The organism is Bartonella sp. OD88NMGDW, from assembly GCF_042193775.1.
GTDB lineage: Bacteria > Pseudomonadota > Alphaproteobacteria > Rhizobiales > Rhizobiaceae > Bartonella > Bartonella grahamii.
In genome coordinates this window covers 1-56,607 of sequence record NZ_JBHIMA010000009.1, presented here as the reverse complement: position 1 = coordinate 56,607, position 56,607 = coordinate 1, and the positions used below count along the sequence as shown (strand labels likewise).

At 37.1% G+C, this 56,607-nt stretch carries 41 protein-coding genes, 3 tRNA genes and 1 pseudogene; 21 read left to right on the top strand and 24 right to left on the bottom strand.

The genetic code is table 11. The features are described 5' to 3' along the window. Window positions 1–142: 142 nt before the first annotated feature. Window positions 143–217 (bottom strand) — tRNA-Glu (locus tag ACFIJR_RS07605). Between the two features lie 1,238 nt (window positions 218–1,455). On the opposite strand from ACFIJR_RS07605, the gene ACFIJR_RS07600 reads away from it, so the two are divergent. Together ACFIJR_RS07600 and glpX are read left to right on the top strand one after the other, a co-directional pair. Then, window positions 1,456–2,772, top strand: coding sequence for a homoserine dehydrogenase (locus ACFIJR_RS07600; protein ID WP_375625979.1), 1,317 nt, complete (start codon window positions 1,456–1,458; stop codon window positions 2,770–2,772). 143 nt (window positions 2,773–2,915) lie between these two features. Continuing rightward, complete coding sequence (gene glpX, locus ACFIJR_RS07595) at window positions 2,916–3,902, top strand: class II fructose-bisphosphatase (protein ID WP_375625978.1); 987 nt, start codon at window positions 2,916–2,918, stop codon at window positions 3,900–3,902. A gap of 104 nt (window positions 3,903–4,006) precedes the next feature. Here glpX and ACFIJR_RS07590 read toward each other — a convergent pair whose 3' ends face one another. Then, on the bottom strand, window positions 4,007–5,113 hold the full coding sequence (locus ACFIJR_RS07590) for a branched-chain amino acid aminotransferase (protein WP_375625977.1): 1,107 nt from the start codon (window positions 5,111–5,113) through the stop codon (window positions 4,007–4,009). Between the two features lie 306 nt (window positions 5,114–5,419). Here ACFIJR_RS07590 and ACFIJR_RS07585 point away from each other — a divergent pair, with 306 nt between their 5' ends. Next, the gene (locus tag ACFIJR_RS07585) at window positions 5,420–5,695 is read left to right on the top strand and encodes a hypothetical protein (protein WP_375625976.1); all 276 of its coding nucleotides are present in this window, start codon (window positions 5,420–5,422) and stop codon (window positions 5,693–5,695) included. A 176-nt stretch (window positions 5,696–5,871) separates the two neighbouring features. On the opposite strand, the gene ACFIJR_RS07580 is transcribed toward ACFIJR_RS07585, so the two are convergent. The 3 genes from ACFIJR_RS07580 to ACFIJR_RS07570 all read right to left on the bottom strand — a co-directional run bounded on the left by ACFIJR_RS07580 (window position 5,872) and on the right by ACFIJR_RS07570 (window position 11,551). Beyond that, window positions 5,872–8,409: an SPOR domain-containing protein gene (locus ACFIJR_RS07580; RefSeq protein WP_375653909.1), complete on the bottom strand. Its 2,538-nt coding sequence runs from the start codon at window positions 8,407–8,409 to the stop codon at window positions 5,872–5,874. 151 nt (window positions 8,410–8,560) lie between these two features. Beyond that, window positions 8,561–10,318, bottom strand: a complete 1,758-nt coding sequence (gene argS, locus ACFIJR_RS07575) for an arginine--tRNA ligase (protein WP_375626928.1) — start codon at window positions 10,316–10,318, stop codon at window positions 8,561–8,563. Window positions 10,319–10,348: 30 nt separating this feature from the next. After that, window positions 10,349–11,551: a deoxyguanosinetriphosphate triphosphohydrolase gene (locus tag ACFIJR_RS07570; protein WP_375625971.1), complete on the bottom strand. Its 1,203-nt coding sequence runs from the start codon at window positions 11,549–11,551 to the stop codon at window positions 10,349–10,351. Window positions 11,552–11,659: 108 nt separating this feature from the next. Here ACFIJR_RS07570 and ACFIJR_RS07565 point away from each other — a divergent pair, with 108 nt between their 5' ends. The 5 genes from ACFIJR_RS07565 to glmS all read left to right on the top strand — a co-directional run bounded on the left by ACFIJR_RS07565 (window position 11,660) and on the right by glmS (window position 17,204). After that, on the top strand, window positions 11,660–11,983 hold the full coding sequence (locus tag ACFIJR_RS07565) for an iron-sulfur cluster assembly accessory protein (protein ID WP_015856510.1): 324 nt from the start codon (window positions 11,660–11,662) through the stop codon (window positions 11,981–11,983). Between the two features lie 39 nt (window positions 11,984–12,022). Continuing rightward, window positions 12,023–13,012 carry a carboxypeptidase regulatory-like domain-containing protein gene (locus tag ACFIJR_RS07560; protein WP_375626070.1) on the top strand — a complete coding sequence of 330 codons (990 nt, stop codon included), beginning with the start codon at window positions 12,023–12,025 and terminating at the stop codon, window positions 13,010–13,012. A gap of 46 nt (window positions 13,013–13,058) precedes the next feature. Next, entirely contained in the window at window positions 13,059–13,844 is a 786-nt protein-coding gene (locus ACFIJR_RS07555) for a cytochrome c biogenesis CcdA family protein (protein WP_375648136.1), read from the top strand. Between the two features lie 14 nt (window positions 13,845–13,858). Beyond that, entirely contained in the window at window positions 13,859–15,208 is a 1,350-nt protein-coding gene (gene glmU, locus ACFIJR_RS07550) for a bifunctional UDP-N-acetylglucosamine diphosphorylase/glucosamine-1-phosphate N-acetyltransferase GlmU (protein ID WP_375653907.1), read from the top strand. A 172-nt stretch (window positions 15,209–15,380) separates the two neighbouring features. Continuing rightward, window positions 15,381–17,204 (top strand): glutamine--fructose-6-phosphate transaminase (isomerizing), encoded by a 1,824-nt coding sequence (gene glmS, locus ACFIJR_RS07545; protein ID WP_375625966.1) that lies wholly within the window; start codon window positions 15,381–15,383, stop codon window positions 17,202–17,204. 392 nt (window positions 17,205–17,596) lie between these two features. On the opposite strand, the gene recG is transcribed toward glmS, so the two are convergent. Further along, complete coding sequence (gene recG / locus ACFIJR_RS07540) at window positions 17,597–19,705, bottom strand: ATP-dependent DNA helicase RecG (protein ID WP_375653906.1); 2,109 nt, start codon at window positions 19,703–19,705, stop codon at window positions 17,597–17,599. Between the two features lie 392 nt (window positions 19,706–20,097). Here recG and dnaE point away from each other — a divergent pair, with 392 nt between their 5' ends. Next, window positions 20,098–23,586, top strand: a complete 3,489-nt coding sequence (gene dnaE / locus ACFIJR_RS07535) for a DNA polymerase III subunit alpha (RefSeq protein ID WP_375653905.1) — start codon at window positions 20,098–20,100, stop codon at window positions 23,584–23,586. A gap of 190 nt (window positions 23,587–23,776) precedes the next feature. On the opposite strand, the gene ACFIJR_RS07530 is transcribed toward dnaE, so the two are convergent. Then, entirely contained in the window at window positions 23,777–25,024 is a 1,248-nt protein-coding gene (locus tag ACFIJR_RS07530) for an FAD-binding protein (protein WP_375653903.1), read from the bottom strand. 49 nt (window positions 25,025–25,073) lie between these two features. Further along, window positions 25,074–25,322 (bottom strand): zinc-finger domain-containing protein, encoded by a 249-nt coding sequence (locus ACFIJR_RS07525; RefSeq protein ID WP_375623967.1) that lies wholly within the window; start codon window positions 25,320–25,322, stop codon window positions 25,074–25,076. Window positions 25,323–25,648: 326 nt separating this feature from the next. Here ACFIJR_RS07525 and ACFIJR_RS07520 point away from each other — a divergent pair, with 326 nt between their 5' ends. After that, window positions 25,649–27,829 (top strand): RNA degradosome polyphosphate kinase, encoded by a 2,181-nt coding sequence (locus ACFIJR_RS07520; RefSeq protein WP_375653902.1) that lies wholly within the window; start codon window positions 25,649–25,651, stop codon window positions 27,827–27,829. 6 nt (window positions 27,830–27,835) lie between these two features. Further along, entirely contained in the window at window positions 27,836–29,353 is a 1,518-nt protein-coding gene (ppx, locus tag ACFIJR_RS07515) for an exopolyphosphatase (RefSeq protein ID WP_375648129.1), read from the top strand. 272 nt (window positions 29,354–29,625) lie between these two features. On the opposite strand, the pseudogene ACFIJR_RS07510 reads toward ppx, so the two are convergent. Both ACFIJR_RS07510 and rnd read right to left on the bottom strand, forming a co-directional pair. Then, a pseudogene (locus tag ACFIJR_RS07510) lies at window positions 29,626–29,812 on the bottom strand (helix-turn-helix transcriptional regulator). 637 nt (window positions 29,813–30,449) lie between these two features. Further along, window positions 30,450–31,604, bottom strand: coding sequence for a ribonuclease D (rnd, locus tag ACFIJR_RS07505; RefSeq protein ID WP_375626908.1), 1,155 nt, complete (start codon window positions 31,602–31,604; stop codon window positions 30,450–30,452). Between the two features lie 132 nt (window positions 31,605–31,736). Between rnd and aspS the strand changes: the two genes are divergently transcribed. Beyond that, window positions 31,737–33,530, top strand: coding sequence for an aspartate--tRNA ligase (gene aspS, locus ACFIJR_RS07500; RefSeq protein ID WP_375653901.1), 1,794 nt, complete (start codon window positions 31,737–31,739; stop codon window positions 33,528–33,530). A 777-nt stretch (window positions 33,531–34,307) separates the two neighbouring features. Continuing rightward, entirely contained in the window at window positions 34,308–36,557 is a 2,250-nt protein-coding gene (gene parC, locus ACFIJR_RS07495; RefSeq protein WP_375626904.1) for a DNA topoisomerase IV subunit A, read from the top strand. 341 nt (window positions 36,558–36,898) lie between these two features. On the opposite strand, the gene ACFIJR_RS07490 is transcribed toward parC, so the two are convergent. From ACFIJR_RS07490 to rpe, 10 genes are all read right to left on the bottom strand, one after another. After that, complete coding sequence (locus ACFIJR_RS07490; RefSeq protein WP_375626902.1) at window positions 36,899–38,155, bottom strand: multidrug effflux MFS transporter; 1,257 nt, start codon at window positions 38,153–38,155, stop codon at window positions 36,899–36,901. A gap of 67 nt (window positions 38,156–38,222) precedes the next feature. After that, window positions 38,223–38,555 carry a Grx4 family monothiol glutaredoxin gene (grxD, locus tag ACFIJR_RS07485; protein WP_375625948.1) on the bottom strand — a complete coding sequence of 111 codons (333 nt, stop codon included), beginning with the start codon at window positions 38,553–38,555 and terminating at the stop codon, window positions 38,223–38,225. A 98-nt stretch (window positions 38,556–38,653) separates the two neighbouring features. Next, window positions 38,654–38,887 carry a BolA/IbaG family iron-sulfur metabolism protein gene (locus ACFIJR_RS07480; RefSeq protein ID WP_375625946.1) on the bottom strand — a complete coding sequence of 78 codons (234 nt, stop codon included), beginning with the start codon at window positions 38,885–38,887 and terminating at the stop codon, window positions 38,654–38,656. A 60-nt stretch (window positions 38,888–38,947) separates the two neighbouring features. Next, window positions 38,948–41,158 carry a phosphoribosylformylglycinamidine synthase subunit PurL gene (purL, locus tag ACFIJR_RS07475; protein ID WP_375653899.1) on the bottom strand — a complete coding sequence of 737 codons (2,211 nt, stop codon included), beginning with the start codon at window positions 41,156–41,158 and terminating at the stop codon, window positions 38,948–38,950. 294 nt (window positions 41,159–41,452) lie between these two features. Next, window positions 41,453–42,124 (bottom strand): phosphoribosylformylglycinamidine synthase subunit PurQ, encoded by a 672-nt coding sequence (purQ, locus tag ACFIJR_RS07470; protein ID WP_375625942.1) that lies wholly within the window; start codon window positions 42,122–42,124, stop codon window positions 41,453–41,455. A gap of 11 nt (window positions 42,125–42,135) precedes the next feature. Next, entirely contained in the window at window positions 42,136–42,375 is a 240-nt protein-coding gene (gene purS / locus ACFIJR_RS07465; RefSeq protein ID WP_375625940.1) for a phosphoribosylformylglycinamidine synthase subunit PurS, read from the bottom strand. A 78-nt stretch (window positions 42,376–42,453) separates the two neighbouring features. Next, on the bottom strand, window positions 42,454–43,218 hold the full coding sequence (gene purC, locus ACFIJR_RS07460) for a phosphoribosylaminoimidazolesuccinocarboxamide synthase (RefSeq protein ID WP_273724109.1): 765 nt from the start codon (window positions 43,216–43,218) through the stop codon (window positions 42,454–42,456). A gap of 173 nt (window positions 43,219–43,391) precedes the next feature. Then, on the bottom strand, window positions 43,392–43,940 hold the full coding sequence (locus tag ACFIJR_RS07455) for an RBBP9/YdeN family alpha/beta hydrolase (RefSeq protein ID WP_375625938.1): 549 nt from the start codon (window positions 43,938–43,940) through the stop codon (window positions 43,392–43,394). A gap of 68 nt (window positions 43,941–44,008) precedes the next feature. Then, entirely contained in the window at window positions 44,009–45,316 is a 1,308-nt protein-coding gene (gene purB / locus ACFIJR_RS07450; protein WP_375626898.1) for an adenylosuccinate lyase, read from the bottom strand. Further along, on the bottom strand, window positions 45,316–46,002 hold the full coding sequence (rpe, locus tag ACFIJR_RS07445; protein WP_375625936.1) for a ribulose-phosphate 3-epimerase: 687 nt from the start codon (window positions 46,000–46,002) through the stop codon (window positions 45,316–45,318). The genes purB and rpe overlap by 1 nt, the downstream gene beginning before the upstream one ends. 145 nt (window positions 46,003–46,147) lie before the next feature. Between rpe and ACFIJR_RS07440 the strand changes: the two genes are divergently transcribed. Together ACFIJR_RS07440 and dksA are read left to right on the top strand one after the other, a co-directional pair. Next, a complete protein-coding gene (locus ACFIJR_RS07440; protein ID WP_375611549.1) occupies window positions 46,148–46,687 on the top strand; it encodes a flavin reductase in 540 nt (179 codons plus the stop codon). A gap of 313 nt (window positions 46,688–47,000) precedes the next feature. Further along, window positions 47,001–47,417, top strand: a complete 417-nt coding sequence (gene dksA / locus ACFIJR_RS07435) for an RNA polymerase-binding protein DksA (protein WP_015856486.1) — start codon at window positions 47,001–47,003, stop codon at window positions 47,415–47,417. 52 nt (window positions 47,418–47,469) lie between these two features. Here dksA and ACFIJR_RS07430 read toward each other — a convergent pair whose 3' ends face one another. Beyond that, complete coding sequence (locus ACFIJR_RS07430; RefSeq protein WP_375625934.1) at window positions 47,470–47,946, bottom strand: hypothetical protein; 477 nt, start codon at window positions 47,944–47,946, stop codon at window positions 47,470–47,472. Between the two features lie 211 nt (window positions 47,947–48,157). Here ACFIJR_RS07430 and ACFIJR_RS07425 point away from each other — a divergent pair, with 211 nt between their 5' ends. Continuing rightward, window positions 48,158–50,692, top strand: a complete 2,535-nt coding sequence (locus ACFIJR_RS07425; RefSeq protein WP_375626893.1) for a response regulator — start codon at window positions 48,158–48,160, stop codon at window positions 50,690–50,692. 283 nt (window positions 50,693–50,975) lie between these two features. Here ACFIJR_RS07425 and purN read toward each other — a convergent pair whose 3' ends face one another. Together purN and purM are read right to left on the bottom strand one after the other, a co-directional pair. Continuing rightward, window positions 50,976–51,587, bottom strand: coding sequence for a phosphoribosylglycinamide formyltransferase (gene purN / locus ACFIJR_RS07420; protein WP_375625930.1), 612 nt, complete (start codon window positions 51,585–51,587; stop codon window positions 50,976–50,978). Further along, on the bottom strand, window positions 51,584–52,675 hold the full coding sequence (purM, locus tag ACFIJR_RS07415; protein ID WP_375625928.1) for a phosphoribosylformylglycinamidine cyclo-ligase: 1,092 nt from the start codon (window positions 52,673–52,675) through the stop codon (window positions 51,584–51,586). Before purM ends, purN begins: the two co-directional genes overlap by 4 nt. Before the next feature lie 158 nt (window positions 52,676–52,833). Between purM and ACFIJR_RS07410 the strand changes: the two genes are divergently transcribed. The 5 genes from ACFIJR_RS07410 to ACFIJR_RS07390 all read left to right on the top strand — a co-directional run bounded on the left by ACFIJR_RS07410 (window position 52,834) and on the right by ACFIJR_RS07390 (window position 56,026). After that, window positions 52,834–54,045: an AI-2E family transporter gene (locus ACFIJR_RS07410; RefSeq protein ID WP_375625926.1), complete on the top strand. Its 1,212-nt coding sequence runs from the start codon at window positions 52,834–52,836 to the stop codon at window positions 54,043–54,045. Further along, window positions 54,042–54,731 carry a DnaA regulatory inactivator HdaA gene (gene hdaA, locus ACFIJR_RS07405; protein WP_375626887.1) on the top strand — a complete coding sequence of 230 codons (690 nt, stop codon included), beginning with the start codon at window positions 54,042–54,044 and terminating at the stop codon, window positions 54,729–54,731. Before ACFIJR_RS07410 ends, hdaA begins: the two co-directional genes overlap by 4 nt. A 707-nt stretch (window positions 54,732–55,438) precedes the next feature. Next, window positions 55,439–55,515 (top strand) — tRNA-Pro (locus ACFIJR_RS07400). 89 nt (window positions 55,516–55,604) lie between these two features. Next, window positions 55,605–55,910 (top strand): ETC complex I subunit, encoded by a 306-nt coding sequence (locus ACFIJR_RS07395; protein WP_375626885.1) that lies wholly within the window; start codon window positions 55,605–55,607, stop codon window positions 55,908–55,910. 39 nt (window positions 55,911–55,949) lie between these two features. Next, window positions 55,950–56,026, top strand: a tRNA-Arg gene (locus ACFIJR_RS07390). A gap of 230 nt (window positions 56,027–56,256) precedes the next feature. Here the strand turns inward: ACFIJR_RS07390 and ACFIJR_RS07385 are convergent. Then, window positions 56,257–56,499, bottom strand: coding sequence for a hypothetical protein (locus tag ACFIJR_RS07385; RefSeq protein ID WP_375653910.1), 243 nt, complete (start codon window positions 56,497–56,499; stop codon window positions 56,257–56,259). Between the last annotated feature and the right edge of the window lie 108 nt (window positions 56,500–56,607).

Below are 56,607 nucleotides of genomic sequence, written 5' to 3'. Positions count from 1 at the left end.
TCAAAGAAACATTAGAAACATTGTGCGAAGCGTGCTTTATAGAGAAATGTTAGAAAATCCTATTCCCTAACTTTTATCCACGTATCCCGTACTTTAAAAAAGATATATAAAATCAATAGATTGTGTACAGTAAAAAGAAACATGGTACGCCCAAGGGGAATCGAACCCCTGTTTCCGCCGTGAAAGGGCGATGTCCTAACCGCTAGACGATGGGCGCAAACCATTGATGAGGCTTATAGAGAGGATCTTTTTACTTCGCAAGCCCTCTGTGTCATTTTTTTTGAAAAAAGTGTGTTTTATTGAATAATTTTTGAGCAATTCCTGTTTGGATTGTTTCTTTTCAGTTTGAGTAGTAGGCAAAAATGATCAAAACATTATTTTAAATGTGTTTATTTTTTGCATATTTTATCGTTTGTTATCTTTTCTTGCACATGAGAATATTATTTAACTTGCTTGAAAGAGCCTTTATACAGAAGATTTCTTATTTGAGCTTATCATAAAGCAAAAAACTGTATAAATTTATGAAGTATAAAGCAAATATTTATTACCAAATTAACAAATAATAATAATCATACAAAAGTTTTTTGAGGATTAAGCTATATATTACTTTTATTTTAAAAATATAAATATATTATGTATGATGAAAATGAGAATATTAAATCAATTTTACAGAATATATTAAAAATATTTTTCTTATCTTTACTTTTACATGTTTGTGAGAAATTTAAAATTAAAACCTCTTCATTTGTTCCCTCACATATTTGGAAGGTTATTTATTTGAAAATGAATTAGCTTGGGTGAAGGGCAGATTGAGGTTTTTGTCATTTCAATTCGCTAGTTTTTCAAAGGGGTGGCGATAAGTTTAGGTAAAATATTCGAGTTTTGCAAATTTATTCTCCATATTTATAATATTGCAGAATTATGGTGTGCACATATTAAGTTTTGTTTTTTACTTTAATGTAAGGTTCTATTTTGATATATGGGTGCATTAAAGATTTATAGTTCAAGCTATGGAATGGTAGGAAGGAATGTGTTATTATCTACTGCTCTACTTTGTTTTATCCATTCTCTTAATTTATCATATGAAAGAATGTTTTTTGTCCAGTACTTGTTGATTTAGAAGAGATGTTTTTATTCTTTCTTACCAAGTATTCAATATTCTTTAATTTGTTATTGATTATTTTTTAGAACTTTTCTTTATGGCAACTTGCATTTATTAGTTTTACAGATTTTCATTCTGAATTAGATATTTTATAAAGATTCTGAAATCTTTGAAGACAATAAATATTATATTTTTAGGAATGTTGATTGAACAAGCGGGGATAATTCTATTGGAGAACATGGAGTGAATAGAGCGGGGTATTTCTTTTGTTCTTATGGATGTAAGTACTCTTTGTGTTGATTGGCACATCATTTAAACGATTTTTCAGTGAAGATAGGGATCAGTGGTTAATAATGGCAGAAGCTTTAAAAGTTGGTGTTGCGGGACTTGGTACGGTTGGTACTTCAGTTGTTCGAGCTCTATGTGAAAAAGCGAATAGTTTAGCTTGTCAATGTGGGCGATTCATCAAAGTCGTTGCTGTTAGTGCGCGCGATAAAAGCCGTAATCGTGGAATTGATCTCAGTGATATAAAATGGTTTGATTCACCTGTGGAGTTGGCTGCTTCTGATGAGATTGATGTTTTTGTAGAGTTAATTGGTGGTGAATTGGATGTGGTGTACACCGCTGTTAAGAGAGCGCTTGAGGCAGGACATCATGTTGTAACAGCCAATAAAGCTCTTCTTGCTCGACATGGAGTAGAGCTGGCTATAATTGCAGAAAAAAAAGGTGTTTTTCTTCATTTTGAAGCAGCTGTTGCAGGTGGAATTCCTGTCATCAAAGCGATGAGAGAATCACTTGTCAGTAATCACATATCCCGAATTTATGGTATTCTCAATGGAACCTGTAATTATATATTAACACGCATGTTTACGGAAGGCCTTTCATTTAAAGATTGTTTAGCAGATGCACAGAGACTTGGGTATGCTGAAGCAGATCCAAGTTTTGATATTGAGGGAAATGATACTGCTCATAAATTAGCTTTGTTGACAAGCTTGGCATTTGGAACGGCTGTTTCGTTAGATGATGTTTATGTTGAAGGAATTCATAATATTTCGCAAATTGATATTCGGGCAGCTGATGAATTAGGGTATCGGATTAAGCTTTTAGGGGTTGCATTAAAAACGGATTCTGGAATAGAGCAACGCGTTCATCCAACAATGGTACCAACATCTTCAATGATTGCACAGATAAATGGCGTAACCAATGCTCTTTCTATTCAAAGTGATTTATTAGGTGAATTACTGTTTTCTGGTCCTGGCGCCGGAGGAATGGCAACAGCATCAGCCGTTATTGGTGATTTGGCTGATATAGCAAAAGCGCGTTCTGGTTTTCAGTATGCACCTGTTTTAAGACGTCCAGCATTAGAACTTGCTCCTCATAAAAAAGCACGTATTTCGCATCATGCAGGGGGGTATTTTATTCGTTTAAATGTTCATGATCGTACTGGTGTTTTTGCTGCGGTCGCAAGGCATATGGCTGATAATCACATCTCATTGGAGTCGATTGTTCAAAGATCTTTTGTAGAAGATCAAATTGAAAAAACAATTATTTTAATTACGCATGAAACAACAGAGGTGAATGTACGACAGGCACTTGCAGAAATTGAAAAAGATGGACATCTTGTTGCAAAATCTCAATTTATTCGTATTGAGCCTATGGCAGAGAATTGATAACTTTCTTGATAATGACAAAAAGGCAAGCTTGAGTCCTTTTGTCTCTTGTGGAAAATTTTCATCTTTGCCAAAAACTTTATTCTTAGTATTTAATAAGGACTCATATTTTTTCTGGTATTCATTCGGTAGGATTTTTTCATATGCCCACAACTCAGAAGATTTTAAATGGACTTGATCGTATTTTGACGCTTGAATTGGTACGTGTTACTGAACGTGCTGCTGTTGCTGCTGCACGCTGGCGCGGGCGTGGCGATGAAAAAGCTGCGGATCAGGCTGCTGTAGATGCAATGCGGCAGGAACTTAATCGATTGCCTATTGATGGTACAGTGGTGATTGGTGAAGGTGAGCGGGATGAAGCGCCTATGCTTTATATTGGAGAAAAAGTAGGTCTTCAAAGTGGATTGGCGATCGATATTGCACTTGATCCACTAGAGGGAACAACACTTTGTGCTAAAAATATTGCCAATTCTTTGGCAGTAGTTGCAATTGCTGAAAAAGGTAATCTCCTTTATGCTCCTGATGTTTATATGAAAAAAATTGCTATTGGTCCTGGTTATCCAAAGGGAGTAGTAGACATAGATGCTTGTCCTACCGATAATATCTATGCTCTTGCGAAGGCTAAAGGAGTGGCTGTTAATCAGATTGTTGTTTGTATTATGGATAGGCCTCGTCATGAAAAGTTAATTAATGAAGTACGAGCGACAGGGGCATCGATTCGCTTGATTGGGGATGGAGATGTTGCTGCTGTTATTGATACAACTGATCCAGAAGAAACAGGTATTGATATCTATATGGGGATTGGGGGAGCACCTGAAGGTGTTTTAGCTTCTGCTGCTTTGCGCTGTATTGGAGGACAGATGCAAGGTCGTTTGCTGCTAGATACAGAAGAGAAAATTGCTCGTGCAGCTAAAATGGGGATTAGTGATCCCAATAAAGCTTATACAATGGAAGAAATGGCAAAGGGTGATGTTTTGTTTGCAGCAACAGGGGTGACAGATGGCAATATGCTTTCTGGTGTTAAATTTACATCTCGTTACATTCAAACGGAAACTCTCGTAATGCGCTCCCATACGGGTACAGTCCGTAATATTAAAGCGCAGCATAGAGATCATTCAAAATTTGATTAATGTTTTCTTTTTTCGTCATTAAAAATAGAGGGAGTTTTTTAGGAAATACGCTTCCATGAATCTGCTTTCATGGAAGCGTTTATAGATATGAGAATATCTTATTATTATGAGAGCTGGACAGAATGAACCCAGCCATTTTTATCTTCTATGTTCCCTTTTTGAAGGCCAACCAATTGTGTACGAAGCTGCTTTGTAACTTCTCCAACTGTTTCATTTCCAATAATAAATTCTCCCCCTTTATATTTAAAACGACCAATTGATGTGACAACGGCAGCTGTACCACAAGCAAAGACTTCTTTAAGGTGTCCACTCTTTGCATCTTCTTGAAGCGCTGCAAAAGAATAAGGACGCTCTTCTATTTTTAAACCCATTTGTTGAGCTAATCTTAAGATTGAATCACGAGTTATCCCTGGAAGGATAGTTCCATTAAGTGTGGGGGTTACAAGTGTATTATTGTCCATAATAAAGCAGACATTCATACCACCAAGTTCTTCAATCCATTTATGTTCAATCATATCAAGGAAGAGTACTTGGCTACAATTGTTTTCGGTTGCAGTTTTTTGTGCAAGTAAGCTTGCTGCATAGTTTCCACCACATTTCGCAGCGCCTGTGCCCCCTGGACCAGCGCGGCTATAATCTGTTTCAATCCATACACTAACAGATTTTTCTTCTCCTTTGAAATAGGATTCAACTGGAGAGGCTATGATACAAAAAAGATATTCTTGAGAAGGGCGGACTCCCAAAAAGTTTTCATTGCCAAACATAAATGGACGGATATAGAGGCTAGCGTTGGGATGATCAGAAACCCATTTTTGATCAATTTTTACTAATTGATGAACGGCATCCAGAAAAATATCTTTTGGCAATTCTGGCATAGCTAAACGCCTCGCTGATTCTATAAAGCGTTGTGCATTGGCATCAGGACGGAAGAGCAAGATGCGCCCATCTTTTGCTCGATATGCTTTTAAACCCTCAAAAATTTCCTGTCCGTAATGTAAAACGGTACTTGCAGGGTTAATTTCTAAAGCTTTGTATTGAGAAATGATGGCATTATGCCAGCCTTTGTCTTCAGTCCATTGAATAGTACACATGTGGTCTGTAAAAAATTGACCAAAACCGGGACTTTTTAAAATTTCTTCACACTTTTCTTCTGACAGAGGAGATGGGTGTTTTTCTATTTTAAAGGGAAGCGACGATATAGGAGATTTCATAAAAAAACCTTTTGAGTATGTTTCATTTTTATTAATAAAAATAATGAGATATTTTGATCACAACTCTATTATTAACAAAACCTTTGTGTCAATGTTTTATTATAGAACACAAAGAGGTTTATTATAGAATTCAAAGGCTATGATAGATATTTTAATTCTACTCTCGCCTCTTTTTCTCAACTTTATGAAGTAAGCTGGAACTTTTTTCTATAATTATCGTTTTCTCAAAATAAGTATCTGAATAATTTCATATATGCATATTGTCTAGAAATTAAAAGGTAAGGGAATTGAGAAAAGGAATCTACTATGATTGATAAAAATTATCACACATATGAAGAACGTATGGCAGCAGAAAGAAGAGATAGTGAACAACGTGTTTCAATCGCTAAGGGTATTTTTGCTATTCTTCTTGCGATCGTTATTATCTGGTTTGTTTTTGGTTTTTTAGGATCTTTTTTTGCAAAATCTCCTGAACATAGTTCGCGTTATAATACTCCAGAAACAAGTCAAAGCGTAACAACGCCCAAAAAAGATTTAAATTCGCTCCCTCCTGTACCTTATACTTATAAGGGTACGGAATGACTTTTTCATAAATATAATCTTTTAGATAGGGCGAAAATCGACGTAGATTAAGGAATAAAGTCAGCACAAAGACATAAAAAAGATTGGACGATTTTAATTTCTGAAGTTTTTGATACGTAATTAAATGGTATGGAAATAAATCATGCAACGGTTGTTAAAACCGTTGCATGATTGGTTTAGCGTGTGATGAAGCAGCTTCCACCAGAACTTTTAATGGATTCACAAAGGATTATGGCTTCATTACGGTCTTGCGCTTGAATCCGAACACGGTAATAAGTACCTTTTCCTGGTATAAAAGCGGATTGAATATTTAAAGAACGGGCACCGATAAGGAATCCAAACTTAGATTTCATATTTTTTAAAGAATTTCTAGCTAGCTCATGCGTTGGTTGAGATGCAAGTTGTACGTAATAACTTTCTGAATTTTGTGCTGCGACTTTGTTTGATGATGTGGGGCGAGACGCGGCGGGTGTTTCAACTTGTGTATTTCTTTCTGCATGAGAAGGAATAGGGATAAATTTTTCTTCAATATTTGAGTTAGAAGTACTTTCTGCGATTATTTTATCAATATTATTTTTGAGATCAAGGTCTATTTCTTGATTGTTTATATCAGAATCATGCGACGAAACAAGGGACGAATCTTGAAGTTCATTAGGAGTTTGATCAATGTTTTCTTCAGACTGAGCAGCAGTTTTGCTCTTTGTTTGATGTACGGGAGCTAGTGTAACTGTACCATCTTGATTTACAATAACAGTTTGTACTTCTTGCGTGGGAATAGTATGGTTTATGGCTTCTGTGACTGCATCTTCAACATCAGATTCATTTAAAGAAGAAGATGAAGCGTTTGAAGATTCTTCAGGATTTAATTCTTTTAAATTTTCAGGTTGTTCAGAGTTATCAATAAGAAATTGTTGTGTGTTTTCTTGTTTTTCATTTTGTTCAGTTGTTTGCTTATAGATATCTAAATTATGTGCAACATCATTTTTCGGTTCAGTTGTTTCTGGTTTGAATTTAAAAGGCGCATTATCAGCGTGGATAATGATCGTTTCTTCATTTTTTTGTGATGACATAAAAAAGTGCGAATAACCAGCAAATCCAATTCCTATTAAAATAAGTATAAAAATACCTTTAATGAAAGTTTTACCAAAAATAAAACTTTTTAAGGGAGGAGGAGCTGGTGGATGCGTGGGAACTTCATCTGAGCTTGTGTATGATGAATTCTCGCTAAAAGGGGGAAAATTATATTCCATATTGGCAGAAGAAAAATAGTCGGAATTTTGTTCTTTAGAGTTTATATAAACACCTTCTTTTGAATTTTGCATAGACTGATGAAAAACTTCACTAAAAACCTCATTTTTCTGTTGTTTTTGAGAAAAATTATCCGTTGGGACATTTCCTACATTAAGTACATCAGCAAATTCTTCCTCTAAACCACCACTAGTTGGCACATCATATTCTGGCGCTTCATACGGGACTTCTGGAACCATAATAGGGCCAGTTTTTTCTACGATTTCCTCTGAAAATTTATAAGTATCAACATTGGGAGGGGGAGTATCTCTGTGCGTATAGTTATGGGCAAAAAAGCCATCCGTTTGTTTTGTATTCAAAGAGGCTGATGAGGAAAGAAACTCATCTGAATTACTTTCATTATATGAAATTTCTCTATTTGGGTTAGAGGTACTTTCGGTGTTATTGATGTATTGGGCTTGAGCCTCATTATATATTGGAACTTTTTCGCTATAAGTTTCTTTTTGTGAAGGGTTTTCTTCAAAAAAATGGGGATAATTGGTTGTATGATCTTCTTGTGAAGCCCCCTTTAAATAAGATTGTCTATCAACTGGTGGAGAATCCAAAGGTGAGGAGAAGGTACTTTTTGTTTGATTTCTTGCAGTGTTTTGTCTTTCTGACATAAGGTTAGAAGATGAGAAAAACTCATTTGCCTCTGTAGAAGAGGAGACATCAGGATAAGAAGAGGAGACATCAGAATAATCTTTTTTGATCCAATTTTCTTGATCAGCTGAAATTTTATAGGGATGGTTTACAGGAGTGTCATAGAGGTTTTGATTGTCATCATGAGTTTGTTGTATATTCGTAGCTTTAGGCTGTTGTGAATTTGTTTGTGAAAAACGATTGGTTTGTTCAACAGATTCTGGAATCTCTTTCTTATTTTCGCGCCTTTCAGATTTATCAAAAAAGAAATTTTCTGATTCTGATTGTGAAATAAGATTACTTTTTTTATGAAACGAATCAGCACTGGTTGCTGTTGTTTTCTCTTGAGGGGATTGGTTCTTCGGGATTGGTAATGGAGAAAGCTCATCTAAAATTTGTTCTTCATCATGACTGCTAGGTGAAGAATATTTCTCTTCAGATAAATTATTTTGTTTTGAATGGTTGAAAGAAGCAGCTTGTGCGATATCTGAGGCTGTTGCGTTGCTGGTTGCATGCAAGTCCCATTGTTTTTTTTGATCATCAAACGGTAAGTCATGTGCTAAATTATTTTCAAGTTCCTCTTCTAGAAAGGACAAATAAAAATCATCATCATGGGATGATGTTTCGGGGTGAGATGTTGATCGATCTGTCTGTAAAGAAGATTGCTCATTTTGGTTTCCGCTTTGTTTGTGCGGATTAAAAATGCGCGTAAGTCTTTCCAAAGGATCATGGTGTTCATGATCGTGTTTTGTTTCGTGTAGATTTTTGCGATCGTTATCGCTCATAGCTTTTCTCACATGGTGATTTGCACTTACGTGCAATCAATGGTTGATTTTGATTTGTTATATTAAAATTATAAATTTTCCCCCTCTCATGCAAGGATACATGAAAAAGTTTATCAATAGAGTACCTATTGTATGTATTTATAGAACTTTTTCAACGCATTTCTATTGGTGCTTCGACTCCTATGATGGTAAGTCCTGATGATAAAATATTGATAACAGCTTGTATCAACCCCAATCTTGCAAAGGATAACTCTTTATCATCAGGTTGAATAAAGCGTAAATTGAGATTTTCACTCCCTTTATTCCAATGGGTGTGAAAGCTGGAAGCAAGGTCATAAAGATAAAACGCTAATCGATGCGGTTCCTTATGAACGACGGCCTGTTCAATGATACGTGGATATTCAGAAAGTTTGCGTATTAACAATATTTCATGGTCATCTGTTAATCGATGAAGATGGGCGATTAATGTATCATTTGAAAAGCTTTTAATATGAAGCGCTTCCTGTGCTTGACGAAAGACTGAGTGACAACGTGCACTTGCATATTGTACGTAAAAGATGGGGTTATCTTTTGATTGTTCTGTTACTTTTGCAAAATCAAAATCAAGAGGTGCTTCACACTTACGGTATAGCATCATAAAACGCACAGGATCACGCCCAACCTCTTCGACAACATCGCGTAGAGTGACAAAAGATCCTGCTCTTTTTGACATGCGTACAGGATGACCGTTGCGAAAAAGTTTTACCAACTGACATAAGAAGACGCTTAATTTAGCTTTATCCCCAGAAATTGCTTTTGCCATTGCCTCTAGCCGCTTTACATAGCCAGCGTGGTCTGCGCCTAGAATATAAATCATTTCATCAAAATGACGATTAAATTTATCCCGAAAATAAGCAACATCAGCAGCAAAATAAGTGTAAGAACCATCAGATTTGACTAAAACACGGTCTTGGTCATCACCAACATTTGTTGAACGGAACAAAGTTTGTTCACTTGGTTCCCAATCTTCTGTATTTTTTCCCTTGGGAGGGGGGAGTTTTCCTTTGTAGATATAACCATTTAAAGTGAGGTCGTTGATGGTGTTACGAATGGCGCGTGCATTATCTGCATAAAGCATTCGCTCAGAGAAAAAGATATCATGATAAATATTAAGAGCAGCCAAATCTTCGCGAATCATGGTCATCATTGCATGAATTGCACGTTCTTTCACAAGAGATAAGGCTTCATCTTTATCCATCGTGAGGAGTTGGTCACCAAACTCTTGAGCAAGTGATTGTCCCAATGGTATCAAGTATTCTCCAGGATAGAGCCCTTCTGGAATTTCATTAATTTCTTGCCCAAGAGCCTCACGATAGCGCAATAGTACAGAGTGGGCGAGGACTTCGATTTGTTGACCAGCATCATTGATATAATATTCTTTCGTAATGTTATAGCCCGTAAATTGCAGCAAATTGGAGAGAACATCTCCAACAACCGCTCCGCGGCAGTGCCCTACGTGCATTGGTCCTGTCGGATTTGCTGAGACATATTCAACATTGACGCGTTTTCCTTGTCCCATTGGGATACGACCATAAGAAGTGCCTGATTCAAGCATGGATTTTATAGCATCTTGCCAAAATAATTTTGTAAGCTTTATATTTATAAAACCAGGACCGGCAACATCTATATTTTCGATAGAGGAATCATTTTTAAGAAGTTCTATGATTTTATCTGCAAGTGCACGCGGATTGATTCCAATAGATTTTGCAAGCACCATAGCAGCATTGGTTGATAAATGACCATGGGAGGAATCACGCGGAGGATCAACAGTGATTTTTGATAAATCTAGATCTTCTCCATTTTTCCCTTTTATATCAGATAATTCAATTGATCTCTTAATTTTTTTTTCGAAGTTTTTAAAGATATTCATATTTAGCTTCCATGATGATTCCAAAAGCCATTAGACGAAATTATCTGTATGGTCAAATAAACGGTGATATTCACGTAGAGCGTAGTGATCTGTCATGCCTGAAAGAAAGTCAGCAATCAAACGTGCTAACTCTTGATTTTTTAAGTGCACTGTTTTGTTCTGCCAACTTTCAGGCATTGTATTTGGTTTTTCATAATAACAATTGAATAATTTTTGTACAATGCGTTTTGCTGCATTGCGACGACTAAGAACTTGTTCATGGTAGTAAAGATTTTTAAATAAAAAGTTTTTTAGTTCTTTTTCATAAACAGTCATTGTTGGTGAAAAGGTGACAATAGTTTGTTTTGCTTGGTGAATATCGTTTATGCTTGCTGGTTTGATGCGTGCTAAATTTTCTTGTGATTGTTTGATAACATCTTCAACCATGGTTGTTATTTGTCTTCGTACAAGTGTGTAACCACGACGCGCTTGGTCGAGATGGGGGTGCTCATCTGTTATATCTTTTAATATTGCTGCTGTTAGTGAAACATGTTCAAATTGATCGAGTGTTAAAAATTGCGAACGTAGACCATCATCAATATCATGCGCATTGTATGCGATATCATCTGCAATAGCAGCACATTGCGCTTCTAGTCCTGCAAAACAATCGAGTGCAAGGTCTTGCTTTGCATTGTATTGTAAAATATCGATAGGAACCTCCTTATTCTTCGCGTGAGGACCTAAAAGGGGACCATTATGCTTTACAAGTCCTTCGAGGGTTTCCCATGTAAGGTTAAGTCCATCAAAATTTGCATAGCGCTGTTCTAGTTTTGTGACAATGCGTAATGCTTGTGCATTATGATCAAAGCCACCATAATGTATCATGGCTTCATTAAGCGCATCTTCTCCAGCATGGCCAAAGGGCGTGTGTCCAAAGTCGTGAACAAGGGCAATGGCTTCGGCAAGGTCTTCATCAAGACAAAGGGCACGGGCTAATGTTCTTGCAATTTGAGAGACCTCTATGGAATGGGTTAGGCGAGTACGATAATGATCGCTTTCATCAGCAATAAACACTTGCGTTTTATGTTTAAGACGTCGAAATGCATTAGAATGGATAATACGATCTCTATCTCGTTGAAAAGGTGAGCGTGTGGCGCTCATCGTTTCATGAAATAATCTACCACGGCTTGTTTGCGGATGAGCACTGTACACTGCTCGAGATTGGTAATTGAAGTTGATATTGCCTATATCCATTGCAAGCTGCCCATTATCATCTTAGAATTGAGAGTGGTTTATGACAAATAAACTTCTCTTTGAATATGGGATACTCTTTCTTGATGGTTTAATGCAAGGATATATAAAATGAATGTGAAAATTTCAGATGTTGCTGCCAAAAAAATTGCACAGATACTTTTGCGTGAACCCGATAAAATAGCATTGCGTATTTCTGTTGAAGGTGGTGGGTGTTCTGGTTTTTCTTATAAATATGACTTGGTTTCTGAAATGTGTAAAGATGACCTCGTTCTCAAAAAAGATGGGGCAGTTGTGTTTATTGATTTACTATCACTTCCTTTCATGGAAGGAGCTGAGATTGATTTTGTTGATGATCTTATGGGGCAGTCTTTTCAAATCCATAATCCCAATGCTGTTTCATCATGTGGTTGTGGTGTAAGTTTTTCAATTTAAAATGATGGCTTTGTGATATTGTTTCTTGAAAAAAATATCATGTTGGTCAACAATGTGAAAATGGGTATTCTTATAAAAATAGTGCACCGATGTGTATGGTTGTGCGTGGTGCTTGCTTTATTGATCTGGAGCCACTGTGCTTTTTCTGAAGAAGGAGAAGGGAAAGATCAGCAGCAGGGACAATCAAGGAGTTTTATTGTAAAGTCTCAAGAGCAGGAAAAAGAAAATGTAGCATCTCAAACACAACTCATTTTGAATGCTCGATTAACAAATAGTTATCCGGATATTGAAAAAGGGCTTGTCTGGCGGGTTTATGCCCCTATTATAGGGATTGATAATAAATTACCATTAGTGGCAACCTATAAGGGGGGAAGTGCGCGTTTTGATCTCGAACCAGGAAGTTATCTTGTTCATGTCTCATTTGGTCATATGAGTGCTGTGCGCCATATTCGTTTAAAAAATGGACAGAGTCTTGTAAAAAACTTTAATCTTGAGGCTGGTGGTGTCATTTTAAATGCAACACTGCTCAATGGTGTAATGAATGAAAAGGAATTACGTTTTACCATTTATGAGGATGAAAAAGAAAATGATGATACGGGGGTGATTTTATCAAATGTTAAACCCCAATCAGTTGTGCGTTTAAAAGCTGGCCGCTACCATGTTGCTTCCCATTATGGTTCTATTAATGCGACGGCTCGTTCGGATATTCAAGTGGATGCTGGTAAAATGACAGAAGTTACCCTTGAACATCAGGCCGCTCAGATTGTCTTAAAGCTGGTACGACAAGAAGGAGGGGAAGCGCTTGCAGATACCAGTTGGTCTCTTGCTAATGATTCTGGTGATATCGTTTATGAAACAGTTGGTGCTTATGTTTCACTCGTGTTAGCGGAGGGAGAGTATATTGCAATTGCTAAAAATAAAGATAAAATCTATCAAAAAGTTTTTTCAGTCGTTTCTGGTCATGATGAAGATATAAGTGTGGTGGCGAATGAGCAAAATATGCAACGAATTGATGAAGATGTGGATTGATCGTTGTTCATGGGGGTAAACTATGATGAGAGACGGGGTATGAGTTTTGATTGAAATTTCAACAGTTGGTGTGTTTTTTGCTGGGGCACTCTCTTTTTTGTCGCCCTGTGTTTTGCCATTAGTTCCTCCTTATTTGTGCTATATGGCAGGTGTTGGTATTGATGATTTTCGCTCAGAAAATCGTGATGAGAAAGTCTTTATACGGTGGGCTTTATTGTCTTCTGTTATTGCTTTTGTTCTCGGGTTTACGACTGTTTTTGTTGTTTTAGGTGCCAGTGCTAGCACAATTGGGAAATTCATCGGTTATTATCGTGATTGGTTTGCCCTTGCTGCTGGAATTGTCATTATTATTTTTGGTTTAAATTTTTTGGGGATTTTCAAGATCACTTTTTTATTTCGTGAAGCGCGTTTTCAGACCCAAAAAACACCTGCTGGTCCTTTAGGCGCGTATATTATTGGTTTAGCTTTTGCCTTTGGTTGGACACCGTGTATTGGCCCCATTTTAGGTCCTATTATAACGCTTGCTGGAACAAAAGAAACTGTGGGAGAGGGAGCTATCCTATTAGCGGTTTATGCATTAGGTCTTGCTATTCCTTTTATGTTGGCAGCTTTATTTTCGAGCAGTTTTATGCGATTTTTAGGAGCTTTTCGTATTCATTTAGGAAAAGTTGAAAAAATTATTGGTGTTTTTCTTATTCTTACAGGGATTTTGTTTTTAACAGGCTCTATGCAGGATCTTTCATTTTGGCTTTTAGAACATTATCCTTCGTTGAGCTATATTGAAGATATTCGTTGGCACGATATTATGATTTTTTTTGGATTTTCTCGTTAGTCTTATGTGTTTTTATGGTTAGAAGTTGTCTTTCTATTGTTCTTGCTGCAGGTGAGGGGACGCGCATGAAATCGTCTCTGCCTAAGGTACTTCATAAAATTGCTGGATTGCCTCTTATATGCCATGTTCTAAAACAAATAGAATTGGCAGGCTCTTCACAATTAGCAGTCGTTGTGGGATTTGGTGCTAAGGAGGTTACGCACGTTGTTCAGTCATTTGTAAAAGATGTGATGATTTTTGAACAAAAAGAGCGTTTAGGAACAGCCCATGCTGTTTTGTCTGCTCGTTCAGCTTTGCAAAAGGAAGTGGATGATGTTCTCATTGTTTTTGGGGATACGCCTCTCATCCAGCAAGATTCATTGCACCAGATGCGTGTACAGCTTGCTGATGGAGCAGATGTTGTTTTTGCAGGTTTTCATACCCAAAATCCAACAGGTTATGGGCGTCTTCTTGAAAAAAATGGTCAATTGATCGCAATTGTAGAAGAAAAAGACGCTAGCGATGAAGAAAAAAAGATTTCTTTTTGTAACGGTGGAATACTTGCTATGCGTGGAAAACATGCACTTTCTCTTTTAGAGCAAGTTAATAATAACAATGTGAAAAAAGAATATTACTTAACAGATATTGCTTCTCTTGCAACACGTGAAGGATTAGATGTGCGTGTTGTTGAAGTTCCTTTTGAAGATATTGTAGGAATTAATAACGGTCTTGAGCTTTCTGAGGCTGATTCTTTATGGCAAAAACGTAAAGCGCGCGATTTAATGTTATCGGGTGTTACGCTTTTAAAACCAGAAACACTCTATTTTTCTTATGATACAGAAATTGAACCAGGGGTGGTGATAGAACCAAATGTTTATTTTGGATTAAGCGTGAAAGTACAATCTGGTGCTGTTATTCATGCATTTAGTTATCTCGAAGGTGCTGTGGTTGGTAGGGATGCACAGATTGGTCCCTATGCACGTTTGCGTCCTGGAACAGAGTTGGCGAAGTCCGTAAAGATTGGAAATTTTTGTGAAGTCAAACAAGCTAAGATAGGAGAATCTTCTAAAATCAATCATTTAAGTTATATTGGTGATGCTGAAATTGGTGCACATACCAATATTGGAGCCGGTACGATTACCTGCAATTATGATGGATTTAACAAATATAAAACCATGATTGGTGATCATGCTTTTGTTGGGTCTAATACGGCACTTGTTTCCCCATTGGTAATAGGGGATGGCTCTTATGTTGCTTCAGGAAGTGTTATTACTGAAAATATTCCTATGAACAGTATGGCTTTTGGGCGTGCACGGCAGGTAATAAAAGAGGGCTATGCGACAAAATTTCGAGAGCGCTTGTTAGAAAACAAACAGAAAAAATGATTATTTTCAGCTTATTCCTTTGTTTCGTGTTATTCTAACGATCGATAGGATGTTTATTCTTAAAGATTGCCGTACTCCATGTTTGAATTATTTTATTATTTATAGTTTTAAATAAAGGCTGTTGGATTGTTTTATAAGATTTAAATCTTAAGATGTGGGTTGGAGCTTTTTAATGTGTGGAATTATTGGAATTCTTGGAAAGAGGTGTGTTACGTCTTCTTTGGTTGAGGGGTTAAAACGTCTTGAATATAGAGGGTATGATTCATCTGGGGTGGCAACGGTCCATAATGGGCATCTTTATCGTGTACGTTCTGAGGGGAAGCTTGTTCATTTAGAAGAAAAATTAAAAAAAACACCTCTGGAGGGAAGTTTAGGGATTGGTCATACCCGTTGGGCTACGCATGGAATTGCTGTTGAACGCAATGCGCATCCCCATGTGACTGAAAAGCTTGCGATTGTTCATAATGGTATTATTGAAAATTTTGTAGAATTGCAAAAGGAACTCATAGAGGATGGTTATATCTTTGAAACAGAGACGGATACGGAAGTTATTGCACATTTAATAACGCGTGCATTAAAAGATGGTCTTTCTCCGCAAGAAGCTATGCGTACCAGTTGGAAAAGGCTGCAGGGGGCTTTTGCTATTGCTCTTATTTTCGAAGGAGAAGATAACCTTATGATTGCGGCTCGTTCTGGTCCACCTCTGGCAATTGGTTATGGAAAAGATGAATTTTTTGTTGGGTCAGATGCGATTGCTTTGGCACCATTCGTTGATTATATTAGCTATATGGAAGACGGGGATTGGGCTGTTCTCACACGGGAAGGCGTCACAATTTATGATGTATATAATCAACCGGTAAAACGTCCTGTGACAACATTACTTGAAGAGGCTTTATTGATTTCTAAGGGTAATCATCGCCATTTTATGCACAAGGAAATGTTTGAACAACCTGAAGTGATTTCTCATAATTTGGCGCATTATCTTGATCTTGGAAATTATGCCGTTCGACCTTTTAAGAATTTGATTGATTGGAAAAATATTCATCGCCTCCTTTTTGCGAGTTGTGGAACGGCTTATTATTCAACCTTAGTTGCGCGCTATTGGTTTGAGAAATTTGCCGCTTTAAGTGTTGATAATGATGTTGCTTCGGAGTTTCGTTATCGTGAACCTCCTATAACATCTGATGTGTTGTCGCTGTTTGTTTCTCAATCAGGTGAGACAGCTGACACATTGGCTTCTTTGCGTTATTGTCGTGAGCGGGGTGTAAAAACAGCAACAATTGTGAATGTAGAGCAATCAACAATGGCAAGGGAGGCTGATTTTATTCTCCCAACACTTGCCGGACCGGAAATTGGTGTTGCGTCAACAAAAGCTTTTACCTGTCAATTGGCAACGCTTGCTTCACTAGCACTTAGTGCTGCTAAACAACGTGGCTATCTCTCTGTTCAAATGGAACAGCAATTGGTTCAACAATTGGCAGAAGTTCCACGTATTTTAAATGAGGTCTTAAAATTAGAGAGCAAAATTGAATGTATTTGTCGTGATTTAGTGAATGCAAAAAGTGTTCTTTATCTGGGACGTGGGACTTCTTATCCGATTGCTTTGGAGGGAGCCCTTAAACTGAAAGAGCTTTCTTATATTCATGCTGAAGGTTATGCGGCGGGTGAGTTGAAGCATGGACCAATTGCTTTGGTGGATGAGACAATACCTGTTATTGTTGTTGCACCTTATGATCGGTGGTTTGAAAAAACTTTTTCTAATATGCAAGAAGTGGTAGCGCGTAATGGTCGTATTATTTTAATAACCGATAAAAGGGGAGCAGAAGTAGCTTGTCTTAAGACTTTATCAACGATCACTTTGCCAGAAGTTCCAGAATTTATTTCTCCTATTATTTATGCACTCCCTGTTCAGTTAATCGCTTATCATACGGCTGTTTTATTAGGAACAGATGTCGATCAACCCCGTAATTTGGCAAAATCAGTCACGGTTGAATAAAAGTATATTTCTGAATCTTTGGAAGAATAATCAAGTGTAAGAAACTGATTGATAATGATAGCTTATTTTTTCCACTTTTCTCTGTTGAACGAGAATACCGGAGACGGGATTTTTCTTTCTAAATTCTTTACGATAAAACAAAAAATATTTTCTTACCTGTCAAAAAATAGATCAGCTATGTGAATATAATGATAGAAAAATGCGCAATATTTCTTCTACTGTTTTAATGCAAGAATAATTTAGATTGAAAGAAAAGATGCTGTTGTTGGGTTGTTACTCTTTCATGAAGCATAAAGATGGTAAGGGATTGCATAGATTGTTTATGGGTTATTCTAAGAGAGAAAACCGTATTTGAACAGAGAGGTATTTTAATTTTTATTAGAGGGTCTTTATTATCCTGCTCGCAAGAGGCGTGTAGCATCATCGTGTCCGAAAAGATAAAGCAGCAACCGTAAAGCTTGTCCTTGCTGAGAAGAAAGATGAGGATCGCGTTGTAAAAATAAACGAGCATCTTTTCTTGCCATTGACAAAAGATCACTATGAACAGCAAGGTTTGCTATATGAAATTCAGGGACTCCGGATTGTTTTGTACCTAAAAGCTCTCCTTCGCCTCGCAGACGCCAATCTTCTTCAGCGATTTCAAAACCATCTTCTGTATTGCGTATAATATTAAGGCGTGTTGCTGCTGTTTTAGTCAGTGGATCTTTATAGAGCAAAATGCAGGAAGATTTTTTATCGCCTCGTCCTACACGTCCACGCAATTGGTGCAGTTGTGAAAGGCCAAAATGTTCGGCGTGTTCGATGATAATGATCGAAGCATCTGGAATATCTACTCCCACTTCAATAACAGTAGTTGCAACTAAAATACGTGTATTTCCACATTTAAAAGATGCCATAGCGGCTTCTTTTTCTGCTGTAGACATTTTTCCGTGGATCATACCAACGTGTGCACCAAAGCGTTCATGGAGAAATGCAAAGCGGTTTTCAATTGAAGTGAGATCAAGAGCTGTCGATTCCTCCACTAAAGGACAAATCCAATAGAGCTTTTCTCCTTTTTCTAATGCAATTGCGATTCGCTCTATAAGCTCATGAAGACGTTTCAAAGAAAGCATTGCTGTTGTAATGGGTTGTCGTCCCATTGGTTTTTCTGTAATTTTAGATACATCCATATCACCAAAAGCTGTTAAGACAAGTGTGCGCGGAATGGGCGTGGCGGTCATAACCAGCATATCAGGTTTATTGCCTTTTTCTGTAAGAGCGATACGTTGATGGACACCAAAACGGTGTTGTTCATCGATAATGGTTAAGGCAAGATTGTTATAAGTAATGCTGTTTTGTATGAGAGCATGGGTTCCGATGATAATAGAAACTTGACCTGATAGAATATCATTCAAGATATTTGTCCGCAATTTTCCTTTTTCTCGCCCTGTTAAAAGAGTTGTTTGTAATCCGATCTTTTCGGCAAGAGGAGCGATGGTGGCAAAATGTTGCCTGGCAAGTACTTCGGTTGGCGCCATTAAAGCTGATTGTCCTGAATTTTCAGCAATTTGTGCCATTGCCATCAATGCAACAACAGTTTTTCCTGCGCCTACATCACCTTGGAGTAGTCTTAGCATCGGTTCTGGTGAAGCAAGATCATTTGCGATATCTTCTACTGCTTTTTTTTGTTCGGTTGTGAGTTGAAAGGGGAGGACATTAAGCAATTTTTTAGTATAAATTCCTGTTGCTGGTCGAGAAGTGCCTACAAGAGATTTGGTTTTTAAACGCACGAGTCCTAGCGCCAATTGACAAGCGAGCAATTCATCATAGGCAAGACGTTTGCGTGCTGTACTTTCTAGGGATAGATCGTTGGGGTTAATGGGCGCATGGATACGGCGTAAAGCAACAGAAAAAGAAGAAAAATTTTGCTGCTTTTTCACATTTTCATCTATCCATTCTGGGAGGAGAGGAATAAAATCAAGAGCGTTTTGTATAGTCCGTCTTAGTGTTTTTGCAGCTAATCCTGCAGTAGAGGGATAGACAGGTTCGATGAGAGGAATCTGATTTGATTGTTCGCTTGGCGCAATATAGTCGGGATGCGCCATTGAAAATTGCCCATTAAACCATTCAACTTTTCCTGATACAGTAACTTTTTTTCCTTCAGGGAGTTGTTTTTTTAGCCAAAGAGGCTGAGCGTGAAAAAAGACTAAATTTATTTTTCCTGTTTGATCATGGGCAATAACACGATAGGGGATTTTGTTATGACCACGGGGCGGTGGTTGATGTTGATCGATGATAATTTCGAGCGTAACAGTGTCTCCTTCTTTTACACAAGCGATGCTGGGACGCATTCTGCGGTCTATGACGGAATGGGGCATTAATTGAAGAAGATCAATAAGGGTTGCTTCGCGTTGTGTAGGATTAACATTTAAGAGTTTGGTCAGTAAACCATAGGTTTTAGGTGTAATACCAGAAAGAGTTCGAATAGAATTAAAAAGAGGGGTAAGAAGATTTGGAGGCATGAGCAAATTTAACCTGCTCTTTTTGTTTTTTCTAGACCTTTAGAAGAGCTTTTTGGGGATAAAGTCATAAAGAGGAGGTTGCTTTATTTACATATTATTTACACATTGAATTTTAGGAAGAAAAATTAATATTTAAAGATAAATACAATAAAAGGGTGTAAAAATTAAAGTGCTTAGATGAGGTGTATTATTTTTCTTTTTATTTTAGCTGTTTATTTGCTGTGAATAGAAGCATTTTCTTGATAGAACTCTCTTATAAATATTAATAAAATTGGGATATTGCTCCTATGTAGGATGATGAACTTATAGCTTTAAAGTTATGATAAACAGGAGTTTTTTTCTTTTATAAGGGGTGCTGTTTGGCATTTATTTTGTAGTGGGAAATTGTGAGAGTGGTAAAAAATAAAAATAAAACGCAAGAGAACAAAAATTCTCTTCCTCGCTTTATTCATTTGAGAGTGCATTCAGCTTATTCTTTACTCGAAGGGGCTTTAAAAATCCCTCAAATTATTCAACAGGCGATTTCAGATCATGCACCAGCGGTTGCTATTACCGATACCAATAATTTATTTGGTGCTTTGGAATTTTCACAGCATTGTCTTTCTCATGGGGTCCAACCTATTATTGGTTGTCAGCTTACTGTTGATTTTTGTGATGAAAATGATCATTCAGGTTTGGCTAAATGGCGTAATTCTGCTAATTTTTGCTCTATTGTTCTTTTGGCTGCTAGCGAAACCGGTTATGCTCATTTGGTTCGTCTTGTCAGCCGTGCTTATCTTGATAAATGTGATACTGATCCTCCTCATATTAAAGCTAATTGGTTGTCGGCACACAGTGAAGGAATAATTGCTTTAACGGGAGGTAAGGGAGGACCTATTAATCTTTCTTTGGCGGAAGAGAAAAAAGAACATGCTGTTGAGCGCTTGATTTATTTGAAAAAATCTTTTGCTGATCGTCTTTATGTGGAATTACAACGGCATGGCTCTTATGATCGGAGAGTAGAGGCTGATCTTATTGAATTGGCTTATGCGCATGAAATTCCTCTTGTTGCGACAAATGAAGCCTTTTTTCTGAAGAGAGAAGGGTATGAAGCGCATGATGCGCTGATGGCTGTTTCAGAAGGGCAAATAGTCTCTAATCCAGATCGCAAACGTGTGACGCCAGATCATTATTTGAAGTCACAAGATGAAATGGTTACACTGTTTTCGGATCTTCCAGAAGCTTTAGAAAATAGTGTTGAAATTGCATTGCGTTGCCATATTGCCACACCTCTTCGAAAACCGATATTGCCTCGTTTTATAGAACAATCTGCTAATTCAGAAGCTACTTTAGAAGTAGAAGATAGTGAGTTGTTAAATCAGGCTAAAGCTGGTTTGAAGATGCGGCTTGAAACAATTGGATTGGCTGAAGGGTATACGATTGCAGATTATGAGCAGCGGCTTGATTATGAAATTTCAGTTATTACGCGTATGCAATTTTCGGGATATTTTCTTATCGTTTCAGATTTCATAAAATGGGCAAAGGTTCATGATATTCCCGTTGGACCAGGACGGGGTTCTGGTGCTGGTTCACTTGTTGCTTATGCATTGACGATAACTGATGTTGATCCATTGCGTTTTTCTCTTCTCTTTGAACGTTTTCTCAACCCAGATCGTGTTTCGATGCCAGATTTTGATATCGATTTTTGTCAAGAGCGGCGCGAAGAAGTTATTCAATATGTTCAAAAAAAATATGGACGTGATCAAGTTGCTCAAATTATTACCTTTGGTAAGTTACAGGCACGTGCGGTTTTGCGTGATGTGGGGCGTGTTTTAGAAGTTCCTTATCGTCAGGTGGATTATCTTACAAAATTAATTCCTGCTACGCCAGGAAGTCAGGTAGAATTGGCTGATGCTATTAAGGATGAACCTAAATTTGAAGAGGAAAAGAAAAAAGATCCCGTTGTTGGACGCGCATTAGATATAGCACTTCAGTTGGAGGGACTTTATCGTCATGCTTCAACTCATGCTGCTGGGATTGTTATCGGAGATCGTCCGCTTTGGGAGCTTGTCCCGATGTATCGTGATCCTCGTTCTGATATGCCTGTTACACAATTTAACATGAAATATGTTGAACAGGCGGGGCTGGTAAAATTTGATTTTCTTGGATTAAAAACGCTTACTGTTTTGAAAATGGCAGTCGATTTTGTTGCCAGAAAGGGGATTAAAATAGATTTATCAAATATTCCTCTGAATGATGAAACAACCTACGCTATGATGGCACGTGGTGAAACGGTTGGTGTGTTTCAGGTGGAAAGTTCTGGTATGCGCAAGGCGTTGATTGGAATGAAGCCAGACCGTATTGAAGATATTATTGCGCTGGTCGCACTTTATCGTCCAGGTCCAATGGAGAATATTCCAACCTATAATGCACGCAAACATGGGGAAGAGGAAATTGCTTCTATTCATCCTAAAATAGACCATCTGATCAAAGAAACACAAGGTGTTATTGTCTATCAAGAACAGGTGATGCAGATTGCTCAGGTGCTTGCTGGCTATTCGCTTGGAGAAGCTGATTTATTACGTCGTGCTATGGGAAAAAAAATTCATGCTGAAATGCAAAAACAGCGTACGCGTTTTGTTAATGGAGCTGTTGCAGGTGGTGTGGATAAAGATCAAGCTGATATTATCTTTGATCTTTTAGCAAAATTTGCCGATTATGGTTTTAATAAATCGCACGCTGCTGCTTATGCAATTGTTTCTTACCAAACAGCTTATATGAAAGCAAACTATCCCGTTGAGTTTTTAGCTGCTTCAATGACGTATGATATGACGAATACAGATAAGCTCAATGATTTTCGGCGTGAAGCATTAAGGTTGGGTATTGAAGTTATTGCACCTTCTATACAAACATCTCATCGTGTTTTTGAGGTTGGTGATAACTGTATTTATTATTCTCTTGCTGCCATTAAAGGTGTGGGAGAAACTGTTGTGGATCATATTGTTACTTGTCGTGGGAATAAGATTTTTAAGGATTTGGAAGATTTTTGTGCGCGTATTGATCCTCGTATTGTTAATAAGCGTGCGATGGAAAGTTTAGTTTGTGCTGGTGCTTTTGATTGTTTTAACATTGCACGTGAGGTTTTATTAGCCAATCTTGGAACCCTTCATGCGCGTGCACTTCGTATTCTCGATGACAATTCTAGCGGGCAGGTTGATATATTTGGAATGGCAGGCGGATTAAAAGAACCATTGATTTTATCGCAAACAACCCCTTGGTTGCCGGCTGAGAAACTTTATCGAGAATTTCAAGCTATAGGTTTTTACTTTTCTGCGCATCCTTTGGAGGAGTATCAAGCTATTCTGGACAAAAAACGTATTCAGACTTGGGGTAATTTTGCCAATGCCGTTAAAGGGGGAGCAACGGCTGCACGGCTTGCTGGAACTGTTGTGGCAAAAAACGTGCGTAAAACAAAATCTGGTAAAAAAATGGGAATTATTCATTTTTCTGATACAAGTGGACAATATGAAGCAGTTCTCTTTTCTGAGGCACTATCGGATTATGAAGAGATGCTAGAACCCGGAAAATCTTTTATTATTACGGTAAGCGCAGAAAATCGTTCTGAAGGAGTTAGTTTGCGAATTGAAACAATTCAGTCTTTGGAAAATGAATCATTACAACAGCATAAAATGATGCGTCTTTTTATAAAAACAGTTGATATGCTTCCACAAATTGAACAAAATTTAAATCTTGGGGGAAATGGAGAGGTTGGGCTTATTTTAATTCAAGAGGATGGATTGCGAGAAGTCGAAATTGCGCTTCCTAAGCGATATAAGGTAAATTCACATGTCGCAAATGCGATGAAATTAATTCAGGGTGTTGTTGATGTAGAACTGAGTTAAAGAAAGATTAAAGATGGGAGCTGATTTTGAGTGGTGTTTTTGCTTTTAGGAGAGCTAAAAATTGAGCTTTTAAAGTCGGATTGTAGGTTTCGAAAAATTTTGCTTTTATTTGAGTAAATTATGATGGGTTTTAGTGTCATAGAGTCAAAAAATCTCGTTCTTTCGTAATATTCAAAGTACTGGAAAAATTTTATAAGTTTTTATCATTATTTTTTATGGAATTCATTGCATCATACATGTAAAGCCAATTGAGATCTGACATAATGCTCTCTGGTGTACGAATTTTCATCATGAGATTGCGTGCAATTGCTATGGGACCGGTTGCGTGATAGGCTAATCTATTGAAATCTCCGCGTTTTTTTACTGCTGCAATACGGGGGGTGCGTGTTGTTTCGTAAAGCGAAAGTGCTTTCGTTAATGAAAAATCTTGCAATGAAAGTGCTTCTGCTAATGTGGCAGCATCTTCGATTGCCATAGCGGCACCTTGTGCTGCAAAAGGTAAGGCAGCATGTGCGCAATCGCCAACAAATACTTGTCTCTCTAAACCGATAAAACGATTTTGTTTCATTTGAAAGAGTGGCCAATAGCTCCATTCATCAATATGATCAAAGATTTGTAAGATTTTTGAATTCCAATCTCTAAAAAGAGATTTGAGTTTTTCTTTATCTCCTTTATGAGCCCATCCTTCTTTTGAATTTTCTCCATTTGTGATGGCGACAAAATTAAAAATTTTTTCTGACGATTGAATGGGATAGACAACAAGATGATTTTTTGGTCCCATCCAAGCCGTAATTGTCTTCATATTTTGCAATGAAGAACGAAAGTTTTGAGGAAGATTATCAAATGTTGTTGTTGCACGCCAAGCAATAAAGCCACTAAAATTTGCTCTTTCATGAAAAGGAGATTGTTGCCGTAATGTTGACCAAACGCCATCACATCCGATCAGGAGGGGCGTTGAATGAAGCTGTTCTGTTGCCGTATCTGTTTTTATTGTTGTGATTTTAATGTTGCTTGCAGATTGGGTAGAAGATACAATCGTTTCGCCTGCTTTGTATTTGATCAAAGGATTTTCAATCACTGCATTATATAAAATTTTTTGTAAAGCCGCGCGGTGAATCGTCATATAAGGGGCTTTCCAATATTTTTCTGTTAGATTAATAAGATGAGCCCGTAGATGTATTTTTAAAGATAGTCCATTTTTTAACTCAAGAAAATGTGGGATTGTCGCGACTTCAGCGAGTTTATTAAGAAGTTCCCAGCGAGCAAGAATAGATGTTGCATTTGGTGTCAGTTGAATACCAGCGCCTATCGTTTCAAGTTGCTTATACTTTTCGATAATGGTGCTTGCAATTCCTTTATGAGCGAGTGCTAAAGCGGTGCTTAAACCAGCAATTCCTCCTCCAACAATGATGGGTGATTGTTCCACAAACGATTTCATATTAAAGCAGAATTAAAAGAGTGGTTATTAAGAAAGCCAAAAAACGCGATTATAATAGCTTTTCTGGATGATATAAGCATCCTGTTGGGTTTGTTTGATCGTATGATAGCGAGGGAACATAACGATAAAGGGTTGAGCAGTAAGGGCAAATTTTCTCATCTGCTGCTCCCATGTCGATAAAGATATGAGGATGATCGAATGGTTGTGTAGCGCCTACACACATAAATTCTTTCACACCAATTTCGATTGTTTTATATCCAAGGTCATTTTGGAAATGAGGAATATTGTGATCAGCCATGGGGTACAAACTCCAGAATAAATTGTCTCATCAGCTATGATTGGGCTCTTCTATTTTATAGGCGTGAGTTTGTAATAAAGCTTATGATAATGCAAGCTGCTTTTTAAGACAAATTTCTCCTATTTTATGCTATATTATAATAATTGTCTTACTTTTAGTGCTTTGCGCATAGAAGATAGTTCCAAGTATTTTTAAATATTAAATGGAAAAATGATAAGGAAAGTTAGGCATTGATATATTATTATGATGATAACATGTTATCAAATGTTATGTGAGATATTTCGTCAAGGATTTTAGAAAATATAAAAGAAAATTATTTAGGATATATGGAACAGAGGGTGGTAGATAAAATTTCTATATCGAATATAACAATGAAAAATCCGGTACGGTTTATTAATCGAGAGTTTTCATGGCTACAATTTAATAATCGTGTTTTGATGGAAGCGGCTAATGCGAGACATCCTTTATTAGAACGTCTACAATTTCTTTCTATTTCAGCTGCAAATCTTGATGAGTTTTTTATGGTTCGTGTTGCAGGACTAGCAGCTCAAATTCGTGCTCGCGTTACAGCGTGCAGTGCAGATGGGCACACTCCACAGGAACAACTTGATATTGTATTAGCTGAGATTTCAAAGCTGCAGGCTCACCAACTACGAGAATTGAATATTTTACGTGATGAATTAAAAAAGAATGATATTGAAATTATTTGTTCTGATGATCTTTCAGAAATTGAAAAATCATGGCTTGAAAAATATTTTCTTGAGACAATTTTTCCTGTTTTAAAACCTTTGCCTGTTGATTCTACTCATCCTTTTCCATTTATTCCTAATTTAGGCCTTTCTATTGCGCTTCAATTGTCTGGAGAAACTGATCAGAACTCTCACATAGTGTTGTTGTCTATTTCAATGCTTTTGAGGCGTTTTATTCTTCTTCCTCAAGAGGGTAATCATTTTCGTTTTATTGCATCTGAAGATGTTATTTGCCTTTTTATTAAACATGTATTTCCTAACTATGAGGTTACAGGAATTGGTATATTTAGAGTAATCCGAGATAGTGATATTGAGGTAGAAGAAGAAGCTGAGGATCTTGTTCATTTTTTTGAAACTGCTCTCAAAAGGCGGCGCCGTGGGCAGGTTATTCGAGTTGAGTTTGACGCAAGAATGCCAGAGAGTTTACGCCAATTTATAGCGAATAGTCTCGCTGTCCCTGATAATTGTATTAATGTTCTTGATGGATTTTTAGCGCTTAATACGGTATCAGAAATTGTTTCTATTCCTCGTGATGATCTCAAATTTATTCCTTATATTTCTCGTGTTCCAGAATGTATTCGTGAACATAAAGGGGATTGTTTTGCGGCTATTCGTGAAAATGATATTGTGATTCATCACCCCTATGAGACATTTGATGTTGTTGTCCAATTTTTACGTCAAGCTGCTTGCGATCCTGATGTTGTGGAAATCAAACAAACACTTTATCGTACATCAAATGATAGCCCAATTGTTAGCGCTTTGATTGAAGCAGCTGAACAGGGAAAGTCTGTGACTGCTTTGGTAGAACTTAAAGCACGTTTTGATGAGGAAGCAAATATTCGTTGGGCGCGGGATCTTGAATGTGCTGGGGTTCAAGTTATTTTTGGTTTTATTGCATTAAAAACTCATGCTAAGATGTCATTGGTTGTGAGACGTGAGGGAAAACGTCTTTGCTCTTATGTTCATCTTGGAACAGGAAATTATCATCCCATTAACGCTAAAACTTATACCGATCTTTCTTTTTTTTCCACGGATGATGATATCGCTCATGATGTTGCGTTATTGTTCAATTATATTGCGCAATATGAGCGTCCAAATGAAACAATGAAGATTGCTTTTTCACCCTTAACATTGCGTGGTCGTATCTTAGAGCATATTGAGGGAGAAATTGTTCATGCACAACAGGGAAGGTTTGCTGCTATTTGGATGAAAGTTAATGCATTGGTTGATCCTGAAATTATTGATGCTTTATATCGTGCCAGTCAAGCAGGGGTGCGAATTGATTTGGTTGTGCGGGGGATATGTTGTTTACGTCCTCGTATTCTAGGAATTTCGGATAATATTCGTGTAAAATCAATTGTCGGGCGTTTTCTTGAACATAGTCGCATTTTTTGTTTTGGGAATGGTCAAGATTTGCCTAATGAAAATGCACTCGTTTACTTAGGCTCTGCTGATATGATGCCTCGTAATCTGGACTATCGTATTGAAATATTGGTTCCAGTTTTTAATAAAATAGTGCGTCAAAAAATTCTTTTACAGATTATGTTGGCTAATATCATTGATAATCAACAAAGCTTTGATATACTTAAGGATGGAACATCAAAACGTATTACGCCACAGATAGGTGAAAGTCTATTTAATGCGCAGGAGTATTTTATGGCCAGTACAAGTTTTGCAGGGGAAAATGAGTCTTTTGAGTCTTCTGTTTCGCGCTTGGTTGCGTTGCATCGGCAACAAGCCGAAATACATAAAGACTAAAATCCAATGACATATAGAGATGCTCAAGGTCGGTTAAAAGGGTGTAAGCCTGTTGCTGTTATTGACATTGGCTCAAATTCTGTTCGGTTGGTTATTTATGAGGGGCTTGTTCGCTCACCAACAGTTTTATTTAATGAAAAGATTCTTTGTGGTCTCGGTCATGGTGTGGCAAAAACGGGATTTTTAGAAGAACAATCGATGAAAATGGCATTGCAAACACTGAAACGGTTTCGTACGCTTTGTCGACAGATTGGGGCAGATGAGGTCTATACTTTAGCAACAGCAGCAGCACGAGATGCAAAGAATGGCGTAGCATTTATTCAGCATGCTGAAGATATTTTGCAAAATAAAATATATCTTCTTTCAGGAAGTGAAGAAGCTATGTATTCAGCATATGGAGTTGTTTCTACTTTTTATCAACCAAAAGGTATTTCTGGAGATCTTGGTGGTGGAAGTCTTGAGCTGATTGATATTGATCATTCTGATGTTGGTGAAGGGATAACTCTCCCATTGGGTGGTTTAAGGTTACAGTATATGTCAAATAATGATAGTGCTGTAGCTACAAAAATTGTACATGAGCAATTTTATAAATCGTCTGTTGTTCGTACTCGTAAAGGTACAGCACGTTATTTTTATGCAGTAGGGGGGACATGGCGTAATTTGGCAAAACTCCATATGGCAATGAAACACTATCGGCTCCCTGTTATGCATGGCTATGAAGTTGAAGCCGTTGAAATGGAGAACTTTTTACGTCTTGTAGCACGTGGCAATATTGATGATTTGAGAGGGATTGCAGCGATTTCTCAGAATCGTCGGAAACTTTTATCTTATGGGGCAATAGTTCTTATTGAACTCATTCAGTGTATGCAGTTTGAAAAGATAATTTTTTCAGGTGCTGGAGTTCGTGAAGGTTTTCTTTATTCACGATTGCCGCAGGCGATTCAGCTGTCAGATCCTCTCATTGCAGCATGCACAGAAATGGCCATTTTACGGGCACGTTCACCAAAACAAGCAGAAGAACTCATTGATTTTACGACGAATGCTTTTGAAGTTTTTGGAATTTCAGAAACTGAAAATGAATGTCGTTATCGTCAAGCTGCTTGTCTTCTTGCGGATATTGGTTGGCGTATACATCCAGATTATAGAGGTAATGAAGCAGCAAATCAAATAGCTTTAGGATCTTATCCAGGAATTTCCCATGAAGGGCGCCTTTATGCGGCGCTTGCTGTTTTTTTTCGCAATACGAGTTTATTGGTTGATAAAGAATCTCTTCCCATTTTTCAATTAGCAACTCAAAATATAATTGAGAAAGCACGTATTCTTGGCGAAACTATGCGTATTGCTCATCTTTTTAGTGCTTCTGTTGCAGGAATTTTACCTCATTTATTGTGGCATAAAAAAGCAGATCATATTATCCTGCAGATCCCAAAGAATTACGCTGGGTTATTAGGAGAACGTCCTCTTGGACGATTACAGACGTTATCAAAAATAATAAAACAACCTCTCGCTTTTGAAATTTTTTGATTTTTTTCCTAATTTATTCGTGTTTTATGTCTTATAATAGGGCTATTGACGAGGGATAAACTAGCTAACCTATCATCATGAGCTGGACAATAGGACTTGTTCCATAACTTTCATACCAGACACCACGCAAGGCATTGGTAATGCTCTGAGCATTCATAAAATAAAACATAATTTTTTATTCTGTTATTTGCGTCACAAGATGGATTTTTCACTTCATAAGCTTCATGTGAAAATGAAAGCCTTGTCCATTTTTACCTGAAAAGGTTTTCTTTTTATGCTGCGTCGTTATAACGTTTCTGTTTAGCTTGCTCGATTATATTGATAAGATTCGATTGTAACCAACGCGATAAAAAAACAAACTTTTAAAGGTTTTGGGAGAGATCCATTGGTTACATGACACCGGAATGTTGAAATACTCATATGAAGCAGTTTTGCACTTTCACGGTCTGTCAAAAGAATATCATTTCAGTCATTATAAAATCCTTTCACTATAAAAAATAGAAATAAATCATAACTATTTATTAACCATGATTTTTTGAAAGGCGTTTAATCTATAAAAAACAGCGCTTTATCATATAATTTCTTATGTAAAACTTTATGAGTCTTATTGAGATGGAATGAGAGAATCTTATGATATTCGGGGGTCTAATTTAATATAAATAACGCTAGATTATCTTTATAAATCAGTATGTTGTCTTTGTTAGGTGTTTTAGTTGTTATGCTGGCTGGTTTTTGATTGTTATATTGCAATCTCGGTAGTTTTTTAATACGATATGGGGACGTAAGATATTATATCTTTGTTTGTTCCTATTGCTAGGCTGCTATTTTTGTAATGAGTGCGCTTTTATTATCAGAACTTTTTCTTTTCAAAACTTTTAAATAAGGAGCTGTCTGTTTTTTTAGATTATTTTTAATAGGATTGCTATTTGATTGACTGGGTAAAGATTTAGCTGTCATTTTTAATAAGGGTTCACTATTTAATTTTTAACTTTGTCAGAAGTAGGCTTTATTTATCCTGTTTGCGTTGGTCTATAGGGCATACCAATTGATGTAGATAATGAGTAGCGTAATGGATTTTTCAAAATGAAAATGTAAATTAAAGCTGTTTTGTGCTTATTTTTCCATCGTTAAAGTAAAACCCTATCTGTCCCTTTAGCAGTTGTTCGGCTTTTTGACCAAATATTTCATAGCGCCAGCCATTCATAGCGGGAATATTTTTCTTTATTCCTCCATTGGCAATTTTTTCTAAATCATTAGATGTTGCAATAATTTTAGGGGCAATGCTGTTTTCATTTGCAACAATTTTTAATAACACTTTGAGTAGATCGATAACAGCGGCTGTCGTATCATTGAGTGGATTATGTTTAGGAATGGGGGGTAAAGTAGAAAGATCCACCTCTAAGCCTTCATGGACAGCTTTGATTAATGATTGAGCAATTGAGAGTTTATCCCAGTTCTTATTAAGACTGCGCAACCGCTTTAATGCAGATTCATCTTTTGGTTGTTGGGTTGCTATTTCTATAAGACATTCATCTTTTATGATATGACGACGTGGCATATTGTATTTTCGTGCTTCACGTTCCCGCCAAGCTGCTATCTTTTGTAATACAGCAAGTTCACGTGGCTTTTTAATTTTTCCTTTCACCTTTTTCCATGCTTCATCTTCTGGCATATCATAGGTCTTAGGATTTAAAAGGATTGTTATTTCATCGTCCATCCAGTGAGCACGTTGATTTTTTTCTAACCTTTTTTTCAATAATAGGTAAACGTCTCTTAAGTAGGTTACATCGGCAAGTGCATAGAGCAGTTGTTTTTCAGACAAAGGGCGGTAACTCCAGTCTGTAAAGCGGGAGGATTTATCAAGATGATGCCCCGTGCAGCGTTGTACAATTTGATCATAGGAGATAGAATCACCAAATCCACAAATTGATCCTGCTATTTGCGTATCAAAGAGAGGGGAAGGAATAACACCTCCAAGATGATAAATTGTTTCAATATCTTGGCGCGCAGCATGAAAAACTTTTACAACTTTTTTATCGATCATAAGGTCAAAAAAAGGTTGTAAATCAATATCCGGTGCTATGGGATCAATCAAAACTGTGATATCTGGTGATGCGAGCTGGATTAAACACAGTTGAGGCCAAAAAGTTGTTTCGCGGATAAACTCAGTATCGACTGTTACAAAATCAGAGGTATGTAGAGCGTTAAGTGCAATTTCAAGATCGGTTGTTTGTGTAATAAGATTCATCATTTTATTATAATTCGATAAATTAAATTTGTCCTTTATTGACTTTATTTTTGAGTTTTTATTCTCATATCTTGACAAATGGTTATTAAAAAGAGTTTGTAGCGCATATGAATATTATAATCAAAGGCAAAAAATATGCACCGTTATCGCAGTCATCATTGTGCGGCTCTTCGTAAATGTGATGTAGGAGCACAAGTCCGTCTTTCGGGATGGGTTCATCGTGTTCGTGATCATGGCGGAATTCTTTTTGTGGATTTACGTGATCATTTTGGAATCACACAAATTGTTGCTGACCCTGCTTCGCTGGCTTTTAAAGTTATTGAAAAAGTGCGTTCTGAATGGGTTATTCGTGTGGATGGAGAGGTATGTGCACGTTCCGATGAGGTTATTAATGCAACGCTTCCAACAGGTGAGATTGAAATTTTTGCACAAGAGGTAGAAATTCTTTCAAAATCTGATGAACTTCCTTTACCGGTTTTTGGTGAGCCTGATTATCCAGAAGATATTCGATTAAAATATCGTTTTCTTGATTTGCGTCGGGAGACTATGCACAAAAATATCATGCGTCGGACTGAAATTATTGCGGCTATGAGACGGGCTATGCAAAATAATGGTTTTACGGAATTTACGACGCCACTTTTGACAGCTTCATCACCGGAAGGAGCACGTGATTTTTTGGTCCCAAGTCGTGTTCATCAAGGAAAATTTTATGCGCTACCGCAAGCACCACAGCAATATAAACAATTGTTGATGATGTCAGGTTTTGATCGTTATTTTCAGATTGCTCCATGTTTTAGAGATGAAGATCCAAGGGCCGACCGTCTTCCTGGTGAATTTTATCAATTAGATGTTGAAATGAGTTTTGTTGAGCAAGAAGATGTTTTAGCAACTATGGAACCTATTATGCGTTCTATTTTTGAAGAATTTGCAGATGGAAAAACTGTGACACAAAGCTTTCCTCGCATTTCCTATGATGAAGCAATGCGAAAATATGGTTCTGATAAGCCTGATCTACGTAATCCGATCATTATGGAAGATGTTTCTCAGCATTTTTATAATTCTGGTTTCAAAGTCTTTGCTCAAATTTTAGCGAATGATGAGAATGCACAAGTGTGGGCTATTCCAGCTAAAACGGGTGGAAGTCGTGCTTTTTGTGATCGTATGAATGTATGGGCACAAGGCGAGGGGCAACCAGGGCTCGGTTATATTTTTTGGCGTGAAGAAGAAGGAAAATTGGAAGGAGCAGGGCCTATCGCCAAAAATATTGGTGAACAGAGGACTGAAGCAATCCGTATACAGCTTGGACTTGAAAGTGGTGATGCTTGTTTTTTTGTGGCTGGAGATCCAAAAAAATTCGCATCTTTTGCTGGAGCAGCCCGTACACGGGTAGGGGAAGAATTAGATCTTCTCGATAGAGAGAGTTTCTCTTTGGCGTGGATTGTTGATTTTCCATTTTTTGAATGGAATGAAGATGAAAAAAAGATTGATTTTGGACATAATCCTTTTTCCATGCCTCAAGGGGGAGAAAATGCTCTTGAGACCCAAGATCCTCTTACTCTTAAAGCTTTTCAATATGATCTTGTTTGCAATGGTTATGAAATTGCATCAGGTGGAATTCGTAATCACTTACCAGAAATGATGCTTAAAGTTTTTGAACTTGTAGGACTTTCTAAGGAAGTTGTGAAAGATCGTTTCGGTGGTCTTTATCGTGCATTCCATTATGGGGCTCCGCCACATGGTGGCATGGCTGCGGGAATTGACCGCATCATTATGCTGTTGCAGGGTGTTAAAAATTTGCGTGAAGTTGCTTTATTTCCTATGAATCAACAGGCACTTGATCTTTTGATGAGTGCTCCGTCTGATGTTTCTCCTACACAATTACGTGATTTAGGAATCCGTATGGCTCCTACTCACAAAAATAGCTCATAAAATTGATTATGGATTGTTTTCATCTTTTCTACGTAGAGTGAAGTTTTGATGCCTCTCAAGAGCATCATGTGTGTGTATGCTGTTTGTGAAATTTAGATAGACAAAAACGCCATTGTGTTGATTCTTTACGAGGCATTTTTATTCCTTGTTTTTATAGTGGCTGTTTCCTTTGTGATAGGTGAGGAAATGATTGTGATTGTTTTATCATGAATACATTAGAAATGAGAGAATTCTGTAATATTTGGAAGTCTCATTTTAGTTGAAAAAAAATGAATTATCTTTATACGACAATATATTATTTATTTTTTATTGAAGTTTTTACAATGTTGTAGCAGAGAATTGTGTTTCTTCGTTTTTATGAGAATAATGCGGTTTTCTATTCTATGGACTTACTCTGAAAAGTTTAAATTTTATAAGCTTTGAATATTTTTTTAGTTTTTCATGGAAAAACTGAATGGGGTTGTTATACAATTTATCTTTATAATAAAAGATGATGTTTGAAAGGTGCTTTTGTCATTCCAAAAAGAATGAAATAACTCTTTGTGAGCAGTTAAATTATTATCGGATTTGACAAAGCTTTCAATAAATTACTTAGAACAAGGGGGGAAGGACATGTATAAATTTTTCAAATTGATATAATTTTCTGTTCATGTTCTAATCGCAGCGTTTGTTTTTATGTAATTGACTTTTAATAAAAAAGTCGACTCATAGAAGATTTCATTAAATAAATCCTATAAAATAATTTCTTATTATTGTGGGAATTGTTGTTTTAATACTATGTCTGATAAAATGAATTTACCTTTTGATAAAGAACACATTGAACCAATAGAATTACGCTCTGCTTTACAGGAACGTTATTTGGCTTATGCACTTTCTACGATTACACACCGTGCATTGCCTGATGTACGTGATGGATTGAAGCCTGTCCACCGGCGGATTGTTCATGCGATGCGTCTTCTCAAACTAAATCCTGGACAGTCTTATGCGAAATGTGCGCGGATTGTCGGTGATGTCATGGGAAAATTTCATCCTCATGGGGATGCGTCTATTTATGATGCTTTGGTGCGCTTGGCTCAAAGTTTTGCTGTTCGTTATCCATTGGTTGATGGGCAAGGCAATTTTGGTAATATTGATGGTGATAATGCTGCTGCCATGCGTTATACGGAAGCACGTATGACTGAAGTGGCTGCATTGTTACTTGAAGGAATTAATGAGAATGCTATTGATTTTCGTTTAACCTATAATGAAGAAGATGAAGAGCCTGTTGTTTTACCAGGAGCTTTCCCTAATCTTTTAGCAAATGGTTCTTCTGGTATTGCTGTTGGTATGGCAACATCTATTCCACCCCATAATGTTGCTGAGCTTTGTGATGCAGCGCTCCATTTGATTGCGCATCCCGATGTAAATGATGAGGAATTAAATCAATTCGTTCTTGGTCCTGATTTCCCGACGGGGGGAATTTTAGTTGAACCTAAAAAAAGTATTGAGGAATCCTATCGTGTTGGGCGTGGATTCTTTCGCTTGCGTTCACGTTGGCATCAGGAACCTGGTAGCCGTGGTTCTTATGTGATTGTTGTGACTGAAATTCCCTATCAGATTCAAAAGTCACGTCTTATTGAAAAAACAGCAGAGTTATTGCTTGCACGCCGATTGCCAATGCTTGAGGATATCCAAGATGAATCAGCAGAAGATATCAGAATCGTGCTGGTTCCTAAAAATCGGTCGGTTGATCCGGAGCTCCTTATGGAGTCTCTTTTTAAATTGACTGACTTTGAAGTAAGATTTCCCCTTAATCTGAATGTTTTGTCTTTGGGAAAAATACCCAATGTTCTTTCTTTGCGAGAAAGTTTGCAGCAATGGCTTGAACATCGTCAAGAAGTGCTTATTCGTCGCTCTCATTATCGGCTTGATCAAATTGATAGCCGATTGGAAATTCTTCATGGATATCTTATTGCCTATTTAAATCTCGATGAGGTCATTCAGATTATTCGTGAAGAGGATGAACCGAAAAAGAAGCTGATTAATCGGTTTGAATTAACAGAAAATCAAGCTGAAGCTATTCTTAATATGCGCTTGCGTTCTTTGCGTAAACTTGAGGAATTTGAAATTCGTAAAGAATTTGAAAGTTTGAAAGCTGAAAAAGAAAAACTACAGAATTTATTAGCTTCTCCTATAAAACAGTGGAAAATAATTTCAGAAGAAATCAAAAAAGTTCGAAACACTTTTGGTCCTGAAACATTCTTAGGGAAAAGACGTACGACGTTTGAAGAGGCACCAAGACATGATCTTGATGATATTCAACAAGCAATGATCGAAAAAGAACCGATTACTATTGTTATTTCTGAAAAGGGGTGGATGCGTGCTTTGAAGGGACATTTGACCGATTATAAAGCGCTTTCTTTTAAAGAAGGAGACAGTTTAAAGTTAGCATTTCCAGCATTTACAACCGACAAGATTGTGCTGATCAGTACGGGTGGAAAGTTTTTTGCTATTGGTGCAAATAGTTTACCTGGAGGGCGGGGACATGGTGAACCTATTCGTCTTTTAGTTGATATGGATGATGAGCACGATGTTCTCACAGCTTTTGTGCATCACGCCGAGGAAAAATTGCTCTTGGTTTCATCTCACGGTAATGGTTTTATTGTTTCTTCTGCAGAAGTGATCGCCAATACACGAAAAGGAAAGCAAGTGATGAATGTGAAAGCTCCTGATAAGGTAAAGCTTTGTGTTCCGGTAAATGGTGATCATGTTGCTGTAGTCGGTGAAAACCGTAAAATGCTTATTTTTTCTATTGAACAAATACCAGAAATGAATCGCGGTAAAGGTGTTCGTTTACAGCGTTATAAAGAAGGTGGTGTTGTTGATGCCAAGACTTTTAATTTATCAGAAGGCTTAAGTTGGCAAGATACAGCTGAACGAATCTTTAACCGCCAGGCGGACGATCTCTTTGAATGGATGGGAACGCGTGCGGGTGTCGGGCGTTTGGTTCCAAAAGGATTTCCAAAATCAGGAAAATTTATTAATTAAATGTATTTTATAAATGGGAAAATTCCCTATGGTTTTATGATTGTGTAAGATATTAATTTATAAGGATAATTTATTATTTTTATATTGAAAGAAAAATCTAAAGCGTGAGGTTTTTTCTATTTTGATCTTGTTTAGGTTAAATCAATCAAAACTGTTTTTTAAACATTACAGCATTTATGGGTGCTGTCGTGAAATGATTTGATATTTTGAGAGCTGTACCCTTAAACAAACAATGTGAATGTTTAACACAAGAGTGTTCTATTTGGAGATGTTTTATTTGTCTGATAGGTTTATCTCCTTATTGTTCAAGAGAGATGTTATTAATTTTTCGTAAGGGATATTTATTCGTTAGGATTGCTATGATATTGCCTAAAAAGATGTCCACGTTCCGCCCATAAGACGAGGAGTATGGCAATCAGACTAAGAAAGAAAAATCCTGCCGAATTAGGGATGGTCGTCTCATTAAATTGTTGAGCAATAAAAAAACTGAGACCTGTGCCAATAGATGTTTGCAGAAAACCAGATATAGACGACGCGGTCCCAGCTATTTCTCCTACAGGTTCAAGAGCGAGTGTATTGAAGTTTGCCATAATACCACCGCAGGCAAACATCAGTATACAGAATAACAGCATGTAAAAAGCAAAAGGAAGAATACCATCTGTTAAGATAGAGCCAACAAACCATACACATGAAGTGATACAAAAAAGTAAAAGCATCGCGTGAGCGATACGCCGCATTCCAAGGCGTCCAACGAGTTGAGAGTTAAAGAAAGATGATAGAGCTTGAAATGCAGCACCAACTGCAAAGGCAATAGGGAACCAAAGTCCTAGATTATAGATCCCTTCATACGTTTGTTGTGATGTATTAACGGCAGTAAAGATACAGCCTAAAATAATCGAAGTTGCTAGTGTATAGCAAAGTGTTGTGCGATTGGTTATTACAATCCATAAATTATGTTTGACTGAAGAAAAGGAAAGAGAGCGTTGCGCATAAAGAGTTTCCGGCAAGCGGAATTGAATCCAAATCATCAACCCGAAACCAATCATTGCCATGAATATGAAAATAAATTGCCAGTTTCCAAACAGTAAAATGATCTGTCCTGTTGCTGGTCCAATCATTGGTGCAATAAGGAAAACCATCATCACGATAGACATCACTTCTGCCATTTTCCGACCACTATAGAGATCACGTACAATGGAAACTGTGAGCACGCGCATAGCAGCTCCTCCCATACCTTGTAAGGCACGCAAAATAAGCAAGAGAGAAAAATTTGATACAAAGGCAGAACCAATCGCTGCAAATGAATACAAAGCAAGACCAATAAGAATAATCTTACGGCGCCCATAACGATCACTTATGGGACCAAAAAATATCTGTGTGACGCCATAGCTGATAAGATAACTAGAAATGATATAATGCTGATCGTTTTCATTGATAACATTTAAACTGTTTAAAATGTTGGGCATAGCTGGCAACATAATATCAACAGCTATAGAATTGATGGCCATGAGTGAAGCAATGAGAATAACAAATTCTTTATAGCCAATTTTTTCTCTAATCGCATCACTATGCTTTTGTTCGTCGACTGAATATGACATATGCACCCTTTTAATAAAAGTTTCGACTGAACACGATTCTATAAGAAGCAAATAAAATGAGAGACATCTATGATTTATTGCAAGGAATGTCTTTTTCCTTTAGCAGTTCTTGCAATTCGTTATTTTGAAACATTTCTTTAACAATATCACAGCCGCCAACAAATTCACCTTTGATATAGAGTTGCGGAATTGTTGGCCAATTTGAGTAGTCTTTTATCCCTTGACGCAATTCGTTAGAAGTTAAAATATTAATTCCTTTATAATTTAACCCTAAATAATCAAGGATTTGAACGACCTGCCCAGAAAATCCACATTGTGGAGCGTCAGGCGTTCCTTTCATGAATAAAATGACATCATTTGTTTTAATTTCGTTGTCAATAAAATCATGAATAGTAGTCATCTCTATTCCTCAATAGTATAAATTCTTGGAAGTGTGCATTCACGCTCATATTATTTCTAATAGTATTGAGTGAATGAATGCAAGAAGAAATTTTTAAATTATTTGGGAATACTCGTTTGCAGTGCTAAAGCGTGCAAGTCATTTCCCATATTGCCTTTAAGAGCATCATAAACCATTTTATGTTGTTGAACACGGGTTTTACCACGAAAACTTTCAGAAATAACTTCTGCAGCATAATGTTCTCCATCTCCAGCAAGATCACGAATTGTTACAGTAGCATCAGGAATGCCTTCACGAATAAGCGTTTCAATTGCATGGGCACTCATTGCCATCATTATTCTCCTATGTATTCATTTCTTATAAAGGCTGTTGCTTAAGAGAAAAAACAATTTTTACTCTTCACCCATAAATTGTGGAAACCAGTTTTCATAGGCTTTTGTGAGTTTGTCTACTGAAAGTGTTAATATCCCATCTATATTGAGAGAAGTCCCCTCAACTTGACCTAGCTCTGTTAAAGTAACTGTATTGATTTGTGCACGCTCTTTAAGACTATTGAGAGAGTGAGGTTTGACGGCTAAAAGATAACGTCCTTGGTCTTCTCCAAAAAGTTCTGCATGATGGGGTGATTTATTGCTTAACGTTACTTTGATTCCTTTACCTGCTTTAATCACCATTTCGGCAAGTGCTATCGCCAATCCCCCGTCAGAAAGGTCATGGGCAGCGTGAATAAAACCGCTATTAATGGCATCTCGAACAAATTGACCATGTTTTTTTTCAAGTTGTAAATCTACAGGGGGGGGGGCACCTGCATCAATATTTAAAATGTTACGTGCATAGATTGATTGTCCTAAATGAGAGCCGCAATTTCCTACTAAAACAAGAATATCTCCATTTTGCATACCACTTATTGTTACCATTTTAGACCAATCATTAAGAAGGCCTACACCAGCAATTGTAGGGGTTGGAAGAATGGCTTCCCCATTTGTTTCGTTGTAAAGAGAAACATTGCCTGAAACGATAGGAAAATCGAGGATTCTACAAGCTTCTCCTATACCTTTAATAGCCAAAACCAGCTGTCCCATAATTTCAGGTTTTTCAGGGTTACCAAAATTGAGATTATCTGTAGCAGCCAGTGGTGTTGCACCTGTCGTACTAATATTTCGCCAGCATTCTGCGACAGCTTGTTTTCCTCCTTCATAAGGGTCTGCTTCACAATAACGAGGTGTTACATCAGAAGAAAAAGAAAGAGCACGTTTGCTGTTGTTTCCTACACGGATAACGCCTGCATCACCTCCTGGACAAACAAGGCTATTTCCTTGGATAAGGGTATCATATTGTTCATAAACCCATCGCCGTGAACTTTGATCAGCAGAATTCAATAAGGATAGAAGGGCATCACCAAGATTTTCAACCTTTTTGACGTCTTCTGCTTTCAAGGGTGTTTTTTTTGCCGGCTCACTCCAAGGACGATCATAAACAGGTGCTTCATCACCAAGCTCTTTGATGGGAAGATTGACAACTTCTTCCCCTTGATGAAATACACGAAAACGTAAATCATCGGTTGTTTTCCCAATGATAGAAAAATGTAGCCCCCACTTATGAAAAATTGCTTCTGCTTGCTTTTCTAGTTCTGGTTTAAGGACCATGAGCATACGCTCTTGACTTTCAGACAGCATCATTTCATAGGCTGTCATATTTTCTTCTCGAACAGGAACTGTATCGAGATTAAGCTGTATCCCTAAATTTCCTTTTGCACCCATTTCAACGGCAGAAGAGGTGAGTCCTGCTGCTCCCATATCTTGAATAGCAACAACGGCTCCAAGTTCCATGAGCTCTAAACATGCTTCAAGGAGACATTTTTCTGTAAAAGGATCACCTACTTGAACAGTTGGGCGTTTTTCACTGATTGAATCATCAAATTCAGCAGAAGCCATTGTTGCTCCACCGACACCATCACGTCCTGTTTTTGCACCAAGATAAACAACAGGGAGTCCAATACCTTGCGCTTTAGAATAAAAAAGGGCGTCTGTCTTTGCAATACCGGCGACAAAAGCGTTAACAAGGATATTGCCATTATAACGCTTATCAAAATTTACTTCTCCACCAACAGTTGGAACGCCAAAAGCATTGCTGTAACCACCAATTCCAGAAACAACACCAGAAACAAGATGGCGTGTTCTTGGGTGATCAGGAGCACCAAATCGCAATGCATTCATAGCAGCAACAGGACGGGCTCCCATTGTAAAGACATCACGTAAAATACCACCAACACCTGTTGCTGCACCTTGATAAGGTTCAATATAAGAAGGGTGGTTATGGCTTTCCATTTTGAAAACAACACATTGCCCTTCGCCAATATCGACAACACCAGCATTTTCACCAGGTCCTTGGATAACACATTTTCCTTCTGTCGGAAGAGTCTTTAGCCATTTTTTAGATGATTTATAGGAACAATGTTCGTTCCACATTGCAGAAAAAATTCCTAGTTCAGTAAATGTTGGTTCTCTACCGATTAACGTCAGGATACGTTCATATTCATCTTCTTTTAGCCCGTGTTGTGCAATGAGCTCTGGTGTAATAGTGATGTTATTGCAAGGCTTCATGAGTATTTATCCGTCCAATTAATCGAAATTTAGCATTTTTATTTTTTTAATCTAGCAGCTTATATTATAAGCAATACTGTTGTTTAATAATAAAAATATTTATAGACAGTAAGCTGAAGATTTTGTTCGTTTGTTTGGTGGGATTTAAGACTAAAAATGGTCTTAAATAATTATGTGTTTAAAAAATAATATCCATTGTTGTTTGTGAAAAGCTTTGTTCATAGATTTACGATGCGAGAAATGGTATAGATCCTTGTTTTTTAAAAATTATGGAGCGCGAGTATTTTTTCAGCATCATCCATTTACTAACTCTAAAGCACTTTGAAAAAGTAAACGACCGTCAATACCTCCGTGGGCGGGTTCAATAAAGTTTTCAGGATGAGGCATCATACCAAGAATATTACCAGCTTTATTAACAATACCAGCAATATCTTTCATTGAGCCGTTCGGGTTTGTGTTTTCTGCATAGCGAAAAACAATTTGTTCATTATCTTCCATTTGCCTTAGTGTTTCACTATCAACAAAATAATTTCCATCATGATGGGCAACAGGACAACGAATAATTTGTCCTTTAGAATAATATCGAGAAAATTTTGTTTTGGCGTTGACGACTTCAAGTTTGATTTCACGACAAACAAATTTTAAAGAAGCGTTACGCATTAAAGTCCCAGGTAATAATCCTGCTTCCAACAAAATTTGAAATCCATTACAGATACCTATTATTGTCGTACCTTCTTGTGCTTTTTCACGAATGGCTTTTAAGATGGGAGTTCGCGCTCCAATAGCACCACATCTTAAGTAGTCGCCATAGGAAAAACCACCAGGAATAATAATAATATCTACATCTGGAATTGTTGTTTCTGTTTGCCAAATTTTTAGTGGCTCAACTCCCGTTATATGATGTAATGCTGCAACCATATCTCGATCACGATTTAATCCAGGAAGTTGAATGATGGCAGTTTTCATGAGCGTTTCACTTAAAAAAGTTCGATTGTATAATTTTCAATGACAGTATTTGCGAGTAACTCTTCACACATTTGTTCAAGTTTTTTCTTTGCGGTTTCAGAAGGTAGATCATCAAGAACAATATCAAAAACCTTTCCTTGACGAATGGATTGAATGCCTTCGAAAGCTAAACTTTTTAAAGCACCGGCAATCGCTTCTCCTTGTGGATCAAGAACGCTTTCTCTTAAAGTAACTGTAATGCGTGCTTTCATTTCTTGCTTCCTGCTTTTTAAAAGAACCCCTTCTTTGAAGAGGGGTATTTATATAAGGTGATGTTTTTTACCTTGTTTTTACTTTACGAGAACGGGACCACTTGGTCGTGTTGGTTCGTTTTCATTCATAATACCAAGACGTTTGGCAACTTCTTGATAGGCATTAATAAGCCCACCCATATCACGACGAAAACGATCTTTATCCATTTTTTCTTGTGTTTGCATATCCCATAGTCGTGCAGAATCAGGTGAGATTTCATCAGCAAGAACAATGCGCATTGTTTCATCTTCCCACAGGCGACCAAATTCCATTTTAAAATCAATTAATTGGATGTTAACACCGGCAAAAAGCCCAGAAAGAAAATCATTAATACGAATTGAAAGTTGCATGATATCTTCTATCTCTTGTGGGACAGCCCACCCAAAAGCTGTGATATGTTCTTCCGTTACCATGGGATCATCGAGAGAATCATTTTTATAGTAGAACTCAATGATGGATTGCGGAAGCGGGGTTCCTTCTTCTAAACCTAAACGTTTAGCAAGAGAGCCGGCAGCAACATTGCGAACAACAACTTCCAACGGAATGATTTCCACTGCTTTAATAAGCTGTTCGCGCATGTTTATACGTTTGATAAAATGTGTTGGGATGCCCAAACGCCCAAGATGGCTAAAGATATGTTCCGAAATTCGGTTGTTTAAAACCCCTTTTCCGTCGATAATTTCATGTTTTTTTGCATTAAAGGCAGTTGCATCATCTTTAAAAAATTGAATATAAGTCCCTGGTTCAGGTCCTTCATATAAAATTTTAGCCTTGCCTTCATAGATACGGTGGCGACGATTCATCATGATTCTCTATTTATCTTGAGAGGTTTTTAATAACATTGATAAATGATACTATCCTAATTAATAGAATTTCTCAATGATATTGCTATGATACTTTTATAATTTTTGTCATTACACGTCTACCCAAAGGTGAAGATACATAAGCGATGAGAAAGAAGATCACCTCTTTTGGATCAAATTTTTGCAAGAAAGTGAGAGAGGACCATAAGCCCTTCAGGCCAAGGTCCGTGTCCGGATTCTGCGTTAATATGGCCAGAATACCCAGCATCAACAAAGAGTGATCCCCAATCATTGGCAATTTTTTCTGCTACTGAAAATTGACAAAACTCATCGTTGCGACTGGCTATGACAATAGAAGGAAAAGGAAGCTTTTGGCGATGATAGGGGCCAAATGTCATTAAATGTTTGGGACGTATTTTCTCATTGGCGACATCTGGAGGAGCAACAAAGAAAGCGCCACAAATTTTTTCTGTATTTTGTACAGTTGCGTGAATAGCACTGGGAACTCCTAATGAATGAGCAATAAGCATAACAGGCCTTTGAGCTTTTGCAATGGCGGTTTTAACTTTGTTAACCCACTCTTCACAAACAGGCTTTGACCAATGGAGTTGTTCAATGCGGCGGGCTGTCGACAATTTTCTTTCCCAGCGTGTTTGCCAATGATCTGGACCAGATCCTTTGTAGCCAGGAACAATAAGAATATCGAGTTGATTTGCTTTCATGAATTGTTTTCTTTGTTACAACAGATTTTTGATCATAGGTGGAATAGATTTGAGGTTTCTATGTCGCTTTACTGTTCTTCAAAAACACGTTTAAAAATCGTATTGATATGTTTGGTGTGGTAAGAAAGATCAAATTTTTCGCGAAGTTCTTCTTCACTTAAAGCTTTGATAACATCTTTGTCGTTGAGGAGTTCTTCTAAAAAATCTTTTCCTTGTTCCCAAACTTTCATCGCATTTCGTTGTACAATCCGATAAGAATCTTCACGACTGATTCCTGCTTGGGTGAGTGCTAAAAGCACCCGTTGTGAGTGAACAAGGCCACGGAATTTATTGAGATTTTTTTGCATATTTTCTGGATAGACAATGAGATTTTCAATGACAGATGTGAGGCGAGAAAGAGCAAAATCAAGTGTAATAGTCGCATCTGGAGCAATATAACGCTCAACAGATGAATGCGAAATATCACGTTCATGCCAAAGTGCAACATTTTCCATGGCTGGGAGTGCAAATGCACGTACCATGCGGGCTAATCCAGTTAAATTTTCTGTTAAAACTGGATTACGTTTATGAGGCATCGCCGATGAGCCTTTTTGCCCAGGTGAGAAATGTTCCTCTGCTTCCAGAACTTCTGTTCGTTGTAAATGGCGTATTTCTATCGCTAACCTTTCAATAGAGGAAGCAATAACACCAAGTGTTGCAAAAAACATAGCATGACGATCTCTTGGTATTACTTGGGTGGAAACCGGTTCAGCACGCATCCTCAAGGCTTTTGCTACATGTTCTTCAACGCGGGGATCGATATTTGCAAAAGTTCCTACAGCTCCTGAAATTGCGCAAGTAGAAATTTCTTCTCGTGCTGCAAGAAGACGTTTGCGACAACGGGAAAATTCAGCGTATGCAAGAGCAAATTTTACTCCAAATGTTGTCGGTTCAGCATGAATGCCATGACTCCGCCCAATGGTGATTGTCTCTTTATGCTCAAAAGCACGTCTTTTTAATGCTTCAAGAAGTTGATCTATATCCTCTAGCAAAATATCACTAGCACGCATCAATTGAATATTCAGTGTTGTATCGAGAACATCAGATGATGTCATGCCTTGGTGGATAAAACGTGCCTCAGGTCCAATGAATTCAGCTAGGTGGGTCAGAAATGCGATAACATCATGTTTGGTAATTGCTTCAATTTCATCAATGCGATTGACATCAAATTTAGCTGCTGCGCCTTTTTCCCAAATGACTTTGGCGGCTTCTTTCGGAATAATCCCTAAGTGAGCAAGGGCATCACAGGCATGGGCTTCAATTTCGAACCAAATACGATATTTTGTTTCAGGAGACCAAATTGTTACCATTGCAGGGCGGGAATAACGTGCGATCATCATTTTTTTCCTTGTTGTGAGAGGATTGCGGCTTGGCGCAATGCACTCATGCGTGTTTTGTAAAGCTCTTTATTTCCATCTTTATAAATTGCAGAGCCTGCGACAAATACATTTGCTCCAGCTTTTGCAGCTATCCCAATTGTATCAACGGTGATACCACCATCAACTTCAAGATCAATAGGGCGGTTTGCAATCATGCTTTTAACGCGCTTAATTTTATCTTTTATTTCTGGAATAAAACTTTGTCCACCAAAACCGGGATTGACCGTCATGATGAGAATGAGATCTAATTGATCAAGCAAATATTCAAGTACATGTTCAGGGGTGCTTGGATTGAGTGCAATTCCTGCTTTTTTTCCCATTTTTTTGATTGTTTGTAATGAACGATGAAGATGTGGACTTGCTTCAGCATGAATGGTTATAATATCTGAACCCGCTTTTGCAAAAGCTTCCAAATAAGGGTCTACTGGTGCGATCATCAGGTGGACATCAAATATTGCTTTGGTTAATGGGCGTAGAGCCTTGACGATTTCAGGACCAAAGGTGATATTAGGAACAAAGTGTCCATCCATGATATCAAGATGAAGCCAATCTGCACCAGCATCAACAACATCTAACATTTCTTGTCCAAGTTTAGAAAAATCAGCAGCCAAGAGTGAAGGCGAAATGAGATGAGAATGGGGCATTAAAATCTCCTTGATTGGCTGTTTTTATCATATCGCAGTGTATACACAAATATCTTTTGTGTTATGACGGAAAAGAAAAAATATGTATTATAGATCTTTTTATGGAAAGATCGCTTGAAATTTTAAAGCTTTATAAGTGAAAGATATGTCGAATCATAAAACATATTTGATGCCTGAACTTCAACATAAACATACTATCGCGGTTTCTTCCCAAGAATATCGAGATGCCATGAGTCTTTTTGCAGGAGCTGTGCATATTGTGACAACAAATGGTATTAAGGGAAGACGCGGGGTGACTGTTTCGGCGTGTTGTTCTTTATCTGATGATCCTCCGACCCTTCTTGTTTGTCTCATGCGCCATAATTTAAAGAATCAGGTGTTTATGGAGAATGGAAATTTTTGTGTTAATAGCTTGGCAGGAAAGCATCGTTCATTAGCGGATGTTTTTTCGAGGCGTTGCAATTCTACACAAAATGAGCGTTTTGATGTTGCTCAATGGGGAGCTTTGCAAACGGGAGCGCCTAGTCTTTCAGACGCTCTAGCATCGTTTGATTGTCGTTTGATTTGTTGGCATGAGCACGCAACCCATTGTGTTTTGATTGGTGAGGTTGTTGCAATCAACTGTAATAAAGAAAAAGATGCTTTGATGTATTTGAAACGTGAATATCACACTTTGCCTTTATAAAGATTTTATTTTTTTGCATTGCTGAAATGATTTATTATTGCCTCATTTAGATTTTAAACAATAAGAAAGCAGGGGAGAGATCACTCTGATATCTGAATATTAGATTTCCTTCTTTTTGAAGTTTCTCAGTAAGCAAGAAAAATGTTCTGGATGAGATTTGATCAAGAATCCAACCTAAATAGAAAAGCGATTAAATCTAAACAGTGTATTTAGACATATTTGTAGATTGTTATGAAAAACATTTTACTCTTGTGTTGATGGGTATTGCACAATATATAGACCGCACATAGCATATGTGGAGGTTTTTTATTGCATGAGCGAAGAGATTGATGGTCAATATCGCCCCAGTGAAGATGAGCCTTTTATGAATGAGCGGCAAAAGGCGTATTTTCGTGCTAAATTGGTTTCTTGGAAGAATGATATATTAAAAGAAGCTCGTGAGACTTTGGAAAATTTGCAGGAAGAGAATGTTGGTCAACCCGATTTGACTGATAGGGCTTCTTGTGAAACTGATCGTACAATCGAATTACGTGCGCGTGATCGTCAGAGGAAACTTATTTCAAAAATAGATGCTGCTTTAGAGCGCATTGATAATGGGACATATGGCTTTTGTGAAGAAACCGGCGAACCCATTAGTATAAAGCGTCTTGAGGCTCGACCGATAGCCGTTTTATCATTGGAAGCGCAAGAACGTCACGAACGACGTGAAAGAGTTTATCGCGATGATTAAGGTCATTGAAATGATAAACAAACGAAACTCGTGGTGATAAAATTGTATATTTTTATTTTTGAAGGGTAGGAATGAATAAAGATGGTTCTTGCCTCCCCTCAATTTCGGCGGTGATTGCTGAATCTTTTACTGCTTGATTCGTAAAAGGAGAGGGATTTTTATCCGATATATCGTTTCTTTCTGTAGGGGCGGAATTTGGATGTGTGTGTGTTTCTCTCTTTTGTATTTTGGATGTACTGGTAATATCGGATTCTACAACCACATCTGTTAATCCGCCAATAAGGAGCAAATGTTCTTTATTATCGCAACGGACTAAAACAAGGCGGCGTGCTCGATCTATAGAAATTACTTCACATAATGCTAATCGTGATAGACTTTTTTTTCTATTATTGCTGAATCTTCCCGTACTTAAACGACGTAAAAACAAGATAATTATGGTAATAGCCACAATTGTTATTATAAAAAACAAAAAGCTTATCGTTATCTTCGCAGCAGATACACCTATTTGCTCTGATAACCAGATATACATAGATTTTCTCCCATTTTTGTGTGAAAATATCGTTTTTATTGAGATAAATTTATAAACACACCCTTAAAAGGTTCACTTAAATACAAGAAATAAAATTTTTAACATTAAGTGAGCTTTCTTTGAAAGATAATATCATAGTATATACTTTATAACAATGAATATAAAGGAAGTTTTGTGATATAAGAAACAGCTAAATCTAAGGCAATGAGAGATGGATAAAGGTTTTGATAATAATAAAAGATCAGCGTCTTCTGTTCATCGAAGAGTTGTGATTTTTGGTATTGTTTTTATATTATTTTTTCTTTTCATTGTGGGTATTTTAGGTTTTTTTTATCCACAAAGCTATTTGCAAAAGGCTATATTGATATCTTTTTTGATTCTAGCAATTATCGGCGTTGCAACACTCGTTTTGTGTGGAATGGGAATTTTAAGATACCATGTGTGGTCGCATGAAGATTTTGATTTTAGCATCTTTAATCGGAGCGATGATGCAATTGTAATCTCTGACCTTTCTGGTTTTGTTTATTATTCTAATCAAAACTATCGAAAAATTGTGACTTATAAGCCTGAAGTGTCTTGTTATATGGTTATTGCTGATCTTCCAGGAGCTGGTGCACTTTCGTATCGCTTAAAGGTTGCAGCCTGTAATAATCTTGCGGCGCAAGAGGAATTAAGAGTAGAACAACCAATATTTACCGATTCTACACCAAAAAAATCTGTTTGGTATAATATTTCCATTCAACCTATCACAAAACAGAAAAAAAAGCTTTTATTTTGGCGTATTGCTGATATTTCGCATTTACAACAAACACGAGAAGTTTTTTTCTCGAACCTTCAAGAAGCTATCAATCACTTGGATCAAGCTCCTATTGGTTTTGTATCAGTTAATACACAAGGAACTATTCTTTATGCGAATGCGATTTTTGCCGAATGGTTTTCAATTGATTTAGCGAATTTCTCAGTTGGTCAATATAATTTTGATTCGTTATTTGATAGCGTTGGCGCTAAGAGCTCATGGAGTGATATCTGTTTGCAAACCAACAGATATCAAAGTTCAGGTTACTCTTTACCTTATAAGTTTTCGTTATGTTTAAATTCGCAAGCGACTTGTGAGAAAATATTCCATTGTCTTATCTCTGTTTCTTCTCTCTTAGAAGAGGAAGCCGTTTATCGTATTGTGATCATTCCACAACAAATACAAAAAGAAGAGGACGACCAATTAAAATTACCCACTATATTAGGAGAATATTTTGATGCGAGTCCTTTTGCAATAGCCGTGGTAGATCATGAAGGGCAATTGGTTCATATGAATAAAGCTTTTTCATCACTCACGGGATGTATGGACAAAGCTGTCAATTTTTATGACGTTATTTCTCGTCGTGATTGTGTGCAGTTAGAGCGTTCTTTTCAGAGAATTGCGACAAATAAAAATTATTTTGTTTCTCTAGAAACTGTTTTAGAAAAAAATGAAGAATGCCATTTACGGCTCCATATTATGTCTGTACCACCCCATCATGGTGATGCATTGCAAGATTTGCTTATTATCTCTGTGATTGAAACAACCGAACAAAAAACGCTTGAAGATAAAATGATGCAAAGTCAGAAGATGCAAGCTGTCGGACAATTGGCTGGCGGCATTGCTCATGATTTTAATAATGTTTTAACAGCAATTTTAATGTCGTGTGATCTTCTTTTAAATACGCATCGTAGTTCTGATCCTGCTCATGCTGATCTGATCAATATTAAAAATAATGCTAATCGTGCAGCTGCTCTTGTACAGCAATTATTAGCTTTTTCTAGAAAGCAAACACTTCGACCTGAAGAAGTTGATTTTACTGAATTTTTATCAGATATTCGCAATCTTATTTTACCACTTTTGGGGAATAATGTTCAGTTAAAAATTATCCATGGAAGAGATTTGTGGAGTGTTGAAGTCGATCAAGCATCTTTTCAGCGTGTTATTATGAATTTGGTTATTAATGCGCGTGATGCCATGTTAGATGGAGGTATTGTTACGATTGCGACAAACAATATTACAAAGCAACAAAGTGCTGAATTTAATCATCTTGGTTTAGAAATTGGTGAGTATGTACAATTGACTATTTCAGATACAGGGGCTGGTATATCTGCTGCTATACAAGAAAAAATGTTTGAGCCATTTTTTACAACAAAAGAAGTTGGAAAAGGAACAGGACTTGGTTTATCAATGGTTTATGGAATTATCAAGCAGAGTGGTGGGTGCATTTATTGTGAAAGTAAAGAAGGTGAAGGAGCAACATTTTATATTTTTCTTCCCCGTTATATCCCCAATATAAAAGGAAAAACTTCTCAAAAGATTGAAAAAGATGAAGAGAAAGATAAAAATATAGACTTAACAGGGTCTGCAACTGTTTTATTGGTTGAAGATGAAGATGCGGTTAGAATGGGGGGGGTAAGAGCTCTTCAAATGAGAGGATATACGGTTTTAGAGGCAGCGAGTGGGGTGGAAGCACTCTCTATTCTTGAGAAACAAAAAGGAGCTATTGATATTATTGTTTCCGATGTGGTGATGCCAGAAATGGATGGACCCACTTTATTGAAGGAAGTACGTAAAAACTATCCTGATATCAAATTTCTTTTCGTTTCTGGATATGCAAAAGATGCATTTGCTAAAAATCTTCCACAAGATGCTGTTTTTGGTTTTTTATCTAAACCTTTTACACTCAAACAGTTAGCTCTAACAGTTAAAGAAACACTTTCATCATGAGGCAAAAATTTATGCAATAGAAAAATTGCGTATTTAAGATTTTTTAGGCGAAATACGAGAGTATTTTGATAAATAGAACTTGTGATAATGTCATAGAACTGAATAAAAAAGAAGAATTTGAAAATTTAATTAAAATTCAAAAAAAACACACATTCTGTGCAAAAATTTATGAAAAGATAGGCTCTATTACGTCAACATTTAATAGAGATTTTCAATTATAGACACTGAGCACGAATTATATGTAAAACATTGAAAAATGCTTATTAATAGATTGCTGATACACTCAAAAAGATAAAAGCTGTTGCTGCGCATCTACCATTTTGCTCTTCCCTTCAATAAATGCTTTTAAGGCTTCGGGGTAGAGTTTATGTTCTGCTTTAAGAACTCTTTGTCCTAAGCTCTCAGCAGTATCATGAGGATAGACTGGAACGGCTGCTTGGGCAAGGATTTTTCCTGCATCCATGTCTTCTGTAACAAGGTGAACAGTGCAACCCGTGATTTTTACGCCTGCTTGTAAAGCTTTTTCATGTGTGTTTAAGCCTTTAAATGAAGGCAAAAGAGAAGGATGAATGTTTAAAATTCGTCCTTCGTAAAGTTTTACAAAACGTGGCGAGATAAGGCGCATATATCCTGCAAAGCAGAGAAAATCTGGTTTATATTGATTTAAAATCGTAAAAATACTTTCTTCATGCTCTTCTTTTGTTTTGTAAATTTTGCGATCAACAATATGAATAGGTAAGTTATGGTTTCGCGCCTTTTCAATACCGTCTGCACGCGGATTATCGCAAATAACCGCGATGATTTCAGCAGGATATTCCTTTTGTTGACTAGCTTGAGCAAGGGCGACCATATTGGATCCATTACCAGAAATGAAAACGATGATTTGTTTTTTCATAAATGCAGTACCCCTTTATAAAGTATTCCTTTATTTTGATCTTGGCGTTTTGTTAAAATGCCAAGAGGAGTTACGCTCTCTCCTTTTCTTTCAAGAGCTTGCGTAATTGTTTCAGCTGCATGCTGTGCTACGATAATGATCATGCCAATACCACAATTGAATGTTCTTAACATTTCTGTTTCTTCTATTTTACCTTGTTTGGCAATCCATGAAAATACTGCTGGAACATTGATGGTAGAAAGATGAATTTCAGCGCAGAGAGAAGATGGAACAACACGTGGAATATTTTCAGGAAAGCCTCCACCCGTAATATGAGCAAGAGCTTTAATCCCTTCGTATTTTTTCATGATGGGAAGAAGCGATTTTACATAAATGCGTGTTGGTGTAAGGAGTGCTATACCAAGGCTGTTTTCGGGAGCAAAAGGGGCAGGGTCATTCCATTTGAGATCATGTTGCTGGATGATTCGTCGAACAAGCGAAAAGCCATTGGAATGAATTCCAGAGGCGCTTAGACCTAATATAATATCACCTTCTGTTAAATCTTTTGAAGGGAGTAGCTTGCTGCGTTCGCATGCTCCTACAGCAAAACCGGCTAGATCATAATCTCCCTCTGCATACATTCCTGGCATTTCTGCAGTTTCTCCTCCAATAAGAGCAGCACCGGCTTGTTTACATCCTTCTGCAATACCAGAAACAATTGCAGCTCCTTGTTCAGGGTCAAGCTTTCCAGTTGCAAAATAATCCAGAAAAAAGAGAGGTTCAGCCCCTTGTACGAGTAAATCATTGACACACATAGCCACAAGATCAATACCTACAGTGTTATGGTGACCTACTTCAATGGCAATTTTTAATTTTGTTCCCACACCATCATTGGCTGCTACTAGGATAGGATCCGTAAAGCCAGCTGCTTTTAAATCAAAAATTCCACCAAAACCGCCAATTTCTGCGTCTGCTCCGGCTCGTTTTGTCGCGCGTATAAAGGGTTTAATTTTTTCTACCATGGCATTACCCATATCGATGTTTACACCGGCTTTTGCGTAGGTAAGACCAACTTTGGATTTATTATTTGTAAGATCTTGGTTGCTCATTGGAGCCTTCCTTTAATGGAAAATCGGGTTTTGATATTATGCAATGCCATGATAGAGTTCTCTCTGCAAGAGATATTGATAAGAAAATAAGCAACTTTGCTTGTACCTTATTTTGAAGATGTTTATAATTTTTTGTGAAGAATTTTTTAGGATATTTTATGAGCAAGATATCAGATAATCACGGTCAGTCTTCTTGGCAACTTATGAAAAAGAAAGTGAGTGAGAATACATCTCGTGATCGTTATAAGACTTATGTGCCAGCGTATACTCAATTACCGTTGCCGAATAATATGAAAAGGCAAATCTTTTTTTGGCTTGGTACGCTGATTTTTTTCATTTTTTTTATGTTTGTTTTTGGATCGATTTTGCTTCCTTTTGTGGCAGGGATTGTGCTGGCTTATTTTCTCAATCCCATTGTTCAATTACTTGAAAAATTTGGTATTCGACGGGTGTTTGGGACTGTCCTCATTACCTTATTTATTGTTGTTACCTTTGTTGCTGCTTTAGTTATTTTGATTCCTGTTATTAGTTGGCAAATACAGCAATTCATGAGTGATGGTTTACCTGTTTATATTAATCGTATTCAAACCTTTTTTGTTGAGCATGATTTTGATTGGATAAGGCGCTATTTTGGAAGTGATCCAAATGAATTACGGAATAATATTAAAGGATTTTTGGGAGAAGGTTCTGATTTTATTACGTCTCTTTTGAATTCACTTTTAAAGTCAGGAAAATCTATCGTTAATATCGCTAGCTTATTTGTTGTGGCACCTGTGGTGGCATTTTATATGTTATTAGATTGGCCGCGTATGGTAACAGCAATCGATTCGTTAATACCGCGTGATCATCTTGAAACCGTTCGGAGTATTTTTCATGAAATGGATAGAGCTATTGCAGGCTTTGTTCGTGGACAAGGAACAGTTTGTCTTATATTGGGAGGCTATTATGCTATTGGTTTAACGATTGCAGGACTCAATTTTGGTCTTTTAATTGGTATGTTTATTGGTCTTATTAGCTTTGTTCCTTATATTGGCACAATGAGTGGTTTGGTCCTTTCTGTTGGTATTGCATGGGTCCAGTTTTATCCCAATAATTGGGGAGGAATCATCGTTGTGATGGCACTTTTTTTAATTGGTCAATTTATTGAAGGTTATATTCTTCAACCCAAGCTTGTAGGTTCATCAGTGGGATTACATCCCGTATGGCTGATGTTTTCACTTTTTGCTTTTTCTTCACTCTTTGGTTTTACTGGTATGCTTGTTGCTGTTCCTGCGGCAGCGGCTGTTGGCGTTTTAGTTCGTTTTGCTCTTCATACTTATCTTAGTTCTCAGATGTATTCGCGAAGGGGAAATTCGGAGCCGCTAAAATGAATGGGTGTGAAACGCAATTATCTTTAAATTTTCCTTATGATCCGATTTTTCAATTTGAGGATTTAGTGGTAACGGAAAGCAATCGTATGGCTTTTCAGCTTATTGATCACTGGCCCAATTGGAGCTTACCTATTGCAGTTTTGGTTGGCAAAGAAGGATCTGGAAAAACGCACTTTTCTAATATATGGCTCCAAAAAGCAGATGCTTTCAGGATTCAGCACAATGAGATTGATCAGGCTGTTACTGTGGCTTCTTTAGGCAGATCATTTTTGATAGAGGATATTGATGCAGATGAAATCAAAGAGACAGAACTTTTTCATTTAATTAACAGTATTAAGCAAGCAAATCTTGATGCACGACAAGCTACTTTATTGATGACGGCACGGACACTTCCTTCCGCTTGGAATTTAAAGTTAAATGATCTAAAAAGTCGTCTTAATTCGGTGATGTTCGTTGAAATTAATCAGCCTGATGATGCATTATTAACAGCTGTTGCATTTAAGCTTTTTTCCGATAGGCAACTTATTGTACATCCAGACACGGTTTATTATCTTGTAAGTCGTTGTGAACGTTCTTTATTTTCATTGAAGCGTGTTATTGATTCTGTTGATCAGTTGGCATTACAAAGAAAAAGAAAAATAACACGTGCTGTTATTGCTGAAGTTTTGAATAGAAGAAATCCGTAAACACTCCCTATCATGGCTTACTTATTCTGTCTTTCTATTATCGTTTCAATATGTGGCAAGACAAGTCATTTAAATTTTCTTCTTTTTTGATATCCGTTAAGAGTGAAAAATAGTATTTTTTACTTTAGTCATGTGTTTATCTTAAATAGCTTTGAGATTTTATTGTATGATGTTGACTTTTTTCCATCTTTGCATTTGAAATTTTTTCTAAAAAAAGCGCTTTATTTTATTTATAATGGAACTTTCGTGCTTTGAAAAAATGTCTGTTGTTTATGGATTTGGATTGTAGAAGATTCTAGAATTTTTATAAAAGAGTTCTTTGCAAGATAGAAAAAGAGGGGAAAAAGCTTAATACAGCTGATTTTTTGGCTTGTGTTCTCTTTTGGAAAGTTTTTCTATGATATTTAAGTCGTTTTTTTCTAAAATTGTATCTGTAGAATGCGTTTTGATACAGTGAGAGTTTGCTTAAAGCAGGATGAAAATTATGAAATCCTTACAGAGAAATTCGTTATTTTTTAATATAGATTGGATTCTTTACGGAGGTTGTTTTCTATTATTTGTCAATAAATATGTTATTGAGTAGGGAAAAAATTTTTAAAACGTGCTTTTTTGTAAAGAAATGCAACAAAATTAAAAAAAAGTGTGTTTTTCTCTTGCACTTCTGTTGTGAAAATTTTAGGAAATGTGCATCAAGTAAATGTAAATGGCGGAGCGTAGCGCAGCCTGGTAGCGCACCTGATTTGGGATCAGGGGGTCGTAGGTTCGAATCCTATCGCTCCGACCATATTTGATTAAGTGTGTGAGAATGACCCAATTGGGTACGTGTGGTGGAAAACTATCATTCAAGCGTTGTGTAATCTGAAGGAAAAAGGCATGATCGCACGTATTTATAGTCCTGCTAAGACAGCTATGCAGTCAGGTAAGGGGAATAGAGGTTTTTGGATTCTAGAGTATGAGCCGGTGAAAGCAAAAATGCTTGAACCTCTTATGGGGTACACGGCAACGTCTGATATGAATAATCAGGTGAGGATCAGATTTAATAGGAAGGAAGAAGCGATTGCTTTTGCGCGTAAGAATGCTATCTCTTACCGTGTAGAAAAGAAACGTACGTCGATTCGACGTGCTATTTCTTATTCTGATAATTTTCGCAGTGATCGGCAGCACTCTTGGACACATTGAATTAAAGATGCTATTTTGAATTGAGAAAATAATCAGTTGGGTCCCGTAGCTCAGCTGGATAGAGCAACGGCCTTCTAAGCCGTGGGTCACAGGTTCGAATCCTGTCGGGATCACCATCCGGTTTTTACCCATGTATAATGTATTTATTCTTTGTAATCTTTTTTAAAGTTCGGGAACATTAACAAAAGTTCGGGAATAGAATTTTCCAACATACTTTTACAAAGCTCATCTGTTTCCTCCAATGTTCTCTAATAATTTTTTAAATTCTTTGAGAACCACTATTTTAAATGTACAAAGATATTGTCTATCGCATCCATAAAGACAAGCAAAATTAATAATCCATTTTCTAAAGAATTTCGCGCGTCTCAGAGTATGTGTAGAGTCGAATATTTGGTTTTTGTGTAAAAATATTTACTAATGCATCCATAAGGCGTGCAAAATCAATGATAAGCAAAAAGAGGATGAATGCTATCCACTTCATCAAGCGAGACATCATTTTTACACTTTGATAGGTGACGATCATTTCCTGAAGTATTTCTTTTTCTGCTTTTGTAAGCTCTATATCGTCTTGTGTTTTTTTTCTAGCCATGTTTCCACCCACACACACACGTTCACCTTGTTTATTGTGCTTTAAGATCTCTCTTGCTAAGTTTGAACTGATGGCGTTCAGATCTTGCTTATCTAAATAAATTGGCAA

What these genes read in the sequence shown, in the direction of transcription:
- ACFIJR_RS07600 (WP_375625979.1), top strand. Translation starts at nt 1,456, where the DNA reads ATGGCAGAAGCTTTAAAAGTTGGTGTTGCGGGACTTGGTACGGTTGGT.
- glpX (WP_375625978.1), top strand. Translation starts at nt 2,916, where the DNA reads ATGCCCACAACTCAGAAGATTTTAAATGGACTTGATCGTATTTTGACG.
- ACFIJR_RS07590 (WP_375625977.1), bottom strand. Translation starts at nt 5,113, where the DNA reads ATGAAATCTCCTATATCGTCGCTTCCCTTTAAAATAGAAAAACACCCA.
- ACFIJR_RS07585 (WP_375625976.1), top strand. Translation starts at nt 5,420, where the DNA reads ATGATTGATAAAAATTATCACACATATGAAGAACGTATGGCAGCAGAA.
- ACFIJR_RS07580 (WP_375653909.1), bottom strand. Translation starts at nt 8,409, where the DNA reads ATGAGCGATAACGATCGCAAAAATCTACACGAAACAAAACACGATCAT.
- argS (WP_375626928.1), bottom strand. Translation starts at nt 10,318, where the DNA reads ATGAATATCTTTAAAAACTTCGAAAAAAAAATTAAGAGATCAATTGAA.
- ACFIJR_RS07570 (WP_375625971.1), bottom strand. Translation starts at nt 11,551, where the DNA reads ATGGATATAGGCAATATCAACTTCAATTACCAATCTCGAGCAGTGTAC.
- ACFIJR_RS07565 (WP_015856510.1), top strand. Translation starts at nt 11,660, where the DNA reads ATGAATGTGAAAATTTCAGATGTTGCTGCCAAAAAAATTGCACAGATA.
- ACFIJR_RS07560 (WP_375626070.1), top strand. Translation starts at nt 12,023, where the DNA reads ATGTTGGTCAACAATGTGAAAATGGGTATTCTTATAAAAATAGTGCAC.
- glmU (WP_375653907.1), top strand. Translation starts at nt 13,859, where the DNA reads ATGGTTAGAAGTTGTCTTTCTATTGTTCTTGCTGCAGGTGAGGGGACG.
- glmS (WP_375625966.1), top strand. Translation starts at nt 15,381, where the DNA reads ATGTGTGGAATTATTGGAATTCTTGGAAAGAGGTGTGTTACGTCTTCT.
- recG (WP_375653906.1), bottom strand. Translation starts at nt 19,705, where the DNA reads ATGCCTCCAAATCTTCTTACCCCTCTTTTTAATTCTATTCGAACTCTT.
- ACFIJR_RS07530 (WP_375653903.1), bottom strand. Translation starts at nt 25,024, where the DNA reads ATGAAATCGTTTGTGGAACAATCACCCATCATTGTTGGAGGAGGAATT.
- ACFIJR_RS07525 (WP_375623967.1), bottom strand. Translation starts at nt 25,322, where the DNA reads ATGGCTGATCACAATATTCCTCATTTCCAAAATGACCTTGGATATAAA.
- ACFIJR_RS07520 (WP_375653902.1), top strand. Translation starts at nt 25,649, where the DNA reads ATGGAACAGAGGGTGGTAGATAAAATTTCTATATCGAATATAACAATG.
- ppx (WP_375648129.1), top strand. Translation starts at nt 27,836, where the DNA reads ATGACATATAGAGATGCTCAAGGTCGGTTAAAAGGGTGTAAGCCTGTT.
- rnd (WP_375626908.1), bottom strand. Translation starts at nt 31,604, where the DNA reads ATGATGAATCTTATTACACAAACAACCGATCTTGAAATTGCACTTAAC.
- aspS (WP_375653901.1), top strand. Translation starts at nt 31,737, where the DNA reads ATGCACCGTTATCGCAGTCATCATTGTGCGGCTCTTCGTAAATGTGAT.
- parC (WP_375626904.1), top strand. Translation starts at nt 34,308, where the DNA reads ATGTCTGATAAAATGAATTTACCTTTTGATAAAGAACACATTGAACCA.
- ACFIJR_RS07490 (WP_375626902.1), bottom strand. Translation starts at nt 38,155, where the DNA reads ATGTCATATTCAGTCGACGAACAAAAGCATAGTGATGCGATTAGAGAA.
- grxD (WP_375625948.1), bottom strand. Translation starts at nt 38,555, where the DNA reads ATGACTACTATTCATGATTTTATTGACAACGAAATTAAAACAAATGAT.
- ACFIJR_RS07480 (WP_375625946.1), bottom strand. Translation starts at nt 38,887, where the DNA reads ATGGCAATGAGTGCCCATGCAATTGAAACGCTTATTCGTGAAGGCATT.
- purL (WP_375653899.1), bottom strand. Translation starts at nt 41,158, where the DNA reads ATGAAGCCTTGCAATAACATCACTATTACACCAGAGCTCATTGCACAA.
- purQ (WP_375625942.1), bottom strand. Translation starts at nt 42,124, where the DNA reads ATGAAAACTGCCATCATTCAACTTCCTGGATTAAATCGTGATCGAGAT.
- purS (WP_375625940.1), bottom strand. Translation starts at nt 42,375, where the DNA reads ATGAAAGCACGCATTACAGTTACTTTAAGAGAAAGCGTTCTTGATCCA.
- purC (WP_273724109.1), bottom strand. Translation starts at nt 43,218, where the DNA reads ATGAATCGTCGCCACCGTATCTATGAAGGCAAGGCTAAAATTTTATAT.
- ACFIJR_RS07455 (WP_375625938.1), bottom strand. Translation starts at nt 43,940, where the DNA reads ATGAAAGCAAATCAACTCGATATTCTTATTGTTCCTGGCTACAAAGGA.
- purB (WP_375626898.1), bottom strand. Translation starts at nt 45,316, where the DNA reads ATGATCGCACGTTATTCCCGCCCTGCAATGGTAACAATTTGGTCTCCT.
- rpe (WP_375625936.1), bottom strand. Translation starts at nt 46,002, where the DNA reads ATGCCCCATTCTCATCTCATTTCGCCTTCACTCTTGGCTGCTGATTTT.
- ACFIJR_RS07440 (WP_375611549.1), top strand. Translation starts at nt 46,148, where the DNA reads ATGTCGAATCATAAAACATATTTGATGCCTGAACTTCAACATAAACAT.
- dksA (WP_015856486.1), top strand. Translation starts at nt 47,001, where the DNA reads ATGAGCGAAGAGATTGATGGTCAATATCGCCCCAGTGAAGATGAGCCT.
- ACFIJR_RS07430 (WP_375625934.1), bottom strand. Translation starts at nt 47,946, where the DNA reads ATGTATATCTGGTTATCAGAGCAAATAGGTGTATCTGCTGCGAAGATA.
- ACFIJR_RS07425 (WP_375626893.1), top strand. Translation starts at nt 48,158, where the DNA reads ATGGATAAAGGTTTTGATAATAATAAAAGATCAGCGTCTTCTGTTCAT.
- purN (WP_375625930.1), bottom strand. Translation starts at nt 51,587, where the DNA reads ATGAAAAAACAAATCATCGTTTTCATTTCTGGTAATGGATCCAATATG.
- purM (WP_375625928.1), bottom strand. Translation starts at nt 52,675, where the DNA reads ATGAGCAACCAAGATCTTACAAATAATAAATCCAAAGTTGGTCTTACC.
- ACFIJR_RS07410 (WP_375625926.1), top strand. Translation starts at nt 52,834, where the DNA reads ATGAGCAAGATATCAGATAATCACGGTCAGTCTTCTTGGCAACTTATG.
- hdaA (WP_375626887.1), top strand. Translation starts at nt 54,042, where the DNA reads ATGAATGGGTGTGAAACGCAATTATCTTTAAATTTTCCTTATGATCCG.
- ACFIJR_RS07395 (WP_375626885.1), top strand. Translation starts at nt 55,605, where the DNA reads ATGATCGCACGTATTTATAGTCCTGCTAAGACAGCTATGCAGTCAGGT.
- ACFIJR_RS07385 (WP_375653910.1), bottom strand. Translation starts at nt 56,499, where the DNA reads ATGGCTAGAAAAAAAACACAAGACGATATAGAGCTTACAAAAGCAGAA.